51 protein-coding genes and 1 pseudogene (1 of these 52 running past the window's edge) are annotated in these 57,671 nt (G+C 62.0%); 23 read left to right on the top strand and 29 right to left on the bottom strand.

All coding sequences use genetic code 11. The features are described from left to right. Together FEF27_RS01775 and FEF27_RS01770 are read right to left on the bottom strand one after the other, a co-directional pair. Positions 1–235 carry the start of a redoxin domain-containing protein gene (locus tag FEF27_RS01775; protein WP_166429878.1) on the bottom strand. Its footprint begins 257 nt before the window's first position, so 235 of the gene's 492 nt are visible here — the first part of the coding sequence; it begins with the start codon at positions 233–235; its stop codon lies off the left edge, out of view. An 11-nt stretch (positions 236–246) separates the two neighbouring features. Continuing rightward, positions 247–684 carry a DUF3052 domain-containing protein gene (locus FEF27_RS01770; RefSeq protein ID WP_243728960.1) on the bottom strand — a complete coding sequence of 146 codons (438 nt, stop codon included), beginning with the start codon at positions 682–684 and terminating at the stop codon, positions 247–249. A 172-nt stretch (positions 685–856) separates the two neighbouring features. Here FEF27_RS01770 and aceE point away from each other — a divergent pair, with 172 nt between their 5' ends. The 6 genes from aceE to fabF all read left to right on the top strand — a co-directional run bounded on the left by aceE (position 857) and on the right by fabF (position 8,614). Beyond that, positions 857–3,598 (top strand): pyruvate dehydrogenase (acetyl-transferring), homodimeric type, encoded by a 2,742-nt coding sequence (aceE, locus tag FEF27_RS01765; RefSeq protein ID WP_243728956.1) that lies wholly within the window; start codon positions 857–859, stop codon positions 3,596–3,598. A gap of 41 nt (positions 3,599–3,639) precedes the next feature. After that, positions 3,640–4,815, top strand: a complete 1,176-nt coding sequence (locus FEF27_RS01760) for a PucR family transcriptional regulator (protein WP_138169115.1) — start codon at positions 3,640–3,642, stop codon at positions 4,813–4,815. A gap of 108 nt (positions 4,816–4,923) precedes the next feature. Beyond that, a complete protein-coding gene (locus FEF27_RS01755) occupies positions 4,924–5,862 on the top strand; it encodes an ACP S-malonyltransferase (RefSeq protein WP_138169114.1) in 939 nt (312 codons plus the stop codon). Positions 5,863–5,886: 24 nt separating this feature from the next. Beyond that, positions 5,887–6,939 carry a beta-ketoacyl-ACP synthase III gene (locus FEF27_RS01750; protein WP_138169113.1) on the top strand — a complete coding sequence of 351 codons (1,053 nt, stop codon included), beginning with the start codon at positions 5,887–5,889 and terminating at the stop codon, positions 6,937–6,939. Positions 6,940–6,995: 56 nt separating this feature from the next. Continuing rightward, positions 6,996–7,241, top strand: coding sequence for an acyl carrier protein (locus FEF27_RS01745; protein ID WP_138169112.1), 246 nt, complete (start codon positions 6,996–6,998; stop codon positions 7,239–7,241). Positions 7,242–7,369: 128 nt separating this feature from the next. After that, a complete protein-coding gene (gene fabF / locus FEF27_RS01740) occupies positions 7,370–8,614 on the top strand; it encodes a beta-ketoacyl-ACP synthase II (protein WP_138169111.1) in 1,245 nt (414 codons plus the stop codon). A gap of 69 nt (positions 8,615–8,683) precedes the next feature. On the opposite strand, the gene FEF27_RS01735 is transcribed toward fabF, so the two are convergent. The 9 genes from FEF27_RS01735 to FEF27_RS01695 form a co-directional block, all read right to left on the bottom strand. After that, the gene (locus FEF27_RS01735; protein ID WP_138169110.1) at positions 8,684–9,187 is read right to left on the bottom strand and encodes a DUF3145 domain-containing protein; all 504 of its coding nucleotides are present in this window, start codon (positions 9,185–9,187) and stop codon (positions 8,684–8,686) included. A gap of 141 nt (positions 9,188–9,328) precedes the next feature. Beyond that, entirely contained in the window at positions 9,329–10,255 is a 927-nt protein-coding gene (locus tag FEF27_RS01730) for a tyrosine recombinase XerC (RefSeq protein ID WP_138169109.1), read from the bottom strand. Between the two features lie 86 nt (positions 10,256–10,341). Further along, positions 10,342–11,634, bottom strand: coding sequence for a DNA-processing protein DprA (gene dprA / locus FEF27_RS01725; protein WP_138169108.1), 1,293 nt, complete (start codon positions 11,632–11,634; stop codon positions 10,342–10,344). A gap of 20 nt (positions 11,635–11,654) precedes the next feature. Beyond that, positions 11,655–13,211, bottom strand: coding sequence for a YifB family Mg chelatase-like AAA ATPase (locus tag FEF27_RS01720; RefSeq protein ID WP_138169107.1), 1,557 nt, complete (start codon positions 13,209–13,211; stop codon positions 11,655–11,657). Then, positions 13,208–13,579 carry a YraN family protein gene (locus tag FEF27_RS01715; RefSeq protein ID WP_138169106.1) on the bottom strand — a complete coding sequence of 124 codons (372 nt, stop codon included), beginning with the start codon at positions 13,577–13,579 and terminating at the stop codon, positions 13,208–13,210. Before FEF27_RS01715 ends, FEF27_RS01720 begins: the two co-directional genes overlap by 4 nt. 580 nt (positions 13,580–14,159) lie before the next feature. After that, positions 14,160–14,927 carry an enoyl-CoA hydratase gene (locus FEF27_RS01710; RefSeq protein ID WP_138169105.1) on the bottom strand — a complete coding sequence of 256 codons (768 nt, stop codon included), beginning with the start codon at positions 14,925–14,927 and terminating at the stop codon, positions 14,160–14,162. Between the two features lies 1 nt (position 14,928). Continuing rightward, a complete protein-coding gene (locus FEF27_RS01705; RefSeq protein ID WP_138169104.1) occupies positions 14,929–16,377 on the bottom strand; it encodes a solute carrier family 23 protein in 1,449 nt (482 codons plus the stop codon). Positions 16,378–16,430: 53 nt separating this feature from the next. Further along, positions 16,431–18,011, bottom strand: coding sequence for an AMP-binding protein (locus tag FEF27_RS01700; protein ID WP_138169103.1), 1,581 nt, complete (start codon positions 18,009–18,011; stop codon positions 16,431–16,433). A gap of 15 nt (positions 18,012–18,026) precedes the next feature. Further along, positions 18,027–19,199: an acyl-CoA dehydrogenase family protein gene (locus tag FEF27_RS01695; protein ID WP_138169319.1), complete on the bottom strand. Its 1,173-nt coding sequence runs from the start codon at positions 19,197–19,199 to the stop codon at positions 18,027–18,029. Positions 19,200–19,403: 204 nt separating this feature from the next. Here FEF27_RS01695 and FEF27_RS13825 point away from each other — a divergent pair. The 3 genes and pseudogenes from FEF27_RS13825 to FEF27_RS13450 all read left to right on the top strand — a co-directional run. Continuing rightward, positions 19,404–19,547 (top strand): annotated as a pseudogene (locus FEF27_RS13825) (TetR/AcrR family transcriptional regulator); the annotation flags it as partial. A gap of 36 nt (positions 19,548–19,583) precedes the next feature. Then, a complete protein-coding gene (locus FEF27_RS01690; RefSeq protein WP_243728955.1) occupies positions 19,584–20,087 on the top strand; it encodes a hypothetical protein in 504 nt (167 codons plus the stop codon). A gap of 88 nt (positions 20,088–20,175) precedes the next feature. After that, positions 20,176–20,469 (top strand): hypothetical protein, encoded by a 294-nt coding sequence (locus FEF27_RS13450; protein WP_138169102.1) that lies wholly within the window; start codon positions 20,176–20,178, stop codon positions 20,467–20,469. 50 nt (positions 20,470–20,519) lie between these two features. Here FEF27_RS13450 and FEF27_RS01680 read toward each other — a convergent pair whose 3' ends face one another. The 4 genes from FEF27_RS01680 to rplS are packed head-to-tail and all read right to left on the bottom strand — an operon-like array spanning position 20,520 to position 23,050. After that, positions 20,520–21,206, bottom strand: coding sequence for a ribonuclease HII (locus tag FEF27_RS01680; RefSeq protein ID WP_138169101.1), 687 nt, complete (start codon positions 21,204–21,206; stop codon positions 20,520–20,522). Next, positions 21,203–21,922 (bottom strand): signal peptidase I, encoded by a 720-nt coding sequence (gene lepB / locus FEF27_RS01675; protein WP_243728947.1) that lies wholly within the window; start codon positions 21,920–21,922, stop codon positions 21,203–21,205. Before lepB (FEF27_RS01675) ends, FEF27_RS01680 begins: the two co-directional genes overlap by 4 nt. Beyond that, positions 21,919–22,620: a signal peptidase I gene (gene lepB / locus FEF27_RS01670; protein WP_243728945.1), complete on the bottom strand. Its 702-nt coding sequence runs from the start codon at positions 22,618–22,620 to the stop codon at positions 21,919–21,921. The genes lepB (FEF27_RS01675) and lepB (FEF27_RS01670) overlap by 4 nt, the downstream gene beginning before the upstream one ends. Before the next feature lie 34 nt (positions 22,621–22,654). Continuing rightward, the gene (rplS, locus tag FEF27_RS01665; RefSeq protein WP_138169100.1) at positions 22,655–23,050 is read right to left on the bottom strand and encodes a 50S ribosomal protein L19; all 396 of its coding nucleotides are present in this window, start codon (positions 23,048–23,050) and stop codon (positions 22,655–22,657) included. A gap of 388 nt (positions 23,051–23,438) precedes the next feature. On the opposite strand from rplS, the gene FEF27_RS01660 reads away from it, so the two are divergent. Continuing rightward, positions 23,439–23,882, top strand: a complete 444-nt coding sequence (locus FEF27_RS01660; protein WP_138169099.1) for an SseB family protein — start codon at positions 23,439–23,441, stop codon at positions 23,880–23,882. Here FEF27_RS01660 and trmD read toward each other — a convergent pair. The 6 genes from trmD to ffh all read right to left on the bottom strand — a co-directional run bounded on the left by trmD (position 23,870) and on the right by ffh (position 28,532). Then, the gene (gene trmD / locus FEF27_RS01655) at positions 23,870–24,634 is read right to left on the bottom strand and encodes a tRNA (guanosine(37)-N1)-methyltransferase TrmD (protein ID WP_138169098.1); all 765 of its coding nucleotides are present in this window, start codon (positions 24,632–24,634) and stop codon (positions 23,870–23,872) included. The genes FEF27_RS01660 and trmD overlap by 13 nt on opposite strands. 27 nt (positions 24,635–24,661) lie before the next feature. After that, the gene (gene rimM, locus FEF27_RS01650) at positions 24,662–25,222 is read right to left on the bottom strand and encodes a ribosome maturation factor RimM (RefSeq protein WP_138169097.1); all 561 of its coding nucleotides are present in this window, start codon (positions 25,220–25,222) and stop codon (positions 24,662–24,664) included. A gap of 20 nt (positions 25,223–25,242) precedes the next feature. Further along, positions 25,243–25,500 (bottom strand): RNA-binding protein, encoded by a 258-nt coding sequence (locus tag FEF27_RS01645; RefSeq protein ID WP_138169096.1) that lies wholly within the window; start codon positions 25,498–25,500, stop codon positions 25,243–25,245. Further along, complete coding sequence (rpsP, locus tag FEF27_RS01640) at positions 25,497–25,901, bottom strand: 30S ribosomal protein S16 (protein ID WP_138169095.1); 405 nt, start codon at positions 25,899–25,901, stop codon at positions 25,497–25,499. The genes FEF27_RS01645 and rpsP overlap by 4 nt, the downstream gene beginning before the upstream one ends. A gap of 218 nt (positions 25,902–26,119) precedes the next feature. Then, a complete protein-coding gene (locus tag FEF27_RS01635; RefSeq protein ID WP_166429876.1) occupies positions 26,120–26,503 on the bottom strand; it encodes an N-acetyltransferase in 384 nt (127 codons plus the stop codon). Between the two features lie 436 nt (positions 26,504–26,939). Then, positions 26,940–28,532 carry a signal recognition particle protein gene (gene ffh, locus FEF27_RS01630; RefSeq protein WP_138169093.1) on the bottom strand — a complete coding sequence of 531 codons (1,593 nt, stop codon included), beginning with the start codon at positions 28,530–28,532 and terminating at the stop codon, positions 26,940–26,942. 107 nt (positions 28,533–28,639) lie between these two features. Between ffh and FEF27_RS01625 the strand changes: the two genes are divergently transcribed. The 4 genes from FEF27_RS01625 (at position 28,640) to FEF27_RS01610 (ending at position 32,472) form a co-directional block, all read left to right on the top strand. After that, positions 28,640–29,179: a hypothetical protein gene (locus tag FEF27_RS01625; protein WP_138169092.1), complete on the top strand. Its 540-nt coding sequence runs from the start codon at positions 28,640–28,642 to the stop codon at positions 29,177–29,179. A 10-nt stretch (positions 29,180–29,189) separates the two neighbouring features. Continuing rightward, the gene (locus tag FEF27_RS01620; RefSeq protein ID WP_138169091.1) at positions 29,190–29,885 is read left to right on the top strand and encodes a hypothetical protein; all 696 of its coding nucleotides are present in this window, start codon (positions 29,190–29,192) and stop codon (positions 29,883–29,885) included. 23 nt (positions 29,886–29,908) lie between these two features. Further along, entirely contained in the window at positions 29,909–31,099 is a 1,191-nt protein-coding gene (ftsY, locus tag FEF27_RS01615) for a signal recognition particle-docking protein FtsY (RefSeq protein WP_243728942.1), read from the top strand. A gap of 134 nt (positions 31,100–31,233) precedes the next feature. Continuing rightward, positions 31,234–32,472 (top strand): ammonium transporter, encoded by a 1,239-nt coding sequence (locus tag FEF27_RS01610; RefSeq protein ID WP_138169090.1) that lies wholly within the window; start codon positions 31,234–31,236, stop codon positions 32,470–32,472. Between the two features lie 60 nt (positions 32,473–32,532). Here the strand turns inward: FEF27_RS01610 and FEF27_RS01605 are convergent, their stop codons facing one another. The 3 genes from FEF27_RS01605 to FEF27_RS01595 form a co-directional block, all read right to left on the bottom strand. Continuing rightward, positions 32,533–33,216, bottom strand: a complete 684-nt coding sequence (locus FEF27_RS01605) for a hypothetical protein (RefSeq protein WP_138169089.1) — start codon at positions 33,214–33,216, stop codon at positions 32,533–32,535. Further along, positions 33,209–33,571, bottom strand: a complete 363-nt coding sequence (locus FEF27_RS01600) for a helix-turn-helix domain-containing protein (protein ID WP_138169088.1) — start codon at positions 33,569–33,571, stop codon at positions 33,209–33,211. Before FEF27_RS01600 ends, FEF27_RS01605 begins: the two co-directional genes overlap by 8 nt. A 150-nt stretch (positions 33,572–33,721) precedes the next feature. Then, positions 33,722–34,957: an MFS transporter gene (locus FEF27_RS01595; protein ID WP_243728940.1), complete on the bottom strand. Its 1,236-nt coding sequence runs from the start codon at positions 34,955–34,957 to the stop codon at positions 33,722–33,724. A 244-nt stretch (positions 34,958–35,201) separates the two neighbouring features. Between FEF27_RS01595 and FEF27_RS01590 the strand changes: the two genes are divergently transcribed. Then, positions 35,202–36,356, top strand: a complete 1,155-nt coding sequence (locus FEF27_RS01590; RefSeq protein WP_138169086.1) for a D-alanine--D-alanine ligase family protein — start codon at positions 35,202–35,204, stop codon at positions 36,354–36,356. A gap of 271 nt (positions 36,357–36,627) precedes the next feature. After that, positions 36,628–37,926, top strand: coding sequence for a UDP-N-acetylmuramoyl-tripeptide--D-alanyl-D-alanine ligase (locus FEF27_RS01585; RefSeq protein WP_166429875.1), 1,299 nt, complete (start codon positions 36,628–36,630; stop codon positions 37,924–37,926). 58 nt (positions 37,927–37,984) lie between these two features. Here the strand turns inward: FEF27_RS01585 and FEF27_RS01580 are convergent, their stop codons facing one another. The 4 genes from FEF27_RS01580 to FEF27_RS01565 form a co-directional block, all read right to left on the bottom strand. Further along, positions 37,985–39,949, bottom strand: a complete 1,965-nt coding sequence (locus FEF27_RS01580) for a hypothetical protein (RefSeq protein WP_166429874.1) — start codon at positions 39,947–39,949, stop codon at positions 37,985–37,987. Positions 39,950–40,696: 747 nt separating this feature from the next. Beyond that, the gene (locus FEF27_RS01575; RefSeq protein WP_138169083.1) at positions 40,697–41,332 is read right to left on the bottom strand and encodes a hypothetical protein; all 636 of its coding nucleotides are present in this window, start codon (positions 41,330–41,332) and stop codon (positions 40,697–40,699) included. A 589-nt stretch (positions 41,333–41,921) separates the two neighbouring features. Continuing rightward, entirely contained in the window at positions 41,922–44,738 is a 2,817-nt protein-coding gene (locus tag FEF27_RS01570; protein WP_138169082.1) for an ATP-binding protein, read from the bottom strand. Continuing rightward, positions 44,735–48,076: a chromosome segregation SMC family protein gene (locus tag FEF27_RS01565; RefSeq protein ID WP_138169081.1), complete on the bottom strand. Its 3,342-nt coding sequence runs from the start codon at positions 48,074–48,076 to the stop codon at positions 44,735–44,737. Before FEF27_RS01565 ends, FEF27_RS01570 begins: the two co-directional genes overlap by 4 nt. A 268-nt stretch (positions 48,077–48,344) precedes the next feature. On the opposite strand from FEF27_RS01565, the gene FEF27_RS01560 reads away from it, so the two are divergent. Both FEF27_RS01560 and FEF27_RS01555 read left to right on the top strand, forming a co-directional pair. Continuing rightward, positions 48,345–49,679, top strand: a complete 1,335-nt coding sequence (locus FEF27_RS01560; protein WP_208009576.1) for an MFS transporter — start codon at positions 48,345–48,347, stop codon at positions 49,677–49,679. Positions 49,680–49,710: 31 nt separating this feature from the next. Further along, the gene (locus FEF27_RS01555; protein ID WP_138169313.1) at positions 49,711–50,715 is read left to right on the top strand and encodes an NAD(P)H-quinone oxidoreductase; all 1,005 of its coding nucleotides are present in this window, start codon (positions 49,711–49,713) and stop codon (positions 50,713–50,715) included. A gap of 12 nt (positions 50,716–50,727) precedes the next feature. On the opposite strand, the gene FEF27_RS01550 is transcribed toward FEF27_RS01555, so the two are convergent. Next, positions 50,728–51,294 (bottom strand): TetR/AcrR family transcriptional regulator, encoded by a 567-nt coding sequence (locus FEF27_RS01550; protein ID WP_166429873.1) that lies wholly within the window; start codon positions 51,292–51,294, stop codon positions 50,728–50,730. Positions 51,295–51,595: 301 nt separating this feature from the next. Between FEF27_RS01550 and FEF27_RS01545 the strand changes: the two genes are divergently transcribed. The 5 genes from FEF27_RS01545 to FEF27_RS01525 all read left to right on the top strand — a co-directional run. Further along, on the top strand, positions 51,596–53,191 hold the full coding sequence (locus tag FEF27_RS01545) for a class I adenylate-forming enzyme family protein (protein WP_208009574.1): 1,596 nt from the start codon (positions 51,596–51,598) through the stop codon (positions 53,189–53,191). A 1-nt stretch (position 53,192) separates the two neighbouring features. Continuing rightward, complete coding sequence (locus FEF27_RS01540) at positions 53,193–53,969, top strand: SDR family oxidoreductase (RefSeq protein ID WP_138169078.1); 777 nt, start codon at positions 53,193–53,195, stop codon at positions 53,967–53,969. Between the two features lie 44 nt (positions 53,970–54,013). After that, positions 54,014–55,276: an acyl-CoA dehydrogenase family protein gene (locus FEF27_RS01535; protein WP_138169077.1), complete on the top strand. Its 1,263-nt coding sequence runs from the start codon at positions 54,014–54,016 to the stop codon at positions 55,274–55,276. A gap of 14 nt (positions 55,277–55,290) precedes the next feature. After that, positions 55,291–56,379 (top strand): phosphotransferase family protein, encoded by a 1,089-nt coding sequence (locus FEF27_RS01530; RefSeq protein WP_138169076.1) that lies wholly within the window; start codon positions 55,291–55,293, stop codon positions 56,377–56,379. A gap of 64 nt (positions 56,380–56,443) precedes the next feature. Beyond that, on the top strand, positions 56,444–57,671 hold a 1,228-nt coding region (locus tag FEF27_RS01525), incomplete at its 3' end, for an MFS transporter (protein ID WP_138169075.1).

Genomic DNA, 57,671 nt, shown 5'->3' with positions numbered 1-57,671 from the left:
TGCTGTCGCAGGAAATGGCGCACACGCGCAGGCCCAGGGCGGTGATCTCGGACCAGCGGCTGTTCAGCTCGGCCAGTTCGGCGCTGCAGACGCGGCTGAAGGCGAAGGGGTAAAACATCAGCACGCTGGGCCTCCCGCGCAGCTGGGCCAGGTCCACGGTCTCGCCGTGCTGATTGCGCAGCAGGAAGTGCGGTGCCGGCGCGCCCGGGTGCAGGGTGGGTGTCGCGGACTTCACCGCAGCCGCGCCTAGGACCAGGTCTTGCGGTGGACCAAGCGGCTGGCCGCCCAGTCGGAACTGACACCGGCGGAGGAGGTCACGTGGAGTCCTGCATCAGTCGCGGCATCTTGGATCTCCACCGGTGGCACGTATCCGGTGCGGCCGGAGCGTGGGGTCATCAGCCACACTGCACCCCCCTCATCCAGGGTGGTCAGTGCGTCGAGCAGCGCATCGGTGAGGTCCTCCTCACCGGAGCGGAACCACAGCAGGACCGCGTCCACGACCTCCTGCTCATCCTCATCGAGCAGCGGCTCATCGAGCAGCTCATCCAGCGCGTCCCGAAGGGCATCGTCGACGTCGCTGTCGGCACCTATCTCCTGTACCAGGGCATCGGACCGCAGCCCGAGCTCCTCCAGCAGCGTCTTGTTGTCGACAACATTCGTGGCGGCATCATTGTTCAGTCCCACAACCCCAACGTTACGCGGGTTTCCCCCCGGGCGGAAAGTGCGACACATTGTTAAACGGTAGAGTTGCATCGCACACTGGGTCTGTCCGCCACCCACGCGGCACGGATCGCCCTCTCGAAACACGGCTCTGCCACCGCGGGGCCCGTACTACAACGTCAGAAAGGTGCCCACTGTGAGCGCTGGCGAGGAGACATCCCACATTCGAAGCGGCCTGATCGACCAGCTTCCGGACATGGACCCAGAAGAGACCGGTGAATGGATCGAGTCATTGGACCAGCTGGTCGAGGCTCATGGCACCGAGCGGGCCGAGTACATCATCCGTGCGCTGCTGCAGCGTGCCGGTGCTAAGTCCATCGGCGTACCGATGGTCACCACCACTGACTACGTCAACACCATCCCGGTGGATCAGGAGCCGGAATTCCCCGGTGACGAGGACATGGAGCGGAAGTACCGCAGGCTGCTGCGCTGGAATGCTGCGGTGATGGTGCACCGGGCGCAGCGGGAGGACATCTCGGTCGGTGGCCACATCTCCAGCTACGCCGGCGTCGCCACGCTCTACGAGGTCGGTCACAACCACTTCTTCCGCGGTGCTGACCATCCCGGCGGCGGCGATCAGATCTTCTTCCAGGGACACTCCTCCCCCGGCAACTATGCCCGCGCCTTCCTGGAGGGGCGGCTGACCGAGGAGCACCTGGACGGTTTCCGCCAGGAGGTCTCCAAGGCTCCCTACGGGATCAGCTCCTACCCGCACCCGCGGCTCATGCCCGAATTTTGGCAGTTCCCCACTGTCTCCATGGGTCTGGGCCCGATGAATGCGATCTATCAGGCGCAGTTCAACCGGTATCTGCACAACCGTGGAATCCGGGACACCTCGGAGCAGAATGTGTGGGCGTTCCTGGGCGACGGCGAGATGGACGAACCGGAATCCCGTGGGCTGCTCCAACTTGCCGCCAATGAGAAGCTGGACAACCTGCACTTCGTCATCAACTGCAACCTGCAGCGGCTGGACGGGCCGGTGCGCGGCAACGGCAAGATCGTCCAGGAGCTGGAAGCCTTCTTCCGCGGGGCCGGCTGGAACGTCATCAAGGTCCTCTGGGGCCGTGAATGGGACCACCTGCTGGATCAGGATCAGAGTGGGGAGCTGGTCCAGATCATGAACGAAACCCTGGACGGCGACTATCAGACCTACAAGGCCGAGTCCGGTGCCTTTGTGCGGGAGCACTTCTTCGGCCGCTCGGCCAAGACCAAAGAGATGGTCGCCAACATGTCCGATGATGAGATCTGGGGTCTCAAGCGCGGAGGCCACGACTACAAGAAGGTCTACGCCGCCTATAAGGCCGCTGTGGAGACTCAGGGCAAACCGACCGTCATCCTCGCCCAGACCATCAAAGGCTACGGGCTGGGTCCGAGCTTCGAGGGCCGCAACGCGACCCACCAGATGAAGAAGCTCACCGTGGACGACCTCAAGCGCTTCCGCGACACCCTGCGCATCCCGGTCACCGACGAGCAGATTGAAGCTGATCCCTACCAGGTGCCCTACTACCACCCAGGGGAGGACTCCGACGAGATCGGCTACATGCGCAAGCGCCGCGAGCAGCTTGGCGGGGCCCTGCCGGAGCGTCGAGTGCGGACCAACACCCTTCAGCTGCCCGGCGACAAGGCCTATGCCGGGGCCAAGAAGGGCTCCGGCAAGCAGCAGGCGGCCACCACTATGGCGTTCGTCCGGCTGCTGAAGGACCTGATGCGTGAGAAGAACTTCGGCGACCGCATCGTCCCGATCGTGCCCGATGAGGCCCGGACCTTCGGGATGGACTCCTTCTTCCCCACCGCCAAGATCTACAACCCCAAGGGTCAGAACTACCTGTCGGTGGACCGGGAGCTGATGCTGGCGTACAAGGAGTCAGCGCAGGGCCAGCTGCTGCATCCCGGGATCAACGAGGCCGGAGCCACCGCCGCATTCACCGCGGCAGGAACCAGCTACGCCACGCACGGCGAGGCGATGATTCCCTTCTACATCTTCTACTCCATGTTCGGTTTCCAGCGCACCGGGGACTCCTTCTGGGCCGCGGCGGATCAGATGGCTCGCGGGTTCATCATCGGAGCCACCGCCGGGCGCACCACGCTGACCGGTGAGGGCCTGCAGCACGCTGACGGGCACTCCCCCATCCTGGCCAGCACCAACCCGGCAGTGAAGCACTTTGACCCGGCCTTCGGCTACGAGATCGCCCACATTGTGCAGAACGGCCTCTATGAGATGTATGGCGATCACGACGGCGATCACAACATCATGTACTACATCACCGTCTACAACGAGCCCGTCACGCACCTGCCGGAGCCTGAGGACCTGGACATTGAGGGCGTCAAGCGCGGGATCTACAAGCTGAAGGCCTCGGAGCTGAGCGCTGAGTCAGGCGCGGACAATAAGGCCCAGCTGTTGGCCTCCGGAGTCTCAGTGCCCTGGGCGCTGGAAGCCCAGCGGCTTCTGGCCGAGGACTGGTCGGTCTCGGCTGATGTGTGGTCGGTGACCAGCTGGAATGAGCTGCGCCGCCAAGCGCTGCAGGTGGAGCAGGAGACCATGATGGACCCGGAGCGGGAGCCGGAGGTTCCCTTCGTCGCCCAGCAGCTGGAAGGCGCCGAGGGTCCGATCATCGCCTCCACGGACTACACCGCCGCGGTGCCGGACCAGATCCGTCAGTTCGTGCCCAACGCCTTCGCCAGCCTCGGTGCTGACGGCTTCGGGTTCTCCGACACGCGGGCAGCAGCGCGCCGGCACTTCAAGATCGATGCCCACTCCATGGTGGTGCGTGCCCTGCAGATGCTGGGCAAGACCTCTGAGGCGGAGCAGGCCATGAAGCAGTACCAGCTGGCTGACCCCAAGGCGGGAACCTCCGGGACTGCCGGAGGAGACGCCTAGGCTTCTGGTTGTAGACACCCCACAACCTAGGGTGTGAAGATATGAGTCTCGACACCGGGCAGCTGCCCAAAACAGTGCACGTCTCCGAGGAGGCGCTGGAAGTCCTGCGCAGCAACATCGGGCAGCTCATCACGGAGGTGGGCCAGCAGCTGGAGTCCAGGCTGCCCTGGTACAACCAGCTCTCCACCGAGGAGCGCGCCTCGCTGCGGCTGATCGCCCAGCGTGGCATCGCCGGACTGGCCAATTGGCTGCGGGACCCCGCCGCCCGCTCCCTGCCGCTGGTCAACGAGCTGCTGGGGCCCGCACCGACCGATCTGATGCGCACCATCAGCCTGCAGCGCGCCCTGCAGCTGATCCGCACCATTGTTGACGCGGTGGAGGACCGGCTGCCGGGCCTGATGCCTGAGCCGGACCAGCCCCCCATGCTGGAGGCGGTGCTGCGGTACTCCCGCGAGGTCGCCTTCGCCATTGCTGATGTCTACGCCCGCGCAGCCGAGTCCCGGGGCGCCTGGGACTCCAGGCTGGAGGCGCTGCTGGTGGACGCGGTGCTGCGCGCAGAGCCTGCCGAGCAGATCGCCTCTCGAGCCGCAGCGGTGGGCTGGCAGTCTGGGGCCGGCGTCGTCGTGGTAGTGGGTTCCGCCCCCGAGCAGGCGGATGCGGTGTTCCTGTCCCATCTGCGCCGCCAATGCGTGCGCTTCGCCGCTGACGCTGTGGTGGGTGTCCAGGGCGATCGCCTGATCCTGCTGTTGGGCGGAGTCAGCAGCGTGGAACAGGGCTTGAGCCGCATTCTGCCGCACTTCGGCGAAGGGCCTGTGGTCTACTCCGAGCACGAGGGTCCGATCGCTCAGGCTGCCCGCTGCGCCCAGTCCGCGTTCGCCGGCTGCTCGGCAGCCCCAGCGTGGAGTCGCACCCCCCGGCCGGCGGCGGCCGAGGAGCTGCTGCCAGAGCGCGCACTGGCCGGGGACCCGCACGCGAAGGAGGCTCTGACTTCCGGGATCTGCACCCCGCTGGAGGCAGCGGGGCACGGCCTGCTGGAGACGGTCGACGCCTATGTCAACGGCGGACACTCGCTGGAGGCGACCGCCCGGGAGCTGTTCGTGCACACCAACACCGTCCGGTACCGGCTCAAACGCATCACCGAGGTCACCGGCTGGGACCCCATGGAACCGCGGGATGCCTATGTGCTGCACACGGCGCTGTCCCTGGGCCGCCTGTGAGGAAGAACCGCAGGTCCGGACCGTTGTAGGGTACCTACAAGTTCATGCTGGCGATCTCGTCTGCCGGAATGGGGGCATGAGAGCCCCGGTGATGGAAAGGTGTACCGTGTGCTAGCTATTGTGTGCCCGGGCCAAGGTTCCCAGACTCCGGGGGTTCTGACCCCCTGGTTGGAGAACGACGACGCCGCCTCGGCGCGGCTTGCTGATTACTCTGAGTACGCAGGAACTGACTTACGTGCCCACGGCACCACCTCCGATGAGGAGACCCTACGCAATACCGCAGTGGCGCAGCCGCTGATTGTGGCCTGCTCGCTGCTCAGCGCTCATGCGCTGGGACTGACTCCAGAGCGGCTGGCTGAGCTGGGCGAGAAGGTCCTGGTCTCAGGCCACTCCGTGGGTGAGATCCCCGCCGCCGCCTTAGCCGGAGCCCTCACTGACCAGCAGGCACTGGAGCTGATCGCAGTGCGCGCCGCCGCCATGGCTGAGGCCGCCGCTGCAGAGCCCACCGGGATGGCCGCGGTTCTCGGCGGCGCCGAGGACGAGGTGCTCCACGCCATCGACGCCGCCGGGCTGACCCCGGCGAACATCAACGGGGCGGGGCAAATTGTGGCAGCCGGAGCCCAAACAGGTATTGACCAGCTCTGCGCCAATCCCCCGGCGCGGGCTCGGACCATCCCGCTGAAAGTGGCCGGAGCCTTCCACACTCACTACATGGCACCGGCCCAGCAGGCATTGGCCGCCGCTTCCGCCGCCAGCCACACCGCTGATGCCGCCGTGCCGCTGCTGTCCAACCGGGACGGCGCGGCTGTGCGCTCAGGTTCAGAGATTATGGACCGCATCGTGGACCAGGTCACTCGCCCGGTGTGCTGGGACGCTTGCATGGACTCCATGCGGGCCGCCGGGGTCACCGGGATCCTGGAGCTGCTTCCCGGCGGGACGCTCACCGGGCTGGCCAAGCGCGGGCTCAAAGGCACCAAGACCTTCGCCGTGAAGTCCCCCGAGGACCTCAGCGCCGCCGCTGATTTCATCGCAGAACACACCGCCTGAAGCCCCCGACTGAAGAGACTCGCCGTGACCGTGACCCTGAACCCCACCATCGCCGCTGAGGCCACCGCCGTGCTTGGCCTGGGCGTCTACCGCCCCTCCCTGGTGGTGGACAACGAGCAGATCTGCCAGTGGATCGACTCCTCCGACGAATGGATCCGCCAGCGCACCGGCATTGTCACCCGGCGCCGGGCGCCGGCGGATGTCTCTGTGGTGGACATGGCTGAAGCCGCTGCCGCTGAGGCACTGCAAGACGCAGGAATCGATGGCTCACAGGTGGATTCGGTGATCGTTTCCACGGTGACGCACCCCTTCATGACGCCCTCTGCCGCGGCAGACCTCGCCCACCGCATCGGGGCCACCCCTGCGGCGGCCTTCGACATCTCCGCGGCGTGCGCCGGTTACTGCTACGGAGTCGCTCAGGCTGACGCCCTGGTCCGTTCCGGGCACGCGGAGCATGTGCTGGTGGTGGGCGTGGAGAAGCTCTCCGACATCATCGACAACCATGAGCGGACTATCAGCTTCCTGCTCGGTGATGGGGCTGGCGCGGTCGTCGTCGGACCCTCCTCCACTCCGGGAATCGCGGCCTCCGTGATCGGCTCCAATGGGGAGAAGTGGGGGGCGGTGTCCATGGACAGCTCGCTGCTGAGACTGCGGGACGCGCTCTTTGACGCCCATACCTCTGGAGATGCTACGGCGCTGTTGGACCGGGAGCAGCGCCTGTGGCCGACGTTGCGCCAGGACGGGCAGACCGTGTTCCGCTGGGCCGTGTGGGAGATGGCGAAAGTCGCCGCTGAAGCCCTCGAGAAGGCCGGGGTCTCCGCCGATGACCTCGCGGCGTTTGTCCCTCATCAAGCGAATATCCGCATCATTGACGAGCTGGCCAAACAGCTCAAGCTGCCTGAGCATGTGCTGGTGGGGCGCGACATCGTCGACGCCGGCAACACCTCAGCGGCCTCGATCCCGCTGGCGCTGCACCGGCTGCGGGCTGAGAATCCCGACATTTCCGGGGGTCTGGCCCTGCAGATCGGTTTCGGCGCGGGCCTGGTCTACGGCGCACAAGTGATCCGTATCCCGTAAGTTAGACACGCACGTTTTTTGCACACCCGACCCAACACAGATGAGAGGAGCCCCTAGTGGCTGACAAGAACGCAATCCTTGCCGGACTGGCTGAGATCGTGGAGGAGGAGACCGGCGTCGAGACCGAGGAAGTCCAGCTGGACAAGTCCTTCACCGAGGATCTGGATATCGACTCCATCTCGATGATGACCATTGTGGTCAACGCCGAAGAGAAGTTCGACGTGAAGATTCCCGACGAGGAGGTCAAGAACCTGGCCACCGTCGGTGACGCGGTGGACTACATCGCCAACGCTGCCGGCTGATTCCTCCGCGTCTCGCCAGTCGCAGGGTGTGGGGGTTGCCAACCAGCCCCCACACCCCTCACTTCAACGCCCGTGGCAGCCTCAGCCACCGGGCAGACCGCTCCATCCTCAGCAGGTAGGAAAGTTCCATGTCGAAACGTCTCGTTATCACCGGACTCGGTGCCACCACTCCCCTGGGCGGTGATGTGAAAAGCACCTGGGATGCCGCTCTGGCCGGAACTCCCGGCGCGAAGACACTTGAGCACGACTGGGTCGAGCAGTACCAACTGCCGGTGACGTTCGCCGCTGAGGTGGCGGTGGAGCCGGCAGAGGTGCTTTCCCGGCCGGAGACCCGGCGGATGGACCGCTCCACGCAGCTGGGCATGATCGCCGCCCGTGAGGCGTGGGCCGATGCTGGCCTGACTGATGTTGAGCTCGACGGCGAACGCCTCGGGGTCAGCTTCGCCACCGGGATCGGTGGGGTCTGGACGCTGCTGGACTCCTGGGACACCCTGCGGGAGAAGGGTCCGCGTCGGGTGCTGCCCATGACTGTGCCGATGCTGATGCCGAACGGGGCCTCCGGGGCGATCAGCCTGGCCTTTGGCGCCAAGGCAGGAGCCCGCACAGCCGTCTCCGCCTGCGCCTCCGGGGTGGAGGCCCTGATCATGGCCATGGACATGCTTCGTGCAGGTGATGTGGACGTGGTTCTTGCCGGCGGCACCGAGGCCGCCATCCACCCGCTGCCGTTGGCCGCCTTCGCAAACATGCAGGCGCTCTCCCGCCGCAATGATGACCCCGCGGCGGCCTCCCGGCCCTATGATGTAGACCGCGACGGGTTTGTGATGGGTGAGGGTGCCGGTGCCCTGGTGATTGAGACCCAGGAGCACGCTGAGGCCCGCGGCGCCACCGTGTACGCCGAGTTGGCGGGCGGGGCCGTCACCTCTGATGCTCACCACTTGACGGCCCCCGATCCGGAGGGGTTGGGTGCCACGCGCGCACTTCGCCGGGCACTGGCCTCGGCTGACGCTGCGGAGGGTGACGTGACTCACGTCAACGCCCACGCCACCTCCACTCCGCTGGGCGATGTTCCGGAGTACACCGCCATGAAGTCTGTCTTCGGCTCTCATCTGGATTCGGTGTGCGTTTCCGCCACCAAGTCACAGACCGGCCATCTGCTCGGCGCCGCTGGCGCCGTGGAGTCCGTCTTCACCGTGAAGGCACTGGCAGATCGCAAAGCTCCGGTCACCATCAACCTGGAGAACCAGGATCCGCAGATCCCGCTGGATGTGGTCGCCGGCAGCCCCCGTGAACTGGGCAGCGGTCCGCAGGTTGGCATCTGTTCAAGCTTCGGCTTCGGCGGGCACAACGCTGTGGCCGCTTTCCGCAGCGTCTGAGTACGCAGCCGCAGGGGTGCCCGGGGCTCCTCGACGAGGGCTCCGGCCCTCAGAATGGTGTGGTGAGGGTCAGACGGCGTGGCTGAGCCAGCGCACCGGTGCTCCCTCAGCTGCATGCCGGAAGGGTTCGAGCTCCTCATCCCAGGCCTCGCCGAGCGCCAGTGAGAGCTCCTGGTACATCACTGTGGGGTCGCCGACCCCCAATTCGTAGGCGTACCGGATCCGGTCTTCGGAAACCATGATGTTCCCGGCGGTGTCGACGGTGGCGTGGAAGATGCCCAGTTCGGGGGTGTGCGACCAGCGGGAGCCGTCGCAGCCGGCGGATGGCTCCTCGGTCACTTCGAAACGCAGATGCCCCAGGGAGCGCAGTGCTGAGGCGAGCTTGGCGCCCAGGCCCTGCCTGCCCTGCCACGTCAGCTCGGCACGCTGAGTTCCGGGTGCGGCAGGCTGTTCAACCCACGCAAAATTGACCCGGGCATCCACAACGGACGCTACTGCCCATTCAACGTGAGGGCAGAGCGCGCTGGGCGCCGAGTGGATGTGCAGGACACCCCTGGCTACATAATCCGACATTTCCAACCTCCACATGTGCATCTCGGTACGTCTTCCCCAACGACCGGGAGTGCGTGTGCTGTGAAGGCACGTCTGTGACATCTTAACAGGTATGCGCCGTTTGCGGCACCGCTGGCGGTAAGTAAATCCGGTGGGTGTCGCTCAGGCGCGGGGGTGGGCCTGAGCGTACGCTTGGGTGAGGCGATCCACCGAGATGTGGGTGTAGACCTGGGTGGTGGACAGGGACGCGTGTCCGAGCATTTCTTGCACTGTGCGCAGGTCAGCCCCACCGTCGAGGAGGTGAGTCGCCGCGCTGTGACGCAGCGAGTGCGGGCCCCGCGCGGCGGTGGTTCCCAGGGCGGCAAGGCTCTCGTCGACCACCCGGCGGACCACTCGCACGTCGATGCGCGCCCCCCGCTGGCCGAGGAATAGTGCTGGGCCACTGTCGGGGCGGCTCAGGATCTTCCGCGCCTGCTGGATCCATCTGTGCAGTGCCTTCTCTGCGGGGCGGCCGAAGGGGACCATTCTCTCTTTGCGGCCTTTCCCCAGGACGCGCAGCATGCGGCGGTGGGTTTCCACCGAGGTCAGGTCTAGGCTTGTCAGCTCGGAGACCCGGATCCCGGTGGCGTAGAGCACCTCAATGATAGCTTCATTGCGCACTGCCACGGCCCAGCCGGTGGGGTCAGCCTCCCGGAGGTGCTCGTAGGCTTCTCTGAGGTGCTGCGCGGAAGCAGTCAGCTCCTGGACGTGCGTGGCTTGGAGCACCTCGGGTAGGTGCTGGCTGCGCGGAGCGGACCGGAGCCGCACGGCGGGGTCCTCCTTGAGATGCCCGCGCTTATGGGCCCATCCGGTGAAAGCTCGCACAGAGGCGGTCTTCCGGTTCAGCGTGCTGCGGGCCAGTCCGGCAGCGTGCAGTTCGGCCAGCCAGGTTCGTAGTGAGGCCAGTTGGAGCTTCGCCAGCCCGCCTGCGTGTGCGCTGAGCTGCAGAAGATCACTGGCATAGCCCCGCACAGTGTGTTCGGACAACCGCCGCTGGTGACGCAGATGAGCCACGAACTCCTCCAGCAGCGGATCCGTTGGTTCCTCCATACTGCGAAGTCTAGGCACACTCTGGGCCGGAGTCTGCCCAGCGCGCCGGTGCGCCAAGCCGAGGGCACCTCTGGAGGCTCACCCACTTACCCTGAGGACTGCGGCGCGGGGTGATATCCCGCCCGTCCCCACCCAGCAGTGGTGCGGCGGACCAGCTTCTTCCGCTCCAGCCGGGTCAGGGCGCCGAAGATGTGCGGAATCGGAAGGCCAGCGACCTCGGAGAGACGGCTTGGGGTGGTGGCGCTGCGGACCGGAAGTGCGTCATAGATCCGGCGGTCGATGTCACCCAGGCCGTCGGTGGCAGACTCGCCCAGGGGCTTGGAGGCGCCCTCCGGTGCGGGGTGGCCGTCGGGTGCCGCGAGCACCCCCGCAGCGTCTGCTGCCACCAGCTCCATCACATCTGCGGCGTCGGTGACCAGCTGGGCCGGGGTATGGCGCAGCAGCCGGTGGCATCCGGCGGAGCTGGCGGAGTGCACACTGCCGGGAACTGCGCCTACCGGCCGGCCGATGTCCATGGCGTGATGTGCGGTCGACAGCGCGCCGGAGCGCCATCGTGCTTCGACCACTACCGTCGCCGCAGCAAGCGCCGCGATGAGCCGATTGCGTTGCAGGAACCTGTGCCGGGTCGGCGCTGAGCCGGGAGCCATTTCGCTGAAGATGATGCCGCGGTCCATGACGGCGTGCAACAGCCGTTCGTTTCCAGCCGGGTAGAGCCTGTCGACGCCTCCGGCGAGCACTGCCACGGCCGGCCTCTGCTCCTCATCAGCTCCCTCCAACGACCCACGGTGTGCCGCGGCGTCGATCCCGTATGCCCCGCCGGAGACGACACTGACGCCATGGGCAGCCAGTTGCCGCGCAGTCTCCCAGGCCACCTGTGCCCCATAGTCAGTCATCTCCCGCGAACCCACCACAGCCACGCTGCGCGCCGGGTGGGGCAGACGTGCTGGCGCTTCAATGTACGGGTCGGACTCCCCTGGGGCGACTCTGAACCACAGCGCCACCGGCTGGGCGGCTCCCAGATCGTGGAGCTGCCGGGGCCAAGCCGCGTCCTCGGGAATGAGGAGTCCGCCGCCCCGGCGGCGCAGGGAGTCCAGCATGCGCCTGTGCCCCGTCTGGCCACGCCGGGTGCGCCACCTCTCCAGCGCCGGGGCCAGTTTCCGCTGGCGCGCGGTGAGCCCGGCCGTCTCGGCTGCTTCACCCACCTGCTGCTGGACACGGTCGCTGGGCCCAGTCCCGGAGCGGATAAGATCCAGCGCAGGCTCAGCTCCCAGGGCGCTGACCGTCAGGGAGCCCAGCAGGTCCCCTGGCTCGATGAGCCGGCTGAGGTCCGCCCGTGCCTGCCTGATGCTCTCGGGTGCCCATGCCGGGGTGTCATCCATGAGGTGGATCTCCTTTTCGGTCAATGCCGGGCGGCGGCGTGGCGCAGGTGCATGGCGATGTCGATGTCGTCCTGGTCTGGGTGGTCCTTGAGCGCGATGTCCGCGACAGTCCAAGCCAGCCGGAGCACTCGAACATAGCCGCGTAATGAGAGTTGGGCCCGGTCCAGACTCGCATCCAATGCGCGGAGGCAGCGGCGTGGCAGCCGCAGCTCGTGGGACAGAAGGTTCAGCGGGGCTTCACTGTTCAGCCCCAGGCCGTATCGGCTCAGTCGCTGCTGTTGGCGGTGGCGGGCCTGCTGGACTCTGTGCGCCACCGCCGCCGAGGACTCTCCTGGGTCCGCCAGCGCCAGCGCTGCCGAGTGGGGGCGGTCAACCTGAACCTGAAGGTCAATCCGGTCCAGCAGTGGCCCGGAGAGCCGACTGAGGTAGTTCCTGCGCTGCGCCACCGAGCAGATGCACTGTCTGCCGTTGCCCACGTTCATCCCGCAGGGGCATGGGTTGGCCGCCAGCACGAGCTGGAACCGGGCGGGATAGGTGACTTGTCCCGCTGAGCGGTGCAGGGTGATGGTCCCGGTCTCCAGCGGTTGGCGCAGCGAATCCAGGACGTGCCGGTGAAACTCGGGTGTCTCATCCAGGAACAGCACCCCGAGGTGAGCCCGGGTGGCGGCTCCAGGTCCTGGGATCCGGTTTCCTCCGCCGAGTATTGACGCTGCAGTGGCGCTGTGGTGAGGTGACTCGAACGGCCGGCACCTCTGCAGCCGGGTCACACTGCTTGCCCCGGAACTGATCGAGGCGATCGCTGTGGCGACCATGGACTCGTCTTGGTCCAAGGGCGGGAGGATGGAGGGCAGCCGTTCGGCGAGCATCGTCTTCCCTGCTCCGGGGGCGCCCATCAGCAGCATATGGTGACCACCGGCGGCGGCGATCTCCAGTGCGAAACGGGCTTCCTGTTGGCCGCGGACGTCGGCGAGGTCCTGGCTGTACTCCGCCGGCGGAGCCACTGTGGTGTCAGCGCCGCCCGTGCGCTGCTCCACGACCTCCTCGCTGGGGCGCAGGATACGTGCGGCCTTAGGGGTACGGAAGTGGTGGGCCATTGGCAGCACGTGTGACGCCGACAGTACCTCCACGCCGGGCACCAGTGCCGCTTCCGCGGCGTTCTCCGCTGAGACGACGACGGTGCGCGCGCCATCTGCGGCGGCGGCCGCCACGGCAGGCAGGACACCATTGACCGGCCGGAGTCTGCCGTCGAGGCCGAGCTCGGCCAAGAAAATGACCTCGGCGGTGCCACGCATATACCCGTCGGCTGCCCAGGCGCTCATCAGGATGGCCAGATCAAGTCCGGATCCGGACTTCGGCAGAGAGGCCGGGAAGAGGTTAACGGTGAGCCGCCGGCGGGGCAGGTCCAGCCCGGTATTTTTCGCTGCCGACCGAATGCGGTCCTGGCTCTCCCGCAGAGCCGCATCCGGTAAGCCCAGCAGCACGAAAGCCGGCAGGGTCTGACCGATATCGGCTTCCACTTCGATCACCCGGCCCTCCATACCGATCAGTACCACTGATCGTGCCCGCCCCATCGTCATGGGAGGTCCTTCAGATGCTCGACTTCAGCCGAGGCGGCATGCGCGGCGGACGTATGCGGCAGCATCACCGCAATCACATCAATGCGGCTGCGGGTGGGACGCAGCTGCGACTGCGACGCGTATTCCAGCAGCAGCCGCTGCAGGCGGCGAAGCTTCTGCTCGGAGACCGCCTCAAAGGGGTGCCCATAGCCGAGGCCCCTCCGGGTCTTGACCTCTACGGCCACCAGATCGGAGCCATCGAGGGTGATGAGGTCGAGCTCGCCGGTGGTGGTGCGCCAGCGCCGCTCCAGGATGCGATGACCGCTCTGAAGCAGGTACTCGGCAGCCTTGTCCTCCCCCAGCAGCCCCGTACGATCCTTGCTGCGCATACCCCGCTCCTTTCACTGGTCTGTGCGAAACAGACTGCGCGAAGCGACGTTTCCACCCCACCGGGTGACGCCCGGCTGTGGATACGCCCGGCGCGTCAAACGCCCGGGCGCAAAGTGTGGAGAACCAACAGTCCTCCCCGTGACCGGAGGTGCTGGGGCTGAGCACATTGGAAAATTCATACACAGGCAATTTGTCCCGTAGCCTGCGATCATTAGACTCAGCAGAATTGCGGATCGACTCGTATACGCCGACATTCTGAGTTCGTCTGGCAGTACCGGCTTCAACACCAGCAGCTTGATCAAGGTCTTCAGCTCCTGCGAATTTAGCGACCTGTAAACATTGCGGTGGGCCCAAGAATCCTCGGTAATTGGGCTCCGGCCAGTCGATAATTCCAGCAACTACACCGTATTGAAACGCTACTGACCGAGCCCGGTACTATTTCGGGCTAGGTGGGTAACAGACCTTAGCTGCGAAAGCAGTCCCGGCCGTGCGAGTTTGAACGTGCGTTCCGGAAGGCCGAAGCGCTAGGTCAAATAGCAGAGGTCTGAGTGTCCCCCAGTGGAAATTGCTACGTGACGTTCAATGGTTACGCCACACTGGTGTCCGCTTCTCTAAGAATGCGCCCATGCCCTCCTGGGCGTCGTCAGCCAGGGCATTGGTGGCCATCACCTCAGCCATCTCCGCATAAGCCTCCGGTTGGGGAAGGTCTGCTTGTTTGTAGAACGCTTGTTTACCGACCCTAAGCGTCATTGAACTGGCGGCAGAAACCTGTTTTCCGAGCTCCCGAACGCGCAAATCTAGACTCTCTGGGGAAACTACTTCATTGATTAGGCCCCAGTCCGCAGCCGTGGCTGCAGAGACCGGTTCACCCGTAAGCAACATCTGCAGGGCGCGCTTGCGACCGATTGCCCGCGTGACCGCAACCATGGGTGTCGAGCAGAACAATCCAATCTTGACTCCAGGAGTACTGAAAACTGCCGAATCACTGGCGATTGCCATGTCGCAGGTCGCCACTAGCTGACAGCCAGCGGCCATAGCCGGTCCCTGAACTGCAGCAATGACTGGCTGCCGGAGTTGCTGGATCGTTTCCATCATCACATTGCATAGCTCAAATATCGAGTGTTTTTCCTCTATCCCACGCCCGATCATTTCCCGGAGGTCGTGACCGCTCGAGAAAACCGGCCCGCGGGCATTAATGATGATGCAGCCTGCTGATTCAGCCTCACTGAGGTTCTGCAAACCAGCGATTATCTCGTTCATGGCCTGCGTTGAGAGAGCATTGCGCTGGTTGGGGTTATCCAGGGTGAGGACTCCCAGACCTTCACTGACGTCGGTGGTAACCGGCATGCTAGTCGTCCTTGGGCTTCTCGTGATCGCCGTGGTCGTCCTCCGCAGGTTGCTCCGTGCTAGAGGAGCTAGTCGCAGTGTCGGGTCGGCGAGGCTCCGTCTTCGTCTTACTCTCTTTTCCGCTCCATTCGATGAGGAAATACAAAGCCAACCCCACTGCTACGCCGGCAATGGCTCCGTGCAGAGCGAGTACAACTGCCGTAACACCAGCAACGCCGCGCTGCGTCGTCGTAGTAATTTGCCCCATCCCGACAGCGATCGTTACGTAACCGGTCAATACCAGGGTAAGGGCCAGCGTTAACGGCAGCACAGGTTGAAACACGGTGACCAAAGGCAGAACAAAGAGCGCGATGAAGCCGGCAATCCAGAAGCTTCCCATTCCTCCATGTATGGAGTCCATCGGTTTCCGACCAATGTTGTATTTGCCCAACCTGTACCTAGCGACAATCGCCGCATGGGGAGCGGTAAAAACCGGGCCCGCCAAACCTGGGTACGGCGCGAAGAACGAATGCAGCAGATTCCTCAGGGAAGTCACTAGGTGCAGGCGAGTCAGTCCTGCGTCGATCTTCTCGTCCGGACGATCCTCATCCGCCTGCTGGATGAGGGCATTGCCCACGATCATATCTCCGAATGCTATGACGTAGGCGATCAGCGCTGTGGGGACTGCCAAGAGGAAAACTTCCGGAGAGGGGAAACCGACTGTGAAGGGCAAGTAGCTCCACATACCAACAAAGTCTGGCGAGGTAATGCCCCATTCAACTTCAGGACGCGGGAACTCACCGAAGACGTAGGCCACTACAACGCCGACGATGATCGCCGGAGCCAGACCGTAGCTTGAAATCACGCCGAGAATCTGATTCTTTCCTGCATAATACAAGAACGTTTTCGAGTAGAGAAAGCAAAGGGCAAGCAAAGCACCTACTGTAAGCGAGATTGGTGCGTCAAAGAAAATTTCACCCTCGCCGACTTCTCCCATGATGGCAGCGATGCCCGCGCCGATAAGAATTCCTGCTTTAATGGAGGCTGGGACAGCTCGAATAAGCTTCTCTCCCCACCTGGTGATACCGAGAATAAACATTATTAGAAAGACTAGAAACTGCAAAGCAAAGAGCGCCTGTATAGATTCTGGTCCGGGCTCGAAATCCCCCAAGAACAACACCACTACGGGAATGGCAGGTGTGATCCATCCAGGCACCATGGGGACACCCAGCAGGGTGGGAAGAAGAAACCCCACGCCACAGACCACAACATAGGCTAGGGCAATGTCATAGGGGACACCCAGATATTGCTCCAGAAGAGGAATCATGCCCAGGCTGACTACGAACAAAATCAACCCCTGAACAAACTCCGCTGCCTCAAGGCGGTAGTGCACCAAAGGGAGCCTCACCTTGAAGGGCCCAAGGCCCCAGTATGGTTGTTCTGAACCTGGCTCACGCTCATAGATGGCCATTAGGTTTCCTCATCTCGTTTCTCGGTACGGGCCGTGTCGCACACACGGTCGTGTTACTTGCCAGCTCGTAACGTATGCTTGCGAATCTTGCCGGTAGCAGTACGTGGGAGCTCCTCGACGAATTCGATGCGGTCAGGGACCTTGAACTTTGCTAGCCGCTCCCCACAGTGCGCGCGTAGAGATTCCTCCGAGACTTCAGAGCCGGCGCGGACCACGACGTAAGCAACAGGACGCTCCCCCCACTTTTCATGTTGAACTCCGACGACTGCCACGTCGCTGACGCCGGGATGAGCTTGAAGTGTTTTCTCCAGCTCAATGGAAGAAATGTTCTCGCCGCCTGAGATAATGATGTCCTTGGCTCGGTCTTTTAGTTCGACGTAACCGTCCGGGTGCATGACCCCCAAGTCGCCAGTGTGGTACCAGCCACCTCGGAAGGCTTCTTCCGTCGCCTCCGGGTTCTTGAAGTAACCCGTCATCACCCCATTTCCCCGCAGGACCACCTCCCCGAGAGTTTCACCATCCGAAGGGAGGTCATTCATCAGTTCGTCGACTACTCTGGTCTCACCCGCGTGAATCATAGGAACACCCTGTCGCGCCATTAGCAGAGCTCGGTTCCGTGGCTCGTGATCCTCCCACGCCTCTTGGGGTTCACAAATAGTAAATGGTCCATAGACCTCCGTCAGCCCGTAAACATGGACCGGAGTGATATTCAAAGCTTCTAGCTTTTCGATAATGGACGGCGGCGGGGCAGCGCCCGCCGTCGTCATTCGAATCTCCTGTTCCACGGGGTCGGCCTCTTCAGCATCGACGATGGTCGCGCACACGACTGGCGCCCCACATAAGTGAGAGACTTGTTCCCGTCTGAAAGCCTCCCAGATCGCATCCGCGCGCACTGCTCGGAGGCAGAGGTGTGTACCTCCTGCAGCGGTAACCGCCCAGGGAGTGCACCAGCCGTTGCAGTGAAACATGGGCAGTGTTGCCAAGTAGCGGGTGGACGCATCGTAGCCGTTGTGGATGACCTCTCCTAGCGAGCTCAGGTGGGCTCCACGATGAGAGTACACAGCACCTTTTGGCGCACCGGTGGTTCCAGATGTGTAGTTCAGGGTGATCGGGGCCGCCTCATCCTGCACCCCCCATCTGAAGTCAGGCGCACCCGCTCCACTTTCGAGAAATTCGGAGTAGTCGACCACCGACGTGTCGCTCGTGCCTTCAAAGCCAGCTTGCCGGTCGACGACCTCAACGACTGTCGGAGGGCTTGGCATGCCCTCCACGACGCTGGCGATCTTCTCAGTGACTTCAACGTCGACCAGCACTAAGCGCGATTCAGAATGCTGAAGAATGTACTCAAATTCTCCTGGTGCCAAGCGGGGGTTCAACGGGGAAAGCACCCCGCCCGCCAGCGGCACAGCGAAGTGTGCGATCAGCATCTCCGGAACGTTGGGAGCCACCACAGTGACCACGTCCCCGACCTCGATGTGCTTGTGTATGGCCTTAGCCTGGCGCTGCACCTCTTCGCCGAATTCACGGTATGTAAGGCGCCGACTCCGGTATATAATCGCTTCGCGCTCGGGGAAGACCGAGGCACTTCGACCCAAGAAGGAGAGTGGGGTCAAAGGTTCAAAGTTTGCGTGCATGACAATCTCCCTTAACTAGAATGCTGAGGACCCGGTCAGGTGGCGCCCAATGATCAGCGCCTGAATGGTCTCTGTGCCTTCGTAGGTGTGTAGTGCCTCTATGTCCGAGAAATGGCGGGCCACCAAATGCTTCAGCAGGATTCCGTTACCCCCGAGGAGATCTCGAGCGTTCTGAGCGATAGATCGTGCCGCTCTGGTCGCAGTGAACTTGGCCAAGGAAGCCTGCGCTCCAGACAGTGTCCCAGCGTCCTCACCCCTGGCAGCCTGCAGGACCAGTAGTTGAGCTTGAGCCAATTCCGCTGTCATCCGCGCCAATCTTTCCTGCACGACTTGAGAGCCTGCCAATGGTCTGCCGAATTGGTAACGCTGTTGCGCATAGTGCACGGCGGCCTCGTAACAGGCAGTGGCCTGCCCCAGTGCCGCCCAGGCCACCCCTACCCGGGTCGTGAACAGGACAGTGGAAGTATCACGGAAGGACTGTGCCCCGGGGAGCACTGCGCTGTCCGGCACGAAGACCTCTTCTAAGCGAATATGCGCCTGATGAATAGCTCGGAGTGCGGTCTTGCCCTCCATGGTCTTCGCATAATAGCCAGGGGACTCTTGAGGAACTACGAAACCCTTGACCTTCTCATCGACCACAGACCGGGCCCAAACCACGGTGACCCCACCACTGGAGCCATTCCCAATCCATTTCTTCTGGCCGCTGACCAGCCATCCCCCATCAGTGGGAACAGCTTTGGATTCCAAACGTACCGAATCAGAGCCGTGAGTCGGCTCAGTTAAGGCGAAGGCCCCCAGCAAGTCTCCGCTGGCCATTTTCGGCAGATAGCGCTCTTTCTGCTCAGATGAACCGTGAAGTTCGATGGAGCGCATTGCGAGCCCCCCTTGGACTGCTACGACCGTTGCCATGGAGCCGTCACCGCGTGCCAACTCCATGCTGACAAGGCCTGCTGCGACGCGAGAGACTTCAGGGGCGCCAGCCACGGTCACTCCATCGCGGAGAAGGTCCAAGTCGCCCATTTTTCGGACCAAATGAAGCGGATACTGAGCCTGCTCCCAGTAATCGGCTATCACCGGCGCGACATCCTTCTCCACGAAGACGCGAGCCCGTTTCCAACCGTCAGTCTCGGCCGCTGAGAGTCTGGTGTAAATGCCCATGGGATCCGAGTCCAAGGGCTCATGAACCATGTATTGCGGGTCGTCATCATCGGTCGCGTCAAACGACAGCGGGCGTGTCTGATCCGTCACGGGGGCTCCTGGTATGAGTGGTTTAGAGCGAAGAGCCGCAATGTGTCCCAAGTCACGCGGCTGTCAACTAGACTGGGTGATACTCCGTCTCATGTCAAGCGACTGAGAATCAAGGATTCGTGAATCTCGGAAAGGGGAACGGCCTTGGAAAGCCGCCTACACCTGGTTACATCCCTCATTCACCTGCTCAACGAGCGAGGCTGGGATGCCACCACAGTAGATGAACTTGCAAGGGTCGCAGGCATTAGCCGGGCAACTTTCTTTCGTGTGTACGGGTCAAAGGAAGATCTCGTTTTCGCTGACCATGCAGTGATGCTAGAGCGTTTGGACGCCTTCCTGGCCGAGACCGATCACGATGTGGCCTCAGCAATGAGGGAGGGGCTCATGCTCGTTTTCCGGTACCACCTCGAGGACAAGGAGCGCACATTGGCCAGGCATCGCCTCCTCAAGCAATCGGTTCAGCTGCGCAACCGCGAGTTGCTAACCTCCCACCGATATGAACGACTATTCAGGCGTTGGCTTCAAACCCGACTAGGTGATGAGGGCGTCCATGACTCAGTGGCCGTTGGTCTCGCGGGGGCGGCGGTGGCACTGCACAATTCGTACTTGCGTAGGTGGCTCCTGAATCCATCTCTTGAGATTCTTGAGCAGTTCCAAAACGAAGCGAAGAAGCTGATTCGGGTTTTCCTATCGGGCTACAACGTGGACGGGATTGTCACAGACCGGACAGGAGGTCCCGTGGCTGTAGTGACGATACTCGGCGAAATCTCCGATACGGAGGAGGTCTGCGACGCCGTCCGGGGCGCTTTGACTGTTCGCTCACCCTGAAGCAAGCGCATCGATCGGATTCTGGTGCCGGGCGTAATTGCCGTGAGGCAACTAAGGGTGGCCTCTAGAGGGACATGACTCTGCCGGTATGGAAGCTGACACGGCCACAGCCCCGGCACTCGCCTCAGCTTCGGAGACGCACCTGGGTTCTGCATGCAACATTAGCAAGTCGAACGTGTACCAAGCCCTGCACCTCAGCAATGGTTCCAACGTGATCGGCATTGCGCTCAAGAACTCACCGCAAAGCACAAGGGAGCTTGAGCATGAAATGGAGGCGATCGAAGCAGAGGTGATGGAGCGGCTAGTCCCCCTGCGGTTGGGAAGCACAAAACGGGAGCCTCACCACCCGTGGGTCGGGTTTTCCTTGCTCCAACGGCAGTGACCCAGTCGGATCAAGGCAATGGACGGCAAGAGCCACGCTTGGCCAGCAACCTACAATCCAGGCAGTGGTTCCAGGCCGAGGCTCCAGGACCTGCGGTGGTGCTCGGTGGGTCCGGAGGCGCGGATCGCCTCCCGATGGACCGCAGAGCCGTACCCCTTATTGGATTCCCAGCAGAACTCGGGGTGTTCGGCTGCCAGCTGGGTCATCAGTCCGTCCCGCTGCACCTTAGCCAGCACGGAGGCACACGCCACGCTCAGGGCCTGCGTATCTGCCTTCGGCATAGTCAGCACCGGCACGGCAGCGTTGAGCCAGTCATGGACGCCGTCGAGAATCACGTGGTCCACCGGTCTGCCCAGCTGCTCATGGACGGCTGCGAGCCCGGCCCGTCCAGCGGCACCCAGCGCCGCGGTGAGGCCCACGGCGTCGATGGTCTCAGGCGAGGAGTGCTGCACACTGTACGCTTCGGCATGGTCACAGATGGAGGGCTGCCACTGCTGCCGCGCCGCAGCGGAAAGCAGCTTGGAGTCCCGGACCCCGTCCAGCGGCGCCCAGACCCCCGCACCGGAGGACTGCACCTCCTGCGGCAGCTGGCGCAGATCGAACACGACGACGCCCACAGTGACCGGCCCGGCCAGCGCGCCCCTGCCGACTTCGTCAATCCCGGCAATCAGCCGGCTGCCCGTCTGCGCCGCGAGGCGCAGCTCAGGTAGCAGAGTGGCGTTCGCGGCGCGGCTCACGGCGGATCCGGGACGTGCTCGAAGGGCTCTCGGTCAGTTCCGCCGCCGCCCCACCGCTCCACCGGCCAGACGATGCTCAGCGTCCGACCGATGATGTCATCCTGCGGCACTGCGCCTTGGTCGGGCTCGTCCACATGGGCGCGCGAATCGGCGGAGGCACCGCGATGATCACCCAACAACCAGACGTGGTCGTCCGGCACAGTGACGTCGAAGGCGGCATCGGAGGGTTTCATGCCCGGGTAGATGTACGGCTCGTCGATGGGCTCACCGTTGACCAGGATGCGGTCCTGATCGTCGCAGCACTCCACCTGGTCGCCTTCGAGCCCGACGACGCGTTTGACCACATAGTGGCTGGCGGTGTCCGGTGCCAATCCGATGAAAATGAGCGCGTCCTGCACCGGGGTGGTCTCCGGCTCCGGGCCGCCCCACCAGCTGCGGGTGTCTTCAAAGACCACCACATCACCGCGCTGGATGTCCATCACATCGGGGGCCAGCAGGTTCACCACAATCCGATCGTTGATCTCCAGGGTGGGCTGCATCGATTCCGACGGGATGTAGAAGGCGCGCAACAGGAACGTCTTGATCACAAAGGAGATCACGATCGCCATCACCACGATCACGGTGAGTTCAATCAGGAAAGACAGTGCCCAGTGCCGCTGGCGCTTCGGCTTCTGCTCAGGGCCGGAGTCCCCGGCGTGGCTCTCTGCAGCGCTCACCGCAGGCCTCCTTCAAGTCCACGTCGGTCCTCCCATGGCCAGACCACGGAGGTGGCCAGCCCAATGATTCGCTCCTCGCTGATCATACCGCCGCCGGGTGCGCCCAGGAGGTCACGGGAGTCCACCGAGGTGTCCCGGTTGTCCCCCATCACCCAAATGCGGCCTTCTGGGATCGCGGCCTCAAAAGTCAGGTCGGAGGCCGGGTGCTCGGGACTGGGCTCATGGGAGAGATAGGTTTCGGTCAGCGGCTCACCATTGACCGTCAGTTCGCCTGAACTGGTGCAGCAGGCCACCACGTCCCCTTCTGCTCCGAGGACCCGTTTGACGTAGACGTCCGGGGCTGAGCCCAAACCCACCCAGTGCCCGAGGGTCTCCAGCGTCCGGACCATACTGGGGCCTCCCTGGTACGGGGTGAAGGATCCTTCCCCGTCAAAGACCACGATGTCGCCCCTCTGAGGTCCCAGGTCCCCAGGGTAGTTCTTCGCCACCGCAATCCGTTCACCATCGCGCAGGGTGGGGTCCATGGAGTCCTGGTTGACTGCGTAGAAGTCCACCGCGAAGACCCGGATCAGCGTGCTGAGCACAATCGCGAACAGGAGCACGACGCCGCCGGCGTAGACCCAGCGTCTGCGCCGGCTTAACAGCCGAGAGCCCCGAGGTTCAGAGCGGGGCTCAGAAGTCTCGGGGCTCTCGGGCACGTTGCGGTGCTTTGGTAATGTCGGCGCTCGAGGCTCAGGCCTCGACGACTTCCTCCACGTCCTGACCCTTGGCGCGAGCCACACGGGACTCACGCTTCTCGCGAATGCGGGCAGCCTTGCCGTGGCGGTCGCGCATGTAGTACAGCTTGGCGCGGCGCACGTCACCGCGGGCGGTGACCTCGATCTTCTCGATCACTGGGGAGTGCACCGGGAAGGTCCGCTCCACACCGACGCCGAAGGAGACCTTCCGGACGGTGAAGGTCTCGCGCAGCCCTGAGCCCTGACGGCCCAGCACGTAGCCTTTGAAGACCTGGACACGGGTGGTTTTACCTTCAACAATGTTCACGTGCACATTGACGGTGTCGCCGGGGGCGAAGTCGGGGACGTCGCTGCGCTTGCTGGCGGCATCCACAAAGTCGAGCTTCTGCATGGTTTCTCCTCCAGGGTGCTGCCACAGGTCAACGCCCTGATATCAGGGACGCGGACCGCCGGCGCAGCTCGCGCCGACGGTACTGGTCATAAGTCTTGTCTCCGGCGCGAGCGGACTGCTCGCGCAACGGGTCCTGGCTGTGTGGTGCCGCTCCCCTGTGGCAGAGCCGGCGCCCAGCAGGCACAGCACTCCATCTTATGCGGTGCGGCCCGTTTTCTCCACTTCTCGGGCAGAGGTTCTGACCACCCGGATTTTCGCTCAGCGCCCAAAAACCCCGGTATGGGGCGTTCAGCCCTCGCACCGGCCCCCGGGTCTCCCGTAGCGTGGGCGACGACGGCACGGCCGTTGCTGACCTGAGGAACGAGTCGATACTGAAGAGAGAAAGAACATGACTGAGACACCTACAGACACCATCCCGGAGCTGCAGCAGGCTCTGAAGGACGCCACGCAGAACCGTACCGAGGAAGGCTTCTTGCAGGATGACGTCACCAACGTCCTCAACGCGTTTCTGAACAGCCCGGTCTACGTGGCCAGCTCGGAGGACCCCCAGGGAGAGAAAGGCACCAACCTGCTGATGGTGCAGGACGATGAGGGCAATGCACTGCCGGTGCTGTTCAGCACTGCCGAGGCGGCCGGGGAGCACCACGAGCAGGCACCGCATGTAGTGGAGACCAATGGCATCACCCTGGTCCAGTCCCTCAAGGACGTCGGCGTGGTCCTGGACCCGATGAGCGAGCACCAGTTCCTGATCCCGGCTGAGCAGATGAGCTCCATGCGCAGCTTCGTGGAGGAGCGCCTGGCCCAGGCGGAACAAGCACCTCAGCAGGACTGATGCTTCTGCCACAGGTCGGGGCGGATCCGCTGGGTCCGCTCTTCGGCTTGGCTCCGGCGCCATGCCTGGATCTTGGCATGGTTGCCGGAGAGCAGCACTTCAGGAATCTCCTGGCCCCGCCACTGGGCAGGCTTGGTGTACACCGGGTACTCCAACAGCCCGTCGCTGTGTGACTCCTCCTCCAGGGAGGCCTCATTGCCGAGCACCCCGGGGATCAGCCGGGTGATCGCTTCGACCATCACCACCACTGCGGACTCTCCCCCGTTGAGCACGTAGTCCCCGATGCTCAGCCGCCGCACTTGGCATCGAGTCTCCGCCCACTCGGTGAAGCGTTCATCGATGCCCTCGAAACGGGCGGGAGCGAAGATCAGATGTTTCCGCTGCGCCAGCTGCTGGGCCGTCTGCTGGGTGAAAACCTCCCCTGAGGGGGTGGGAATGATCAGCACTGGCGAGTCGATGGCGTCCGCGGCCGCCCCGGTACCTGCCGCCTCGGCTGCCGGGGTGTGGGCGGCGTCGTCGGAGCGCTGCTCCAATACGTGATCCAGGGCAAGCGCCCACGGTTCAGGCTTCATCACCATGCCGGCTCCGCCCCCGGCTGGCGGGGAGTCAACGCTGCGGTGCTTGTCAAAGGTGAAGTCGCGCAGGTTGTGGCGCTGAATCTGCAGCAGCCCGTCCTGCTGGGCCCGGCCGATCAGTGAAAGATTCAGCGAGTCAAAGAACTCGGGGAGAATTGAGATCAGGTCGATTTTCATCTCAATGCCCCCGGCTCATGGAACAGGTCATGGAAAGAGACCCGCTGGTGGGGTGAGGGTGACGACTTGCTGCTGCGCATCGATCTGGGGCACCAGCTCGTCCACGAACGGCACCATGACTTCCTCCCCGGATGGGGTGGTCACTACCAGGAGGTCTTGGGCGGGGCCGGTGAGCAGCGCGGAGACGGTCCCCAGCAATGCCCCCTGGTCGCTGAGGCAGCGGAAGCCTTCCAGTTCATGGGAGTACCAGCCGTCGGCGGCGTCGTCGTGCGTTTCCGGGGCCTCAATGAAGAGGACGGACCCACGCAGGTCCTCAGCGCCGTCGCGGTCGTTGACTTCCTCGAATCCCAGCAGGCAGATCTTCTTATTCCACCGCTGGGTGGTGACGGTGAGCGTGGTCTGTGGTGCGCCTGCAGCCTCACGCAGCAGCACCGCACCCGGTGCCAGACGCTGGGCAGGGTCGTCGGTGAAGAGTTCCACGGTGACTTCGCCGCGGACCCCGTGGGGTTTGCCAATACGAGCGACCCGCAGACGCTCACCCGGTGCGGGCGAAGTCTGCGGGTCGGAACCGTATTCAGAATGATCCATGGGGCCTGCCCTATGGGTGTTCAGCGGCGACGGTCAGTGTCGACGACGTCGACGCGGACATCATTGCCGCCGGGCAACGCTGCGATCACCGTGCGCAGAGCTTTCGCTGTGCGGCCGGCACGCCCGATGACGCGGCCTAAGTCCTCGGGGTGGACCAGCACCTGGAGGGTGTCGTAGCGCCGGCCGGACTTGCGGCGGACGTCGACCTCCTCAGGTGAGTCGACAATCCCGCGGACCAGGTGCTCCAGGGCGTCGGTGAGCGCAGCGTCAGTGCTCATGCGTCCGTTTTCTCCTCGGCGGAGGCCTCAGCAGCAGGCTGCTCGTCCTTGGAGCTCTTGGTCTCTTTGATGACGGAGCCCTTGGACGGAGCGGTGAACTCTTCTTTGGGTGCCCGGGTCTTCAGCGTGCCCTCGGTACCCTCCAGGCCCTTGAACTTCTGCCAGTCACCGGTGATGGTCAGCAGCTGCTTGACCTGCTCAGTGGGCTGCGCGCCCACGGAGAGCCAGTACTGGGCCCGCTCGGAGTTGATCTCGATGAACGAGGGCTCCTCAATGGGCTGGTACTTGCCGATCTCTTCGATGCTCTTGCCATCGCGCTTGACGCGGGAATCGGCGACGACGACGCGGTACTGGGGGGCGAACTTCTTGCCCATTCGCTTCAGACGAATTTTGACTGCCACTTGTGTGGTTACTCCTGTAGGTATTGGGTCGCGCACTCAAGACACTTGCTGCGTGGGGTGATGCAAACAGCCATTGCCGTGCGCTTGAACATTGGACAGGCCGGTGAGATGAGAGGGTGCTCACTGAACCTGCGCAAGGTACCTGTGTATTCTGCCAGATAATCCCGCCTGACGCATTTCGTCATCACTGCTGGCGGGTCTTAGGTCGGTCAGCCCCGCTAGGGGTGGACCCAGAGCTCAAGGCCTTCTTGGATCTGCCGGACATAGGTAAGACCGCGGCTCCGAAAAAGCCGCTGGCTGGCCGTGTTCGTTGATTCGATCTTCGCCAGCGTTGGCCACGAATTGGCGTTCGTCTTTCTATCGCGATTCTCATCCAGCGTGTTGAGGGCCAGGTCCAGCATGCGTCGTCCAATCCCCTGCCCCTGGGCATCAATTTGTACTGCCAAGAGCGCGATGAGAAAGTACCCCGCATCATCACTGGGTGCCGACACGGAGTCCTCCGCCGCTCGCAGATATACGACGCTGAGTAGTTGTCGCTGATTGATGCCAAGGAGCAACATGTCGTCCGGGTCCAACTTGTGCGGCTTCAGGCTGCGGACCATTGACTGCGCACTTAGTGCATGCGGCTGCGGATGATACCTTCCACGGTTCTTGTCGTACTGCCACTTGCTAGGTTCCGCACAGCGGAACTGCTCAAGTGCAGCCGTGTGATGGCGCGCAGCCTGAGTAAAGGTGATATCCACCTATTTGGCGGGACGCTCTGTAGCCTCTAGAGCGCTTCGCGCCGCCTGCAACTCTTCACTTGTGACATGACAATGCCGCTGCCGGTAGAGCTCCGCGTAGTGCTCGCGCTCACCCTGAGACAGCCCGTCGTCGTCTGGCGTCACAACGAGTTCCACACTCTGCGGGGATGCATACCTCAGGGTATGCATGCCAGAAAGTGTCAGTGCGCTCATGGACCTATGATACTCCGACTAAAACCGCGCGTGAAGCGGCGCGTGAACCACCGCATCTTCCTCGACCACAGGCGCCGGAGACCTACTTCAGGTATTTCTCGAAGCCCTTGGGAAGATTCAGTTCCTCCGCGTTGAAGTCTGCGGCACCTGGACCGAAGCTGGAGCCGTCCTTCTGCTTCTGTGTCTTGCGCAGCTCCGCCTCACGGGCTTGCTGGGCGGCTTTCGCGGGGTTGCCTGATTTAGCTTTGGGCTTCTTGCCCTTGCCTTTGCCCTTCTTCCGGCCCCCTGCAGCCCCCATGCCCGGCATCGCACCGGCAGGGATCCCGGGCATTCCCGGCATATCCGGCATGCCGCCGCCGGAGGCCATCTTCTTCATCATCTTGGCGGCCTGACCGAACCGCTCCAGAAGCTGGTTGACCTCCGAGACGTGGACCCCGGACCCCCGGGCGATACGGGCCCGGCGGGAGCCGTTGATGATCTTCGGGGCGTTGCGCTCATGCGGGGTCATGGAATTGATGATCGCCTCGACCCGGTCCAGCTGGGAGTCGTCGAACTGCTCCAGCTGCTGGCGCATCCCGGCAGCCCCGGGCATCATGCCCAGCAGCTTCTTCATCGAGCCCATCTTCTTGATCTGCTGCATCTGGGCCCGGAAGTCCTCAAGGGTGAAGTCTTCCTGGTCGGCAAACTTCTGGGCCATTTTGGCCGCTTCGTCCTTGTCCCAGGAGGCCTCTGCCTGTTCGATCAGGCTGAGGATGTCCCCCATGTCCAAGATCCGCCGGGCCATCCGGTCCGGGTGGAAGACCTCGAAGTCCTTCAGGCCCTCGCCGGTGGAGGCGTACATCACCGGCTTGCCGGTCACCGAGGCCACTGACAGAGCGGCACCACCGCGGGCGTCACCATCGAGCTTGGTGAGCACCACTCCGCTGAAGTCGACGCCTTCGTTGAATGCCTGAGCGGTGTTGACCGCGTCCTGACCGATCATCGCATCGATGACGAACAAGGTTTCATGAGCGTTGACAGCTGACTTGATATTGGCCGCCTGGCGCATCAGCTCCTCGTCCACACCGAGGCGCCCGGCGGTGTCAATGATGACCACATCATGCAGGCTGTCCTTGGCGTGTGCCACACCCTGTTCAGCCACTGCCACCGGGTCCCCGGTGGCCGCCTCAGACTCGGAGCTGACTCCCGGATGCGGCGCGAAGACGGGCACTCCGGCCCGCTGCCCGCCCACCTGCAGCTGTTTCACCGCATTGGGACGCTGCAAGTCACAGGCCACCAGCACCGGGGTGTGTCCCTGGTTCTTCAGGTGCAGGGCCAGTTTGCCTGCCAGCGTGGTCTTACCCGCACCCTGGAGGCCGGCAAGCATGATGATGGTCGGCGGCTGCTTGGCGAACTCCAGCTGCCGGGTCTGCCCACCGAGGATGCCCACCAGCTCCTCGTTGACAATCTTGACCACCTGCTGGCCCGGGTTCAGCGCCTGGGCCACCTCAGCTCCCAAGGCACGCGCTTTGATCCGGGCAATGAACTCCCTGACCACCGGGACGGCGACGTCGGCGTCGAGTAGGGCCCGCCGGATCTCCCGGGCGGTGCCGTCAATGTCAGCCTCAGTCAGCTTGCCCTTGCCGCGGAGGTTCTTGAACGTCGCTGTGAGGCGATCTGAGAGCGAGTTGAACACGTCGGGTGCGCTTCCTTAAAGACTCATGGTGCGGTCAGTCCGGGGTGTTCAGCCCCAGATTGAAGCTGCACCCAGACTCGAAACTGTCAAAGCTCTAGAGTAACAATGTGAACCAAGACCAGGACGCACAGGTTATTAAGTCAGCGCTGGGTACCCACCTGGCCTACCTCCGTGCCGCTGAAACTGGTCACCGGTCAGCCGGGCGCGCCCTGTCACAGCATCCTGAGCTCTCCGCTGTGCTGGCCCAGCAGCGCAGCCCCATCGCCCGCTCCGCCGCCCACCGGGCACGTGGTGCCTCCTTCGGTCAGCGCGCCGAGTTCGTGGAACAGCTCTTGGACTTTCCGGTCGCCGGGCTGCGATCGCTGACTGCCGGGGATATGCGCTCCCTTCAGGTGCCCGCTCATATTGGTGCCACTGCGGTGCCGGCCGAGCTCGCCGAGGCCATCGCCGGCCGTGAGGCCGCCGCCCGGTGGGCCGGTGCCAAGCCCGTCACCCGGCCGGCCGAACCTCACACGCAGGACCCGCCGGCGCCCGAGCCGAAGGCCCCTGATCCCACACCTGTGCCTCAACGGCCAGCCGCCCGTTCCGGCGAGGCCTCCAGTCCGCGTGTCCGCCGCAGCTTCTGGGACGTAGTGCGAGGTAAGTAGGATCGGAACTATGAGTAATAGCACCCAGCCCGAGAACGTGGATCTCTCTGAGGACTTTGAACACCACAGTGAGGATGACGAGCTGGCTGAACTGGAAAAGGCCGCCGAGAGCCAGCCTGCGGATGAGCCCGCGGAGGGGCCTGCGGATGACACCACCGAGGAGATCCTGGCCCCCAGCGACATCGGCGACAACGCTCACCAGGTCGTAACCGCCCTGCTGGGGCATCAGCAGGACCTGGTCGCGGAACTGCGCAGTGTCTACGAACAGCTCGAACACGTCCGCCAGGTGGAATACACAGCCCTGGAAACCCGGGTCCAGGAGGCCGAGGCCACGGTGGCAGCGGCCCCCTCCTCCAGCGAGCTGACGGAGTTGCTGAACGTGCTGGACAATGTCTCTGCCTCCCTGCAGGAGCAGGAGCAGCGGCAGAGCGGGTTCGATGAAGCCCTGCGCGAGGCGCAGAATAGTTTCGCTGTCCAATTGGCGGAACGTGATGCGCAGCTGGCCGCCCAGCACGCCCGGATCGACCAGCTGGAGGGCGCTGTCACCGCGGCAGCCGAATCCGCCGACTCCGCGCACGAGAAACTGGAGGTCCTGGCCAAGGAGACCGAGTCCAGCCTCATCCACCGGGTCAGTGAACGGGTCTCGCCTGCGGCCCAGCAGGCACGCCACGCCCTGCACACTATTCGCGGCCGCTTCCGCAGATAACCTCCTGTGCGAGACTGGAGTGCGTGGAAACTTCAGTCTTTATTACGTCCATAGTCCTCGGCGTCGTCCTGCTGTCCCTGCTGGGCCTGTTCCTAGTCAAGGGCCGCCCGCTTACCCCCGGGAAACCCTCCAAGGAGTTCCCCGAGACTCGGGATCCGGATGACCTGCCACCAGGTGCTCCGGAGGAGCCCGATGGCGCCACGTTAGTCGCAGACCGGCCTGAGGCCACTCCTGCAGACCTTGATGTGGAGGTCCCGGAGGCACCGGCTGAAACGGTGCTGGAGACCCCGGAGGCACCGGAGACGCGGCTGGCTCGCCTGCGCGCCCGGTTGGTGAAGTCCAACAACATCTTCAGCAAATCCCTCCTTGCCCTGCTGAGTCAGGATGAGATCGACGACGCCGTCTGGGAAGAGATCGAGGAGACGCTGCTCAGCGCTGACCTCGGTGCGGACTCCACCTTTGAACTGGTGGACACCCTGCGCGAACGCGTGAAGGTGGAAGGCTCCAAGGACCCGGACCGGGTGCGGGCGATCCTCCGCGAGGAGCTGATCAAGCTGGTGGACCCGGAGTTTGACCGCAGTCTCGCCGTCGAGGTCGCTGACCGCCCTGCGGTGGTGCTGGTCGTCGGCGTCAATGGCGTGGGCAAGACCACCACGGTGGGCAAGCTGGCGCGAGTGCTGGTGGCCGAAGACAAAGATGTCCTGCTCGGTGCCGCAGACACCTTCCGCGCCGCTGCGGCGGAGCAGCTGACCACCTGGGGCGCCCGGGTCGGAGTACCGACCGTCTCTTCCGAGGTTGAAGGCGCCGACCCCGCCTCTGTCGCCTTTGAGGCAGTGGATAAAGCCACTGAGCTGGAGACCGATGTGGTGATGGTCGACACTGCCGGGCGCCTGCAGAACAAGGCGAACCTCATGGACGAGCTCGGCAAGGTCAAGCGCGTGATTGAAAAGAAGTCCCCGGTGGATGAGGTGCTGCTGGTCCTCGACGCCACCACCGGGCAGAACGGGCTGAGCCAGGCCAAGATCTTCTCCGAGGTCGTCGACGTCACCGGCATTGTGCTGACCAAACTCGACGGCACCGCCCGTGGCGGCATCGTGGTCGCCATCCAGAAGCAGCTGGGCGTGCCGGTGAAGCTCATCGGCCTCGGTGAGGGCCCCGATGACCTCGCTCCCTTCGACACCGAGTCGTTTGTGGACGCGCTGCTGGAGGAATAGCTCCCCGGGGCCTGCCGGAGAGATTTTACGCCGGGGAAACATTGGGGCACCCGAGGCGAAACACGCAGCCGCCAGCATGGAAGTCAGCTCGCACCGGTGACGGTCACCGGTGAGTGACGTTCCTGGAGGTAACGATGGAAGCTGACGTTATTTGGGTGGTGGTGGCCGGCGCACTTGTGCTGTTCATGACACCTGGCCTGGCACTTTTCTACGGCGGTCTGACCCAGACCAAGTCCGCGGTGAACATGATGATGATGAGCTTCGCGGCCATGGGACTGGTGGCGATCACCTGGACCCTGTGGGGCGATGCGATGTCTTTCGGGACCTCCATCGGCGGTCTGTTCGGCAACCCCGCGGACAATTTTGCGGCCATGGCCTCCTTTGAGGGCGCAGGCGATGAGCTGGTGTGGGTCGGCTTCGGCGGCACCTTCGCCATCATCACCACGGCGTTGATCTCCGGGGCCATCGCCGACCGCGCCAAGTTCTCGGCGTGGATGATCTTCGTGCCGATCTGGCTGACCCTGGTCTACGCTCCGCTGGCCCACTGGGTCTGGGGCGACGGCGGCCTGCTGGTTGAGGGCGGACTCATCGGTGACGCCGTCGGTGAGGCGGTCGACTTCGCCGGCGGACTGGTGGTGCACATGTGCGCCGGACTGGCCGCCCTGGCACTGGTGCTCGTGATCGGACCACGCAGCAACTTCGCGCCGACCAAACCTCACAATGTGCCTTTTGTGCTGCTGGGTGCCTCCATCCTGTGGTTCGGCTGGTTCGGCTTCAACCTGGGCGAGGCAGGCAGCACGGATGAGATCTCGTTGAACTGGCTGAACACCATGCTGGCCCCCGCCGCCGCGCTGACCGCCTGGCTGCTGACCGAATGGGCCCGCGGCAAGAAACCCTCCCCGGTGGGTGCCGCCTCCGGTATCGTCGCCGGGCTGGTGGCCATCACCCCGGCGGTTGCCCATGTCCAGCCGCTGGGAGCTATTGTCCTGGGCGCGGTCTCCGGAACCATCTGCTGCTTCGCGGTGGACTTCAAGTACGGCAAGTATGACGACACCTTGGATGTGGTGGGTCTGCACTTCGTCGCAGGGCTGTGGGGCACCGTGGCTATCGGGCTCTTCGGCTATGAGGACATCTACGGTGAGGGCCGCACCGGTCTGCTGATCGGCGGTGGGCTTGAACTGCTGGTCGCCCAGATTGTGGCAGTGGTGGTGACCCTGGTCTTCGCCTTCGGTGCTACCTACCTGATTGGGATGGCCATTCATAAAACCATCGGCTTCCGGGTAGAGGACACCGTGGAGGTCACCGGTATTGACTCCGCCGCCCACCAGACGGAGGCCTACGTGATCGCTTCCCCGGAAACGGTCTCGCGGTAACCCCGCTCTCAGCTGCGGAAGAACCGGATCAGCTGCACCGTCAGTAGCCCCGAGCCCGTTTCAGGGTTCGGGGCTTCTGGCCGCTGCCCCGCCCGCGCACTTCGGGTCCAGCCCAAGCGGCAGCTCTGAGGAATTCAAAGTGCCGCATTGGATACACCGAGTGCCTCTAAATTCGACTTCGGGCAAGTGATGGGGCGAGGCTATTGGGTCGAGGTTGTATACCTGGTTCTGTGCGGCAAACAGTCGAGGGTGGTTCTGGGCCAACTTCCGGTGTAACACTTCGACAGTCGTCGGCGGGTGCTTCTGGGAGCAGGCAATGAGATTGAGAGCATATTCATAGGCTGTGGTCGTCATTCGCTGTGACATGAAGAGATCCGGCGTTACGGCGCTGATCCTTGTCTGTCTTAGGTCTGTGACCGCAAAGTCGTTCACATTGTTGGTCACTAGAAAATGCGTGCCGGCTTCCTTCGCATCAGCCAGGATCTGTCGGTCGCTTCTCTGGGTCGCCAGGAATCGTCCGGCTACGTCAGCGGATGGGGAGACCGGCATCTGGTCCAGGTAAACAGTGCGCAGAGTAGCCACCGACGTGGCTGCCGGCCTCATGTGCCGGCTTGCCTCGTCTTCGGCATGCTGACTCCAGATGAAGCTGTATCCACTCAACCGTGCTGCGGCGAGCAATAACGTCCTAGTCACAGGAGCGGCGAGGACATTGGCGTCCAAGAATACCCGCAGGTGTTCAACCATCGAGGAGATCAGCTGCGAGCTCGTCAGAGAGCTGCTTGGCCATGTTGCTCATACGTTCTTGATCATGCCTACGTACTTCCTCAGCTGGGATCCGATAGTGCGACCCCACTTTCTCGGCCTTGAGACGCCCATCTTGGACCATTCGCCATACTGTGGACTTATCGAGACTGAGACGCTCAGCAGCCTGGGAAGTAGTCAGCATCTCCCGCTCAAAAGTGACCTTGACACTCTCCCCACGCTCCGCCGCTTCCTGGGCGCAGCTGACGAACTCCGCCACCCACTCAGGAACCCCACTGGAGCCGGAGGCGAGACGATGTGACCGGATTTCTTCGGGACGGAACTTCAGATCTGCCATGACTCCATTGTAGGTAAATTCTGCAACGTTGTGAACTCATAACATTGCAGAACAGTCCTCTCGGCACGGCAAGGATCTTCCCGAAGGGGCTCAATGACCGTCTCGTGTTAGCTGCTGGATGCTTCCCTTCGAGGGAAAGGTGTTACCCGTTCAATCGGATAAGTTGTCACTCCTGGCAGGCAGAGTCTCAGGAGCCACCGTCCAGGCCGCCGCTCCGACGATCATGATGAGACCTGTGATGCCGAAAGCCCAGCCATAGCTGAGATGATCCACCAGGGCTCCTGCGAGCAGCGGACCGAGGATGCCGCCCAAGTCTTGGGTCATCTGGAAGGTGGAGACCACCGGACCACCATTCCGCCCCTCCCCTACGATGTCCGCGATCGCAGCCTGCTGGGCGGGCACTATGAGTCCAGTCCCCGCCCCGGCAATGAGGCTCAGGACCAGCAAGACCCACGGCTCCGGTGACAGTCCCAGCAGCCCGGTGGCCACTCCCGCCACGCTCAGACCGATCATGATCGGGGGTCGGCGTCCCCATTGATCTGAGCGCTTGGCCAGGGTCAACACCACAGCGACGTTGCCTACCGCGAAGGTCGCCAGCGCAACCCCCGCCAATTGCCCGGAATCGATAATGAAACCTCCGCCCACAAAGGCCGAGGCAGCAAAGAGGGGCACTATGGAATTGCGCACCCCGAAGGTCGCCCACCCATTGGCGAACGCAGAGACGAGTGCTGCCCGGTAACTGGTGTGTTCCCACGCTTCGGCCAATGTCGCGCGTTGGCGCTGGTCCTTGTTGTGCCGATCCTCCAGCCTCGACTGCCGCAGCATTATGAAGACGAAACCCGCAGCGAGGATCAGGGCGCCTCCGTAGACGAGAAATGGCACGCGCTGGCCGAACACCAGCAGGGCAGACCCCAGAAGTGGGCCTGCCACACTGCCGATCAGAAATGCTGAGGCGTAGGCACCCGAAACTCTCCCTCGGATCTGCGGAGGAGCTTTGCGTGCCAGAAAGGTCATCGCGGACACGGTGAAGAACGTCGAGCCGATGCCGCCCACCGCCCGGAAGATCAGCAGCAGTTCGTAGCTGGGGGCGAACGCCGTGGCAATCATGGATGCAGCGACAATCAGCAGACCCACTACATAGACGGGTGTCTCGCCCAGCCGCTGGGTCAGTCGCCCGGACAACGGTGCGAACAAGAGCCGAAAAAGGCCGAAAGCCGAGACTACTGCGGAAACCGCTAGTGCTGAGACTCCGAAGTCCGATGCATATTGAGGCAAGATTGGAGCCACGATGCCGAACCCAATGGCGATGATGAAGGCAGAGACAATCAGTACCTTCAGCTCAGGCGGAATCCGAGGCCGCGAAACCGGTTCGGCATATGTGCTCACGTAGAGCATTCAACACGATTGGGCACACAGGTCTTCCCGGGTGCGGCGGCGTGGAAGACTCCGTGCCAACAGCAGGGTACGTGCCAAGTTCGCTCCGACGGTCCTGCAGGAGTCAGAGGCTAGGACCACACGTAGTAGCCTGTGACATGCGTGATGACCGCCATCACCCCCTCAGCGGGTGAGCGATAGGCAGCGCGAGCACCTCAAGCCAGGTGCTTGTGACCAGGATAAGAAAGGTCCCAGGGTGAACGCACTTCGAACAACAGCAGCAGCAAGACCACGCGTGGTGGTGCTATATGGCGGCCAGTCGTCAGAGCACGCCGTCAGTTGCGTCACTGCTGCAGGGGTGTTGGAAGCATTCGACACATCAAGATACGAGGTGATCGAAGTGGGGATCACGACGGAGGGCCAATGGACTCGTCCTGCTATCGATCCGCGAACCCACTCCTTCGCATCTGGCAAGGCGCCTGGTGTGACGCCGACGGGTCACTCAATTCAACTCATTCCGGCTCGAAACGGCACGCCAGATGGCAAGGCACACCTCGTAGAGATAGGGACAAACGGCGCCGCCACTGAGCTGGGCCCGGTGGACGTGATTCTGCCTCTGCTCCACGGACCTTTTGGCGAGGACGGCACCATCCAAGGGCTGCTGGAATTGGCCCGGGTACCTTACGTGGGAGCTGGAGTGCTGGCATCTGCGGTGGGGATGGACAAGCACTTCATGAAACTGGCATTCGAGTCGGCAGGGCTCCACGTCGGGCCTTGGGTCACTGTTACACGGCGGGAATGGACGACTGATCCACAGGAGGCGCTCAACCGCGCGCAGTCGCTCCGGCTGCCGGTATTTGTGAAGCCGGCCCGGGCGGGCTCATCTGTGGGAATCACGAGGGTCGATGAGTGGTCACAGCTCGACGAGGCGATATCAACCGCTCAGAGACATGACCCCAAAGTCATCATCGAACAGGGCATCGACGGGCGCGAGATCGAATGTGGGGTCCTGGATACAACTGACGGTAGCCCGGCCCAGGCGTCGTTACTGGGCGAAATCGTGGTGGATCATCAGGTAGAGCCGACGGCCTTTTATGATTACACGGCAAAGTACTCTAGCGACGCCACCACGGGATTGCACTGCCCGGCTGATCTGCCCGAGGCTGTCAGCGAAGATATTCGGCGACAAGCTGTCCTCGCATTTGAAGCTGTCGGCAGCGAGGGACTTTCTCGTGTGGACTTTTTCTACACGACGGGAGGCGAGATCATCATCAATGAGATCAACACGATGCCTGGCTTTACGCCCATCAGCATGTTTCCGCAGGTTTGGAAGGCTACGGGCCTCAGCTTTCAAGAACTGATCAACCAACTCATCGAGCTGGCGCTAGCCCGCCCCGTGGGTCTACGCTGAGACGTTCGCGGCATAACGACTCGAGTGGCTGCGTGTAGCTTCGTGTGTGGCACCAACTGGCAGGCTTACGCATTGAATTGTTTGTCGACTTGTAATTTTTGGAACGGGACACACCATGGACAACAATGACTTACCATCACAGAATCCTGTAGCGCGTGACATGAGTTCAAACGCGATAGGGCCCACGGAGCTCGCCAGTATCACCGGAGGAACTTGGGAAGCTCCACCCGACCCCGCTTGGTCCCTCAAGCGTATGCAGCGCATGCGGAACGTGGGGCGTTATCCCAAGGGCGCTGTGCTGTCGGGCACCTTGGCGTATGCCCATGACCCGGTCAAGCTCGCCGAACGGTTTGAAAACGACACCCAAGGGTCCAAAGACGTCGTTCTGATGATTAGATCAGATGTTGCCCCTCCCCCGGTGTCGTGCGCCGTCTTGCGAGTGCCCGACGTCAGCAAGGCTGCAAATACGGTAGCCCGCAAGCGGCGTGATGCATTCAACGGAGCAGTCATAGCGGTCACAGGCAGCATGGGCAAGACGACCGTCACCTCTATGCTAAATGCCACGCTGTCGCGCCAACACACGGTCTTCAGTCCCAGAAGTGACAAGAACGGTATGGCCTCCATGCGTTCCCGAGCATTGCGGCTAGGGAACGAAGATTACGCAGTTCTTGAGGTGCCCCGCGCCGTACTGCCTGGGGCTGAACAGATTCTTGGCCCCGACGTGGCTGTGATCACTGCCATTGCTGAAGCACACATGGAAGCGTTCGGCTCCTTGAGGGAGACGGCGCAGACCAAGGCTACCCTTCTAGAAGGGCTCTCGGAGGAGGGGGTAGCCGTCATCAACATTGATGCACCGCATTCAGAGATTCTCATGGCGTCTGCCAACAAGAATTCTGACCGGGTCATTACATACGGCGTGGCAAGAGACGCAGACATTCGTTTGTCTGACTATGACGCGCATTCCAGACAGGTAACTGCGGTCTCCCTCGATCGCACATTGAAATACACCCTGGGTGCCTCCGGCAAACATAACGCTCTGAACAGCCTCGCAGTCCTAGGTGTGATTGAAGCCCTCGGACTGGATGTTCAGGAACACCTGCAGGGGCTTGCGGACTTTAGGGCAGTTGAAGGCCGCGGTGAAGTCACTGTGGTGGAGCGCCCCTTACGGCGCCTCACCGTTGTGGACCAGACCTTTAACGCGAACCCCGCATCTGTTCGAGCGGCAATGACCGATTTCGCTGAACAATACAGCGGCAGTCATCGAATCTTGGCGCTGGGTGACATGCTCGAGCTGGGCCCCAACGAAGCTGAACTGCACGCTGAACTTTCACCTGCGATTGCTGCCTCAGAGCCCGATAAAGTGTATTTGGTCGGCCCGCTGATGGTAAACGCTTGGAAGGCTCTGCCCGACAAGATCCGAGGCGCACATGTGATGACCCCGGAACAGCTTATTGCACTTCTTCAAGCAGACATTCGGGAAGACGCTGCAGTTCTGCTCAAGGCATCTCACGGCACTGGTCTTAACCGCGTAGCCGAGGCAATGAAATCCACGAACTGGCGTCTAGCCTAGAAGCGGCAGTACGGGCCCTCGGCTGTGCATAAGCTTCGGGGGCTGCGACGGCTCCGGGTTATTCCTCAAGCGCGGCCAAGGCAGTCACATGGCTGTCGACTATCGCTCTTGCTAGGGATCGCTGGCCTCCCGCAAAAACCGTTCCATACTCCTTAAGATCGGGGGCCGGTCGCACCGCTAGTACCTCGTGATTACCATCGGCACGCGGTTGATTAGGTGCGATGACGTTGAGCACCACCTCGCAGATGTCGAGACCTGTAAAGGCAGCAGCCGCGGTGACCGCCACCGAGCCGTACTCACCCACTACCTGATCGGGTACGGGTCGAATCGAATCTTTATCACCGCTGACGGCCGCTACAACCTCCCCATGGGATACTAGAAGGCGCAGTTGCTCCCCGTCAAGCAGTTCCTGAACTATGACTCCTTTCTGGGCACCCCGCCAAAGTCGTTGCCAAACAGCCATGAAGTTTTCTCGGTTTGTCCAGTCGACCCGTACCGGCATCTGGCTACCGATCCGCAGCGAGGCAACAACACTATTTTCAATAAATGCTAAGGCGCGACTCGCATTCCTTGTCTCAGTGGGTGCCAGATCCCGCTTAAAAACCTTCATCCGTCGGGGAAGGGCGACGTTAGCCTGCTCCAGGAGATGAATTGCAACCTTTGGAGACCGAGTTGCAAAGACGGACGCCTTACCAGTGAGGCTGGTGAATGAGCGCCAAACGCTAGTTCTTAGATTACCTTTTGAGGCATGGAAATAATCAGAAGACAGCCAAGTTATATCAAATCCGCGATCAGAAAATTCGCGTGCCAACAAACTAGTATCAACATTCAGACTCTTTAAATTGGATTGGGAAGCCGAGCCGACTATATTTATTGCCGGCGCACGCCTCTTATGTCGGGGTATTTGATGCAGTCTGACAATTTCTCCAGCAACATTCCGCGCTCGGCCGTGGGCTGGAAAATGATGGGCACCAATACCAGGTTGACTATTAATCTCGACAATTATGTAGTTCTCTGGGTCAGCAGGAGCACTAAAGTCGTGGGCCATGATGTCTACGCCAGCTATAGGTAAACCTGGCACCGACATAATAGAACGAGCGGCGACCTCCAGGTAACTTGGGTGGATCTCATTGGTGATATCCACACTCTCGGCACCGGTAGAGAACCCAGCTTTATGATCCACGATGTATTCTTCGCCGGCTCCCAACACTGAGGCCGGAGTGAGCCCCTGCTCGCGCAGCTTAGCTACCCTGCCTTGGTCGAGGATGATGGGACGCGTCGCGAGGTGCGGGTTCAGGCGCCGTACCTCATTCTTGGTATTAATCAGTTCTCGTATGGTCTTCTTACCGTCACCCACCAGAGTCGGTGGGATTCGAAGAGACACAGCTATGCACTGATCGCCCACGACGGTAAAGCGGGCTTCAGTGCCGACGAAGACTTCTTCCACCAACACTCCGGCACCTCGGCTTGCCGCGAAAGCCCGGTCCCATGCACTACGTAATGCGGGCTCTGAAGTCACTCCTACCGTGACACCCTTGCCTTTGGTCCCGCCGACAGGTTTCACAACAACACGACCGAGCTCCGCCATCCAGTCTTTGGCTGCTGCAAATTCAGTTGATGCCCCGTAATAACGCCCCTTGGCGATGGAAACGCCGCTTGACTCGAGCAGGAGTCTTGAGATTCGTTTGTCGCCTGCTGCCTTGATGGATGTGTACGGCGTGTCATGGCTGCTGGTCAGGAAATACAGTTGGGACGAACCCGGCTCGTCCGTAACGACGAAGTTTTTTCCAATCAAAGGCGCACTTATGCCCCGGCGCTCTAGCTCGTATGAAATCGCCCGAGAAGTAGTGAGGTGTTTGGAGGCAACAGCAAATTCGCCCCCGGACCCTTCGTGCCAAGCGGCTCTTGTCGTCAGGGACTCCAGTGACTGCGAGCCCAATTCACCAGTAGTCGGAAGCGTGAGCTCCAGATATGGTGCCTGCTCGTCAAGCCCGGCAATTTCCAAGATCTCCAACAACTTCATGGGGTGCCTAGACCTGAGGAGAGCATCTGAGTATGCGTCACCGACACGCTCCCGGAGTGTGGGGGTTTCTGATCCAAAGGGCTGCATCGAGGGCCTTACAGCAACCCGACACAAGTCCACACCTGCGGAATCGCGCTCCAAGGTGAAACTCATTTGAAGACGGCCGGTCCCGCTGCCTATCTCACTTTGTTGTGGTACCTTGATCAACGCCTTGTTCTTTATGATGTCCAGGGTGAAAGCATCGACCTGACCCCCGACGAGAGCAATACTTGCCCCCGCTATAAGTATGTTTCTAACGCCAGACGAACCTTCGGGACTCTCATCCGATGAGACATAAAGAATCAGTTGGTGCGGGTTAGCTTCTCGCAATTCTGCCACAGCCGCCACGGCTTCATCTGTCCGGGTTATTGGCTCGGCGCCGACGGCCGATACGTGCCTGGCATTGCTCCGTGAGACAGCTATTCTTCGTACAGATCCAGCATTACCTGGACATGCGAAAACCACCGCCTCAGAGTCTGACAGTCGAAGTATCTCGAAACTCTTCTGGTCCCCAAGGCCGCACGCTTCTAGCAGATCATCGATTCCGGCGCCACGAGGAACGTCTTTACTATTATTGTCTAACATCATCTGCCCTTATGTATCGGGGGTGTACAGACTTTAGTCTCATTCAGGCATCTCTTACAGCGCCTCACCTGAAGTCGACAAAGGGTACATTTCAGTTTTCTAAGGGGGACACTCACGTGCACCTCACGCTGGTCGGGTTTCGACAGCCATAGCGGGCGCAGTAAGTACGTGTCCATCGATCACAAACTCGCTCAGCAGAGCGATCACTGCGGGAGGCCCTGAGACTTCCCCGCAGACTACTCCCGCTACGGGATCGGTAGAGGTGAAGCGAAGATCCAGCTGCATCTGGCCTGCCGCTGCCTCGGCCGCTTGAATATCCTCAGCTACCTGCGACAACCCTTCCCAACGGAAAGTCACACGCTCCTGCGTGCCCATGCCGGACCCGGGTAATGTGAGTCCGGCATGCCGGGCCGAGGACTGCAATAATTCATGACCAAGCTCGCTTATTCGCCGTTCATCAGCGACATGCTGCAGATACATCCACGGTCGTTCCGAATGCTCCACGAGAACAGGCCGGTTCTCATGAGCCGTCGGCCCCGTGAAATCGTTCACCACGATGTCGACAGTCAAGACCGGCATCCCCGGGGTAGCCTCCGCTGCGCCCTGGGCAAATGCCTCGATGTCAGCGTGAATCTCTCCGGTGACGTCCCGGACCCCCTCTCCGAGATTCCAAGGGCCGCCTGGTGCGTGGACCGCGGACAGCAAACGCCCGTCGGCCAGGAGCAGCCTGAGGTACTGACCTGCCACGTGCTCTTCCACGAGGTAACGATAGGTGCCCCGCGTGCGAGTACTCGAGCTGGTTTTAGGAGACAAAATTTGGGTAAAGGCATACGAGGCTTGGGTGAAATTAGCGCGACTGGGCGGCACCTTCCACAAGTAATCAATGGCCTGATCAAGGTCGTCCGCGTTTCGGAGACGAGGCATCACCTCAACTGTGGAATCTCCCACCATGGGCTTAACAACCACAGGGTAGCCGATGGTTTCCGCAAACTCTTTGGCGTAGGTTCTCCCGCGTTGCAAGGAAAATGCCCGGCCTCGGGGCTGCGGGATCCCTGCCGCGTCTAACACGTCACGGCGAATCCGCTTGTCCTGAACCATGGTGGCCGCAGAAATCCACGTGGAGTTTGCGACTCCGTGAGCGAATGCCACGCCTCCGGTAGGGTCCTCCCCGGGAAATGCCATAAGAGCCTGACCAGGGAAGAGGAGTGTGTTGAGGCCATTGCGGAGCGCCGCTTCATGAAGCACCCAACCGTCATAGAGGTCGGCTGGGCACCGGCCAAAGGGCATTGGAAGGCCCAAGTTCACTGAGGCCAGCGGCGGTGGCTCAACACGAGAACTTACGACAGGCTCAACGATCATCTGGTGTCTCCTCCAGCTTGTCCTCTATGGCTTCGGCGTCAAGTTGCTCCTCGGCGACTTCACTCTCATTCAAATCGTCTGAGACCGAGCCTCCCTCCGACTCCAAGTTGCTGGCTTCCTCAAAGTCCTCCGCTGCGCCCCCTGGGCCGGGCTCGATTCCGGTTCCGTTGCCCTCGTCGGCGGCCTCATTAAGCAGAACAAATTCGACGGTGTCCAAGTCATCTTGGACATGAATCGCCTTTACAGACTCCGGGGCGGCTTTCGGTGGCCCCAGTATTGCCACGGTTACCATCGCGGCTGCAGCCGCAGTGGGGCCGTAAATACGTGCTTCGGCCTCGCGCTCCCCGGTGCTTTTCACCCATCCGACCAGCCCTGAACGGGCAGCACGCCGCGCAAACCACCTGCCATAGCCCACACCCTTAATCCCGCCGCGAATGGTAAGCCGAAGGTTCAAGTTCTCAGCCCGTTGAGCTTGCGCCTGTAGACCAAATGCGTCCGCACACTCAAAAACGAACTGTTCAGACAACCGCCGGGGTGTCCCATAGACGGGATACTCGGCGACGGGGAGAGCAGCCATAGCGTTGAGTTCACAGATGGCGGCGTCCTGCTCCTCGAGGGGTTTGGTGTGATCTTCCAATAGGAAGTCGACGCCGCAATACCCCATCCCCGGTACCGCCTGAACGGCCTTCACACAAGCTTCCTGAATGCTGGGATGCAGGTCGTCGAGAATCTCAATAGACTCTCCGCCCTGCGTGAGGTTGTTGGTGCTGAGAAGGTAAACCCGTTCCCCAACAGGAAGCACACTGTCGAAACCGTAACCCACCTTATGCAGTTGGTACTCTGCCGCTGCATCCCACCGGATCTTAAGAGGGCCTAAGTGAGGATTGGCTCGCCGGGCCACGTTTTTTTCCATTATGAGTTGGCCAACAGTCTGGACCCCATCACCTACGACATTGGCCGGAATGCGTTCCACTGCCGCCGCCACGTGGTCGCCGATCACCATAATGCGGTAATCCCCACCATTGATGTGTTTTTCGACAATGAACTCATTATTCCCGTGGGCGGTCTTAGAGAACATTTCCAAAGCTGTGTCCAGTTCAGATTCGCTGCGGATATTGGCGGTGACGCCAACCCCCATGGACCCTTCGGCTGGTTTCAACACCACTGGGAAACCAATTCTCTGGGCATACTGCACGGCGAGTCCGTGGTCACCTTCGTGGAATGTGCGGCCTTCCGGGACCGGGACTCCCGCTCGTTTGAGCAGAATGCGCGTGGCTTCCTTATGTCTGGCGACCGAGGCTGCGACCACGCCGGACAGGGGCCAGCGCGTGGTCCGGAAGGGCAATTGGGTCCCTGCTGTGTCAGAGACGACGATGCTGGACTTGTTGAACCTCCAGCTGTTGAGGCCGTGTGCCAAGGCCTCCCTTTCAACGATGTGGCCGTGCACGGCGTATGCGCCAATGGGTGAAATGTAATCTACATCCCCGTACGTATTGGGGCGCTTGTTCCCCACAGCGGGTTGAGGCGGCGTAGGATGCAGGACTCGAGCGCGCGCCTGGGTGACCAAGTCTTCGTAATACGGCTGCAAGCCCAATCCCAGACGAAGGAGCGGAGTGCGCCGCCATCTCGACCGGCGGCCCGAAACTCTAAACCGCTTCTCCACGTCTGCCGTCGTCGACAGGTATTCCACGTTTGGCACTGCTTTGGCCATGTCCCGATGCAGCATCGTGGTGATCCGCGAAGCTCCCGGGAAGTGGGTCAGTAGCACCTGAGCCTGTGGGGAGTGGGCCCGTATTTCTTCTGCCAGCTCTAGGGTTCGCAGCACGCCTCCGATTTGTGCCGGCCGAAGGTTGATCATGCGCAGTCCCCCGCCTGCGGCACCGGACTTCACCAGATCCGCCGTGACGTCGGGCCCGGCATTGCGCGCCAACAACCGCACATCTGGGGACGTGGTGTACCCGGAAGCCAATTCGTCTGCGAGTCGTTGCAGCTCCATGGTCTCCTCGTGCGCCTCTGAGGGAAGAGGGTTCTGCAGGATCACCGTTTTCGGCAGCTGGCCTTCTGCTGACCACTGGACTGCTGTGCGGACTACGTGGTGGGCCTGTTCAACATCAAGTCGTCCGCGAAAATTCATCCACAGAGGCTGTGCGGCCGAGCTGCGGTGGAGTCGGCTCCTACTTGTCGCCACGTGTCGCAGATGCTCGAGGTCTGCCTCGACGTCCCCTGTACCCAACAACCGCAGCGGGCGCCGCTGCCTCGGCGATACGCCACTGAAGAACCTGTCGATGGCCTCGGCGTCCCGGTGCCGCAGCACCGGAGGAATAGGTGTGGGCATGACCCTGCGCCGGCCAAGGAGGTCTGCCACGGTCATCCCGAGCGCCGCTGCGGCGAGGTCTAACAGCGCAGTTTCGATGCCCATGATTGTCGCCCGAAATGGAAAAACCGGAAGTGACTCACTCTCACCGGCCTTGGTTTCCAGCGCCCGAATACGGGAGCGAATGTCGCTCAGTGGATCACGCAAGTCCAGTTCTTCGCCCACGAGTCTCGCCAGTGCCTCATCGAGAAAAGGCCAGGAATGCTCGTGGGAGTCTCCAGTCTGGTGGGGACGCGATTGCGCCTCACCCAAACCGCTGACCTCTTTTCCACCTGCGGTCGCGGCTGTGAGGTGAACGAGGTAATTGAATGGAGCAATAGTCCTTTGCGAGTCCTCGGCCTTGAGGTCCATCGGCACCCGGAACGTGACGGCCTCGGCGCTGCGGATGGTCACACGCTTCGGAGCAGTTCCAAGCGGAATTGAAAGTCTCATCGGTTACTCTCCATTTTTTTGGCCTCTTCGGCGGCAGCGGCCTGACGTAGCCGCTGGGACACTACCCGAGTCGAGCCGTCCTGTCGCATAGACACCCCGTATAGGGCGTCAGCGATCTCCATAGTGCGTTTCTGGTGCGTGATGACAATCAGCTGTGAACTCTCCCTCAACTCCTCAAAGATCACCAGCAGGCGGGAGAGGTTCGTATCATCCAACGCCGCTTCCACCTCGTCCATCACGTAGAAAGGGCTTGGTCTGGCTTTGAAGATCGCCACCAGAAGCGCCACGGCCGTCAGAGACCGTTCTCCGCCCGACAACAGCGACAATCGGCGGATCCGTTTTCCCGGAGGCCGGGCTTGAACTTCGATACCGGTATTGAGCATGTCCTCGGGATTGGTCAGTTCCAACCGACCCTCGCCCCCGGGGAACAACCGGGAGAACACTCGCTCGAACTGCACACGCGTGTCTTCCCACGCCTGCGAGAATACCCGGTGCACCGTGGAATCCACCTCGGCGATGATGTTGAGCAGATCCTGGCGGGTGGACTTCAGGTCACTCAGCTGGTCCTGCAGATACCTATGCCGCTCCTCCAGGGCAGCATGTTCCTCCAGTGCCAGCGGGTTTACCTTGCCCAGCGCCTTGAGATCTTTCCTGGCTCGCGTCAAGCGCTGCTCCTGCTCCGTACGCACATAGGGCCGGGAAGAGCCGTGCTCATCGTCGGCCTCATGGTCCGGGATTCCCTGATCGGGCCCATAGTGCTCAATCAGATACTCCGCGCTCAGGCTGAGCTCCTCTTCCGCGCGGGCTTCGGCTGCCTCCAACGCCAGCCTGAACTCTGTCTGTTTCAGCTCCGCCTGATGGAGCCGAGCCGTGACCTCCGCCAACTCAGCTGCATCCTTTGCTCTCCTCTGACCCAATTGAGCCAGATGCGACTGCAGCTGGTCGTGCTGGCGCTGGGCGGCGTCACGTGCCTTCTCAATGCGAGCCAGCTGTCCTGAGATGTCCCGCACAGCCATCTGCGCTTCGTCCCCGATCTGCTCTGCCTGTGCCGCCTGCTCCTGGCGCCTCTTCGCTTCCCGGCGGGCTTGCTGCTGCCGGTCCTCCTCCGCTGCCGCTGAGCGTCGCAGCCCCGCCGCCCGGTCCAGCAGCTGTTTGTGCTCCTCCTCAGTGGCCCGCAACTCCAGCCGGGCGTCGACTTCGACGCGGCGTTTGGATGAGGCCTCTTCTGCCAATCGGTCACGCTCTGCCGTGGAGGGTTCCTCCATCGTGTCTTCGCTCTGCGCAACTTCCACCCGCGCGGCAAGTTCATCCAGCTGCTCCTGCGCATCTCCTGCAGCTATTTCCGCCTGTTCAATCTCTCGCACCAGGCCGTCGATGCGCTCCTGGGACCGTTGAGCATCCCGCTTCAGGCGTGATAACTGGTCAGCTGAGGAAGCCAGTGCTGTCTCATTGGAATGGACGGCATCGGAGGCTTCACTGACGTGGTGTTCAGCCGATGCCACGTCACCCTCACAGCGCTGGACCTCAGCGTTGAGACTCTTCAGCTGCTCAGTGGTGCGCACCAATGTCTCCTGCAACTGCTCCACCTGGCCGGTGAGCGTGGTGCCGGTGTCACCTGCGGCTTGTCCGCTGATGCGTTTACCCTGCCGGATGACGGCTTTGTCCAGGGCGAGTGCTGCCGTCGCGTCGCCTCGTGCCACGAGTGCTTCGCCGAAAGCCTTCTCATCGACCAGCACTGCTCCTGCGAGCGCCTGCTGCAGAGTGCCGGCCAGGCCCTCCTGCGTGTGGAGGATCTCTATGCTGAACGCCGCTCCGGGGTCATCGAGCTTGACCGGCTCTTCAGCGGCCTCAATAGCCTGCTGCAGCGCGGAGATCCTGGCCCGCGTCTCACTGACGGTGATTTCCAGGGTTCGGTGCTCGGCCAGCCGGTCGTCATAAAGCGCTTTGGCCTCCTGGTAGCGCTGCTGAGCCCTCTGCAGCTGTTGGCGAGCCTCCGGATTCCCAGTCTCGACGCTGGCAATGTGCTGCTCCAGCTGCGTCAGCTCCGCCTCGGTGTCCTCCAAGGCCACCTGCTCATTCTCCAGCTGACCCTCAGCACGGCGCCGCCGCGCCGCAGCCGCATCCACCCTGCCTTGGGCCGCCTCCTTCTTCCCGTGCAGGGTCGCCAACCCGGCACGCCTGTCAGCGATGGCCCGGAGCTGCTCGGTAATACGAGTCTCCTCAGCCGCCAGAGCCTGCTCTGCAGCGGCACGGGCCGCACCGCTGGACTCGAGTCTCTGCTGGGCCTCCTCTACTTCCGCCAGCTTGTCCCGGCCCTGCTCTGCTAACTGGTCGGCCTGGCTGCGCAGCTGCTCGGGGTCTCTGCCCCCGGGGTGGGGGGCGGTGCTTGCGCTGCGGAGACTCCGGGTGCGCTCCTGAGCGATCGAGACCACCGAGCGTAGCCGTTCCTGAGCTTGGGACAGCCGGTGGTGGCCGTCAGAGAGCTGCTGGGCACGTTGCCGGAGGCCCTCAGCCTCGGTGGTGAGGGCGCCAACCTGCGTGTCGTGCTGTGCCAGCTCGGCCTCCAGCCGCTCTGCAGCAGCGCGGTCGGCGTGCTCTCCCTGGGAGGAGGCATGCAGGGCGGTGGCGGCCTGAACCAGGTCATCAGCGATCAGTCTCGACAACGCATCGCGGACATCATGCTGGATCCGCTGGGCCCGGCGGGCCACCTTCGCCTGGCGGCCCAGCGGCGCCAGCTGCCGGGAGATCTCCCCGATCAGGTCTTCCAGCCGCTCCAAGTTGGTCTGCATTGATTCCAGCTTGCGTACAGAGCGTTCCCTCCGGCGGCGGTGCTTCAGCACCCCGGCTGCCTCTTCTATGAACCCGCGGCGCTGGTCGGGAGTCGCCTGCAGGATCTGATCCAACTGGCCCTGACCCACAATCACGTGCATCTCTCGGCCCAGCCCCGAGTCGGAGAGTAGCTCTTGGATGTCGAGCAAGCGGCACTTGGTGCCGTTGATGGTGTACTCCGACCCCCCGGAGCGGAACATGGTCCGCGAGATCGTGACTTCGGTGTAGTCGATGGGCAGTGCCGCGTCAGAGTTGTCAATCGTCAGGCTGACCGATGCCCGGCCCAGCGGCTGGCGGGCCGCCGTGCCGGCGAAAATCACATCCTCCATGGAGCCCCCGCGTAAGGATTTGGCCCCCTGCTCCCCCATCACCCACGCCAGAGCGTCGACCACATTAGATTTTCCTGAGCCATTGGGGCCCACCACCGCAGTGACCCCCGGTTCGAATTCGAAGGTGGTGGCGGAGGCGAAAGACTTGAACCCGCGGACCGTGAGCGTCTTCAAGTGCATGCTGCGGGGTTCTCCTCTCAGCCGCGAAAGGCTGCCGGTTGACCTGTTCAGCTTAGCCCCGACGCAAGCGCAAGGTCTTGCGTGCATGCCTCAAGACTCGGCATGAGCATCATGATTCCTTCCGAATGTGACTCTTGACACACTCAGCCCAGCGAGTAAGACTAGGGCGTGCCGACCGATCGATCGCTCGGCGAACGCTTCGGTTGAGCTTCATTGAGATGAATGCAGATCGGAGCACCCGACCGCTTGCGCCAAAGGAAGGTCAAGAATGACCACCACGCAGTTAGCCAGTCCGAAAACCACTGAGATGGACCCCCGCGCAAAGAAAGCTGCACACGGGGCCTTCACAGGATTTTTCCTGGACATGTACGACATCTACCTGCCCGTGATTGCACTCGGTCCCGCGATGATCTATTTCCTTTCATCAGAAATGCCACCGGCACAGGCTGCGATCGTCACTTCGCTGATTTTCGTTTCGACGCTACTCGGCCGGCCCATCGGCGCACTCATCTTCGGCAGGTACGCCGACCGCATAGGACGAAAGAAAGTCAATCTCATCGCGGTCTCCGGCTATGGCATTCTCAGTTTTGCCATGGCTGCACTACCAGGCTACGAAGCCTGGGGAATCGCGGCGGTAATACTTTTCATCGTCTTGAGGCTCGTCGATGGGATTTTTGTTGGCGGATCGTATTCGGCAGCCAGTCCCCTCGCTATGGAGTACATGCCACGGGAGAAGCGAGGCGTGTGGGGTGCTTACATCATGCTGGGCTTCCCTGCGGCTTTTGTTGCCATCTCACTGCTAACCTTCGTGATGCTGCAGATAGCCCCGGCCGACGGGTTAGACTCACCGTACGTTCAGTGGGGGTGGAGAATCCCCTTCATCATCGGCGGGATCCTTGCCCTGTTATACGTGTGGTGGTACGCCGTCTCCGTCGACGAGTCGGACCTGTTCACGAAGACTGGTGGCACGAAGTCACCTCTGAAGACCCTCTTCAGCGGCAACAGCCTCAAAGCCTTCATCCAGGTCTTTGTCCTGATGAGTGGTTTTTGGCTCAGCCTCTACACCGTCACGGCAATATTGCCCTCATTGCTGCAGAGCCAGGTGGGGTTGATACCTACCCAGGTGACCGTCCTGCTGGTCGTCGCATTCGTGGCACTGGCGGTCGGCTACATGGTGGCCGGAGCGGTGAGCCAGCGGATCGGACGCCGTCCGTTCTTGGTGCTGTCAGGGTTCGGCGCCACAGTAGTAGGCACCGGCCTCTACTACTGGATGCTTGCAGCCCCGCCGGAAAGCTTCCTTGGCCTCGCAGTACTCGTATCCGCAATTGTTTGGGTGGTCGTGTGGTTCTGGGGTCTCACTACGACCTACATCAATGAACGATTCAGGACTGGTGTGCGAGCATCAGGTTTCGGCCTGGGCTATAGCGTGGCGGTGATACCCCCTTCGTTCTACGCTTTCTACCAAGCTGGACTCGAGCGCTTCATGCCTTTCGAATTCACCGTCCTGCCTTTGTTGATGATAGGAGGCATTCTCGTATCAGCAGGTGCGCTCCTCGGACCGGAGACCAAGCACATCGAATTCACTGCAGATCCGGAGTCCTGAGCGAGAAAGGTCTATGACAACGATGGCCACGATGCAAGCAATCATGATCGACCCCGCTCGTAACGGCCGGGCGGAGGCGCTCGTCCCGACTCAATTTGCCCGACCGACCCCCCAGCGTGGTGAAGTGCTCATTGAAGTTGTCAGTGCAGGCGTCAATCGAGCTGATGTCATGCAGCGCCAAGGAAATTACCCACCACCACGGGGAGCCAGCGAATTGCCAGGGCTGGAGGTCAGCGGTCGAATCGCGGCGTTGGGACCTGACAGTGAGTCCTCAGGCTTTTCAATCGGGGAGGAAGTCTGTGCGCTGCTTTCGGGCGGGGGCTATGCCGAATACGTCGCGGTCCCCGCCTGTCAGGTTCTCCCACTACCGCCGAATGTGCCGCTCAAAGACGCTGCCGCATTGCCTGAGGTAGCCTGCACGGTTTGGTCCAATCTTGTAATGGAGGCAGGGTTACGTAGCAATGAATCCGTTCTGCTCCACGGAGGCTCAAGCGGCATCGGCACTATGGCTGTGCAAGTTGCTAAGTATCTGGGAGCTCATGTCTTCGTGACGGCTGGGGCGGCTGAAAAGTTAGAGAAGTGCTCCAGTCTGGGAGCCGACGTCCTTGTGAATTACCGAGAAGAAGACTTCGTCGAAAGAGTAAATACCACCACCAAGGGGCGAGGGGTCAACGTCATTCTCGACGTAGTAGGAGGGCAGTACCTAGAACGCAATGTGCAGGCCCTGTCGCCAGATGGTCGGCTAGTCGTGATCGGCCTAATTGGCGGGAAAGAGGGCAAATTGGATCTCGGTGCCCTATTGATGAAACGGGGCCGTGTTCTCGCTACTTCACTGCGCAGTCGCTCAGTCGAAGACAAAGCGTCCATCGTCCGGGAAGTACGCGCACACTTGTGGCCATTGTTCGCGGCGGATCGCCCGCTCCCGATACGCACAGTAATTCACTCACGCCACCCGCTGACAGAGGCGGCAGCCGCTCACCGCGAGATGGAAGCTAGCCAGCACATTGGGAAGATTCTCCTGGATGTGAGCAATTGATCCGGGGCGATTTTATGTGCGGGCCCACCGGGCAGTGTCACGGCAGATTCTGACGTGCACTTCAGACAGTTCGTCAACGGACAATCCTTGGTCCGAACGGTACCACTGTGAGATCCCGATGCAGATACTCGAAATTGCCCTAGCCACGTGTCGCGGATCTGGCGCCTGAAAGACCGACGTTTCCACCCCTTCCTCAACCAGCGCGGTAATCAGCTCCTGTTCACGGCGACGTGCCGCCAGGTGGCGCACCAAGGCTTCATCTTTGAGCGATCGAATTTCACTGAACGTCACGAACGCGACGTCGGCGAAGTCTGCGTGGAATTGGACTAGGCATTCCACCAAGGCATCAAAGCGGTCGAGGACGTTGACTCCAGCTTCGTCGATAGCGCGTTCAGAAGCGCTAATAAGCTCCCCCATAGCCACCTCGCACAGGTCCACCAAAATGTCTTGCTTAGACCCGAAGTAGTGGTAGATGCCTGGGACCGACAGTCCCGCAGCGGAGGCGATCTGCCGGATCGTGGTTCCGTGGTAGCCGTTGACCGCGAAACACCTCAGTGCTGCCCTGCTGATGGGCGACAAAGGCAACTCATGCGGTAAGACCCGCGGAAACTTCATTCTTAGCCTCTTTCCAGCACCGCCTTGGACGTTGGTACAGAATGCTACGGCAGAGGATGACCGACGGTACCACTGAGGCGCTACACAAAACATTGGGTTTAAGCTAGTTTAGAACCTACCGAGCGATCGCTCGGTAACATGTCGTGAGATGTCAGCTTTGCGAGACCAAGCAAAGGATTCGGGAGGAGCCACCGTGTCAGCCATCAAGTGCCCCTGGACCTCTCTGTATCCTCCTCATGTCGCTCCCTCACTTGAGACCCATCCGATGCGTGCAGAGACGCTCACAGAAGCTTGGGCTCACCGTGTACGGGACGAACCCGACGGTTCGACGATCGAATACTTGGACCTGAACTGGAACGCCACACAGGTCAACGATCTTGCGAATGCACTTGCGGTGTGCTTCCAGACCAAGGGAGTGGGTTACGGGGACCGTGTAGGAGTCCAACTGCAAAACGTCCCACAGTTCGCGTTGTGCATGTTGGCCCTATGGAAACTGGGAGCTGTCCCGCTCATTCTCAATACAATGTACGGGGCGCACGAACTCACGATCATTCTCAATGACGCTTCGCCTGTAGGCCTGGTCTCCTCGGAAACTTCTGTCGAGGAGGTAACGAAGCTGGACCTCGATGGCCCGACACCGTGGGTCCTGTGCACTGATGATCATGACCTCGCACAGCTGAAGCGCCAGCACCATGAGGCGACCCCATCCGAGGAGGGCCTGGTTCGTTCTCTGCTTCCGCATCTCGGCTCAGTGCCGGAGCCAGTGAGGGTAACCGGAGACGACGCCGCGTTACTGACCTACACCTCAGGAACCACCGGGTCACCGAAGGGAGCCGTCGGATCACACACGAACCTGCTTTCGGTCGGCTACGGGGTACAGCAGTGGCTCGACGTGTGCCCCGGTGAAGGAGTATTAGCCGTGGCTCCGCTGTTCCACATCACAGGTGCTGTAGCTACCGCAGCGATGGCGCTCACGGTGGGCCGAGCACCCCTGATTTTCGTGGGACGGGTCCGTCCAGACAGTATGCTCTGTGGCCTCAGAAATCACAGTGTTCATCACATCCTTGGCTCGATCACCGTATACAACGCGCTGCTGGACAGCCCTGAACCGAGGATTGAGGACTTTTCAGGGCTCAAAAGCGTCTATTCGGGCGGCGCGCCGGTACCCCCGGCCACGGTCAAGAAGTTTGAGGACCGCTTCGGTCACTACATTCACAACGTTTACGGTATGACTGAGACCGCCTCAGCAGTCATCGGTGTGCCGCTGGGCCGCCGCGCCCCCGTGGACGAGCTATCCGGGAGCCTGTCCATCGGGGTGCCCCTGCCAGGACTTCTTGCGCGAGTCGTTGACCCCCACGGTCACGAAGTCGAAACGGGAACCATGGGAGAACTGGTCCTGAGTGGCCCCCAATGCACTCAGGAATACCTCAACAAGGCCGACGCTACGGCAGAGACGATCCGTGATGGCTGGTTACACACCGGGGATGTGGCGCTGCTCGACGCAGATGGTTGGGTGTATCTGATCGACCGACAAAAGGATCAAATCAACGTTTCAGGGTACAAAGTCTGGCCCCGTGAAGTCGAAGACGTCATCTACGAGCATTCCGCTGTCAGGGAAGTGGCCGTGGTGGGACTCTCCGATGACTACAGCGGCGAGCGCGTGGTCGCCTTCGTCTCTCTTCAAGCGGGAAAAAGCCTGACTCCGGCCGAAGTGACGTCAATGGTCCGTGAGCGACTCGCGGCGTTCAAAGTGCCCAAGGACGTCTTCGTCATCGATGAGCTTCCCAAAACACCGACCGGCAAGATTCAGCGCCGGGTACTTCGGAATTCACACAGAAACGTCCGCCCCAGGAAGGACTGACATGGCGCAGGCAGCACAAACATCGCTTGAGGGACAAGTGGCCCTGATAACTGGCGCAAGCCGCGGCATCGGCCTGGGCATCGCTGAGGCACTCGCCCGGCGCGGCGCGAAGGTGGTACTCACCGCTCGCAAACAGGAGGGGTTGGATGACGCCATTCGCACATTACCCCCTGGCAGCGCCATCGGTTTCGCGGGAAAGGCTGATGACCCCAGCCATCAGGACGAAGTGCTGGAAGGGATCGCTCAAACACATGGCCGGCTCGACGTCCTCGTCAATAACGCGGGCATCAATCCGGTATACGGGCCACTGGCCGACCTCGACTTGGAGGCCGCGCGAAAAGTATTTGAAGTTAACGTCTTTGCGGGTCTGGGCTGGGTCCAAAAGACCGTGGCACACCCGGCCCTTCAATTCAAGCAACACAGGGGGCGCATCATTTTCCTCTCATCAGTGACGGGGACAACCCCGGCTCCCAACATTGGGTTGTACGGAATTTCGAAAGCTGCGGTCACTCATCTCATGCGCACGCTCGCAGTGGAGCTCGGCCCAGAGATCCGGGTCAACGCGATTTCCCCGGCCGTGGTCAAGACACAGTTCGCCGAGGCTCTTTATCAGGGGAAGGAGGAGACGGTCTCTTCCGCTTACCCGCTGAAACGGCTAGGCGTTCCCGACGACATCGGCGCCGCTGCCGCTTTCCTGGCGTCCGAGGAATCCTCTTGGATTACCGCCGAAGTGCTCACCGTCGACGGGGGTCTCACAGTCGCCGGAGGAACAGCGTGAGCCCCCAGCCAGAAACCAGCCCCTCGAAAGCTGATGAGGATGCAATGATCCAAAAAGCTCCCCGCCGGGAACCGCCGAGTGACGACGACGCCAATCGCCGATCGCGTGCCGAACTCGATCACCTTGTGCACCGAGTCGAGGACTTCATACGTGATGTGGTCATTCCCGCCGAACCTGCTCCTGGTCAGTACTTGGAACTGCCGGTCCGTGATGAACTCCGTGCAGCTGCCAAAGCAGCTCGGCTGTTTGCTCCTCACGTGTCTTCGAAGTGGGGCGGCATTGGTCTCCCGTTGTCACAGTGGCCCGAAGTCTTTGAGGCTGCCGGGTACTCGCCCATCGGCCCGGTGGTCCTTAATTGCATGGCCCCGGACGAGGGCAACATGCACATGCTGGAACAAATCGCTACACCGGAACAGAAGCGTCAGTTCCTGGAACCGCTCGCCAGAGGACACGCCTCATCGTGTTTTGGCATGACAGAACCTCATCCCGGAGCCGGGTCGGATCCCTCACAATTGTCGACCACTGCCGAGCGCAGCTCCTCGGGGTGGGTGATCAATGGCGAAAAGAGGTTCTCCTCGGGGGCGAACCTCGCTGAGTTCATGATCGCGATGGCCCGCACGGGCGAAGTCGGCGAAGCAACGATGTTCCTCGTGCCCATGGACACCCCGGGAATGACGATCACACGCCAGATCAATACCGTGGATCGAGTGATCGACGGAGGCCACCCACATGTCGAGTTCAACAATGTGTCGGTGCCGGACTCAGCGGTTCTTGGGGAGCCCCACCGTGGGATGGAGTACGCCCAAGTGAGATTGGGGCCAGCGCGGCTCACGCACTGCATGCGGTGGTTGGGGCTGGCCAGACGTTCCCAAGACATCGCACTCGACAGGGCCCACGATCGCAGCCTTTTCGGGTCCCGCCTCGATGAGCAGGGACTCGCCCAAGAACTGATTGCGCAATCTGAAATCGACATCGAAGCCAGCCGCTCGCTCATTCAGAGGACAGCGACGCTGCTTGAAGAGGATAACCGGGCCGGCACCCGGCTGTCCTCGGTCGCCAAAGTGTTCTGCTCCGAAGCGATCTATCGCGTCATCGACAGGTCTATCCAGTTGTGCGGCGGCGACGGCGTTTCCGATGATCTCCCGTTAGCCCAGTACCTGAATGAAGTTCGACCGTTTCGCATATACGACGGCTCGACCGAGACCCATAAATGGGCTATCGCCCGACGAGCATCACGACGCCGAGCGCGGGAGCGTCAACGTCGCCACGAACAACCGGACGGCCAAGAGAGTGGGTCAACGAAATGAGTTCCTCCACTGACGTGACCGCCCACAGGACACAGGATGTCGTAGCCACCGAAGCTGAAGCCGCCGAACTGTCGATGTCGCCGCTGATTGTCACCGAGAGCGTGCGTCGCTTTCTCGATGAGCATGACATCGGCAGTGGCCCACTGTGCATTGACCCCATCGGTGAAGGACAGTCGAATGCCACATTTCGTATCCGCCGCCACGGCGCCGATGTTGTTCTTCGCAGGGGTCCACGACCCCCGCTTCCGAAATCCACCCACGATATGGTTCGCGAAGCCAGAGTCCAGGCCGCCTTGGCTCAATGCGGCTTTCCGGTGCCCACTATTCGCGCCGTCGAGTCTTCCGGCAGCCTCCTCGGGGTTCCGTTCTATCTGATGGATTATCTGCAGGGGGACGTGGTCACATCTGAACTTCCAGAACGCTTCGCGGCCCACGAGCGACGCCGCGAATTAGTCGAACGGACCGTCAGCACGCTTTCAGGCCTTCACTCACTGGATGTCACGGCAGGTCCGCTATCCACACTGGGGCGGCCCGACGGTTATCTGGAACGGCAAGTCCGACGCTTCACGCAGCTGTGGCCGCAGAACACACTGCGTGACCTTCCCCTGATGGAGCGGCTGAGCACCTGGCTCGCCGATAATAGACCGCCGACCCAGCGCCACACAGTCATCCATGGCGATTTCCGCATCGGAAACCTCATGTTCGCCAACGAAGATCACCCCCGGGTCCAAGCGGTACTCGACTGGGAAATGGCCACCCTGGGTGACCCATTGGCGGACGTAGGTTACCTGCTGGCCACTTACGCGAGTCGCGGGGCGCGTCCTACGGTGATGGAACTGACCACCGTCACGAGAGGCGAAGGGTTCCCGAACCGTGACGAAGTGATAAAGCTCTATTCTCAGCAGTCGGATCTGAACTTGGAGAAACTCCATTGGTATGAAGTTTTAGCACTGTGGAAGGCCGCCATCTTCTGTGAAGCGATCTATACTCGGTGGTTGCAAGGCGAACGACCTGACGACGCTGAGTTCTCTAGTCATCTGAAGACAGGGGTGCCCGAGCTCTTTGAAACAGCCTGGGAACGCACGCACGCGTCCCCCTCGTGAGAAACAAGACTGACTTGGGTCAAGGGGTCCATTCCGCCGTGGCGCTGCAGGACTGGAGAGTTCCATGTGCAATGCACCTGAGGGCAAGGCGGGGCCAGGCCTGCTCAGCCTCCTGCTAGGTGCTGTGGGGGTAGGGCCTCTTCTGCTGTACGGACTCAGCGCCACCAGCGACCGGGTGATCCTTGACCTCGGTATTGACGAGGCACAGTTCGGCCTGCTCGCCACTGTCGGATTCGCCTCCGCCGCCCTGGGCAACGCCACCCTGGCCCGGGTAGCGGACCGGCGGTCGGATCTGTTCCTCATGACAGTGGTTTTCCTCCTGGCAGCCTCGGCCCTCTTGCTCGCCGCAGTCCCTGCAGGGTATGTGGTGCTGCTCATCGCAGTGGGCCTCTCTGGGCTCGCGCAGTCCTTTCCCAACGGTGTGACCAACCGGATCCTGTTGGAACGGGTAGCGGGAAAGCGACGCATCGGCTGGGTCGGCATCAAGCAGTCCGGCGTCCAGGCCAGCCAGTTGGCCGCCAGCCTGGCCTTTCCGCTGCTTGCCCTGGCGGTGGGGTGGCGAGGGGCCGCCGCAGTTATCACTCTGATTCCTCTGGTGCTGCTGGTGTTCACTTGGCGGATCCTGCGAACCGTGCCGCTGCTGCCAGAGGTGGCGTCGGAGCCGACTGAGCCCAGCTCTGAGTCTGCTGAAGCGAAGCCGGCGTCGAGCACAGGGTACCCGGGCATGGTGTGGGCGCTGGCAGCTTTCGGTCTGCTCAATGGCATCGGGGTCCAAGCCACCAACGTCTACCTTCCACTGTTCGCCGTGCGGGAGCTGGACTTCTCCCTCGTACTCGGTGGGGTCACCGCCGCGGTGGCGGGCGCAGTGGGAGTAACCGCACGCATCGGGTGGGCCCGGGTGATGGCCCGCGGGGCCTCCGGGCCGCGGGTGCTGCTGAGTCTGGCCGGGCTCGCGCTGCTGGGGGCGGTGACCTTCTACGTGGTGGGGGCCACCGGGTGGGCCGGGCTGCTGTGGGTGGCAGTCTGCCTCCACGGCGCCTCGGCGCTGGGCGTCTCGGTGGTGCTGATGAGTGTGCTGGTGCGCTCCATCCCCTCCGGCCAGATGGCCTCGGCCAGTGGGATCACCACCGCCGGCCTGTTCGCAGGATTTTCGGTGGGGCCAGCACTGATGGGCGCTGTGGTCAGCTCCCCCGGCGGGTTCGGCCTGGGGTGGGCCACAGTGGCGCTGGTGTACCTGGCGTGCGCGGCACTGGCGGCGGTGCGGGCTTGTCAAGTAGTTTGTGTACGGGGGT

This window comes from Nesterenkonia sphaerica, from assembly GCF_005771565.1.
In the GTDB taxonomy this organism is placed as follows: Bacteria; Actinomycetota; Actinomycetes; order Actinomycetales; family Micrococcaceae; genus Nesterenkonia; species Nesterenkonia sphaerica.
Note: the sequence above shows the minus strand (reverse complement) of the source record. Positions and strands in the feature narration are given on the sequence as shown.

Coding starts and splice junctions, on each gene's coding strand:
- rplS (WP_138169100.1), bottom strand. CDS start 23,050: ATGCAGAAGCTCGACTTTGTGGATGCCGCCAGCAAGCGCAGCGACGTC.
- FEF27_RS01735 (WP_138169110.1), bottom strand. CDS start 9,187: ATGTCGGATTATGTAGCCAGGGGTGTCCTGCACATCCACTCGGCGCCC.
- FEF27_RS01610 (WP_138169090.1), top strand. CDS start 31,234: ATGGAAGCTGACGTTATTTGGGTGGTGGTGGCCGGCGCACTTGTGCTG.
- FEF27_RS01730 (WP_138169109.1), bottom strand. CDS start 10,255: ATGGAGGAACCAACGGATCCGCTGCTGGAGGAGTTCGTGGCTCATCTG.
- FEF27_RS01605 (WP_138169089.1), bottom strand. CDS start 33,216: ATGGTTGAACACCTGCGGGTATTCTTGGACGCCAATGTCCTCGCCGCT.
- FEF27_RS01635 (WP_166429876.1), bottom strand. CDS start 26,503: ATGGTCCGCAGCCTGAAGCCGCACAAGTTGGACCCGGACGACATGTTG.
- FEF27_RS01620 (WP_138169091.1), top strand. CDS start 29,190: ATGAGTAATAGCACCCAGCCCGAGAACGTGGATCTCTCTGAGGACTTT.
- FEF27_RS01580 (WP_166429874.1), bottom strand. CDS start 39,949: ATGAAGTTGTTGGAGATCTTGGAAATTGCCGGGCTTGACGAGCAGGCA.
- dprA (WP_138169108.1), bottom strand. CDS start 11,634: ATGGATGACACCCCGGCATGGGCACCCGAGAGCATCAGGCAGGCACGG.
- FEF27_RS01545 (WP_208009574.1), top strand. CDS start 51,596: ATGCGTGCAGAGACGCTCACAGAAGCTTGGGCTCACCGTGTACGGGAC.
- trmD (WP_138169098.1), bottom strand. CDS start 24,634: ATGAAAATCGACCTGATCTCAATTCTCCCCGAGTTCTTTGACTCGCTG.
- FEF27_RS01715 (WP_138169106.1), bottom strand. CDS start 13,579: ATGCGCAGCAAGGATCGTACGGGGCTGCTGGGGGAGGACAAGGCTGCC.
- FEF27_RS01560 (WP_208009576.1), top strand. CDS start 48,345: ATGACCACCACGCAGTTAGCCAGTCCGAAAACCACTGAGATGGACCCC.
- FEF27_RS01705 (WP_138169104.1), bottom strand. CDS start 16,377: ATGGCCATCTATGAGCGTGAGCCAGGTTCAGAACAACCATACTGGGGC.
- FEF27_RS01660 (WP_138169099.1), top strand. CDS start 23,439: ATGACTGAGACACCTACAGACACCATCCCGGAGCTGCAGCAGGCTCTG.
- FEF27_RS01535 (WP_138169077.1), top strand. CDS start 54,014: ATGATCCAAAAAGCTCCCCGCCGGGAACCGCCGAGTGACGACGACGCC.
- FEF27_RS01700 (WP_138169103.1), bottom strand. CDS start 18,011: ATGCACGCAAACTTTGAACCTTTGACCCCACTCTCCTTCTTGGGTCGA.
- FEF27_RS01600 (WP_138169088.1), bottom strand. CDS start 33,571: ATGGCAGATCTGAAGTTCCGTCCCGAAGAAATCCGGTCACATCGTCTC.
- FEF27_RS13450 (WP_138169102.1), top strand. CDS start 20,176: ATGGAAGCTGACACGGCCACAGCCCCGGCACTCGCCTCAGCTTCGGAG.
- FEF27_RS01565 (WP_138169081.1), bottom strand. CDS start 48,076: ATGCACTTGAAGACGCTCACGGTCCGCGGGTTCAAGTCTTTCGCCTCC.
- FEF27_RS01555 (WP_138169313.1), top strand. CDS start 49,711: ATGCAAGCAATCATGATCGACCCCGCTCGTAACGGCCGGGCGGAGGCG.
- FEF27_RS01760 (WP_138169115.1), top strand. CDS start 3,640: ATGAGTCTCGACACCGGGCAGCTGCCCAAAACAGTGCACGTCTCCGAG.
- FEF27_RS01720 (WP_138169107.1), bottom strand. CDS start 13,211: ATGACGATGGGGCGGGCACGATCAGTGGTACTGATCGGTATGGAGGGC.
- FEF27_RS01695 (WP_138169319.1), bottom strand. CDS start 19,199: ATGGTTCATGAGCCCTTGGACTCGGATCCCATGGGCATTTACACCAGA.
- FEF27_RS01710 (WP_138169105.1), bottom strand. CDS start 14,927: ATGCCGGTTACCACCGACGTCAGTGAAGGTCTGGGAGTCCTCACCCTG.
- FEF27_RS01570 (WP_138169082.1), bottom strand. CDS start 44,738: ATGAGACTTTCAATTCCGCTTGGAACTGCTCCGAAGCGTGTGACCATC.
- FEF27_RS01540 (WP_138169078.1), top strand. CDS start 53,193: ATGGCGCAGGCAGCACAAACATCGCTTGAGGGACAAGTGGCCCTGATA.
- rimM (WP_138169097.1), bottom strand. CDS start 25,222: ATGGATCATTCTGAATACGGTTCCGACCCGCAGACTTCGCCCGCACCG.
- FEF27_RS01645 (WP_138169096.1), bottom strand. CDS start 25,500: ATGAGCACTGACGCTGCGCTCACCGACGCCCTGGAGCACCTGGTCCGC.
- fabF (WP_138169111.1), top strand. CDS start 7,370: ATGTCGAAACGTCTCGTTATCACCGGACTCGGTGCCACCACTCCCCTG.